This window comes from Streptomyces sp. NPDC056600 (assembly GCF_042792855.1).
Lineage (GTDB): Bacteria > Actinomycetota > Actinomycetes > Streptomycetales > Streptomycetaceae > Streptomyces.
In genome coordinates this window covers 1-55,227 of record NZ_JBHTVQ010000037.1, presented here as the reverse complement: position 1 = coordinate 55,227, position 55,227 = coordinate 1, and the positions used below count along the sequence as shown (strand labels likewise).

Below are 55,227 nucleotides of genomic sequence, written 5' to 3'. Positions count from 1 at the left end.
CACGACTGGCATCTGGCGGACACGGCCGCGGACTTCGGCATCACGGAGGCGGCCCTGGCGCTGCGCCTGGAGAACGCCGGCTTCGGCAACCTGCTGCGCCAGGACGTCCTCGACTGCTACCGGCGGCAGCGGCGCGTGGGCCAGGGCTGACCGTCCGCCGCCGGGAGACGTCTACCGCCCGGCGGAACGGGCGAGCGAGGCCTCCTGGGCGAAGAAGGTCTTGGCGCGCCTCAGTGCCCGCGCGTCGTCCAGGACCTGCCCGGGGCCGGAGCCGTTGCCCAGCAGCAGGCCCCCGTCGCGCATCCGCAGGTAGGCGGCGGTGTTGCCCAGCATGAGCCGCAGCGGCTCGGCGACCGTCTCGTCCCGGTCCCCCATGGCCGCGACGCCCCAGAGGGTGCCGCCGGCCATCCGGGCCCGGAAGTCCAGGTCGGGAACGGTCAGCCACTTGGACCAGTGGTCCAGGTACGCCTTGGTCCACGACGAGACCGAGTACCAGTACAGCGGCGAGGCGATCACGATGTCGGTGGCCGCGAGGGTGGCTTCCCGCAGCAGCGCCTCGTTCTCCGCCTCCGGCCCGCTCACCTCGGGCCAGGGCTCGCCGGAGTGGCGTGCGTCGGCGTAGCCGGCCAGGGGCAGCCGCGCCAGGTCCAGCCACCGCTGCTCGACGCCGTCGGGAAGTTGCTCGGCCGCGGCGCGCGCCAGCGTCTCGGTGTTGCCGCCCTGCCGGGCGCTGCCGAGGAGGAAGAGGAACGAACGGTTCACAGGTGCTCCCGGTGTCGCGGTCGAACGTCGACGCGTCGATGCGTCGGCGCTGTGTACGGCCCCAACTCCCTTGCGGGCGCAACTATTTCCGACGCGCCGTATCAGGATGCGGTGTCGGTCTCCCGCCGGGCCGCGGTCGGCGCGGTCGCGAGGACCGTGTGCACCGCCGTGCGGATCTGCCGGTCGGTGAGGTCCGCGCGGGCGGTCAGCCGCAGCCGTGAGACGCCGTCGGGGACGGACGGGGGCCGGAAGCACCCGACCAGCAGGCCGGCCGCCCGGCAGTCGGCGGCCCAGCGCAGGGCCGCCTCCGGCGACGGCGCCCGCACGGAGACCACCGCCGCGTCCGGCCGTGCCGCGGTGAGGCCCGCCGCCGTGAGACCTTCGTGCAGGGCGGACGCCACTTCCCGGGCACGCGCCGCGCGCTCCGGTTCGCGCTCCAGGAGGCCCAGCGCGGCCAGGGCCGCTCCGGCGGCGGCCGGGGCGAGACCGGTGTCGAAGATGAACGTCCGCGCGGTGTTGACCAGGTGCTCGACCACCCTGGCCGGGCCGAGCACGGCGCCGCCCTGACTCCCGAGGGACTTGGAGAGGGTCACCGTCGCCACCGTGTCGGGTGCGCCCGCGAGCCCGGCCGCGTGCACCGCCCCGCGGCCGCCGTCCCCGAGCACGCCCAGGCCGTGGGCGTCGTCGACCAGCAGCGCGGCGCCCGCAGCACGGCAGACGTCCGCCAGGGCGCCGAGCGGCGCGGCGTCGCCGTCGACGGAGAAGACGGAGTCGGTGACGACCAGGGACCGGCGGCCCGGGTGGGCGGCCAGGGTCTTGCGCACGGCCTCGGGATCGGCGTGCGGCACCACAGCGGTCTCACCCCGCCCGAGGCGGCAACCGTCCACGATCGAGGCGTGGTTGCCCGCGTCGGAGACGACCAGACCGTCCTGGTGACCGCCGAGCGCGGTGAGCGCGGCGAGGTTGGCGGCGTATCCGGAGGAGAACACCAGGGCCGCCTCGAATCCGCAGAACCGGGCGAGCGCGGCCTCGAGTTCGGTGTGCAGCGCGATCGTTCCCGAGACCAGCCGGGAGCCGGTCGCCCCGGCGCCCCAGCGGACGGCCGCGGCGCCCGCGGCAGCCGTGACCTCGGGATGGCGGGTGAGGCCGAGGTAGTCGTTTCCGGCCAGATCCAGCGGCGCGTCCTCACCGGCCGCCTCCTCCGCCCCGCGGGGGCGAAGGGCCCGCACCAGGCCCGCCCGTTCGCGACGGCGGGCCTCCTCGTCGATCCATTCGAAGGCGTCCTGGCAGGCCAGCGGCATGGCGGTCCGGTCCTCGTCTCGGTGGTGCGGGCGCAACGGACCGACCCTAGCCGCAGTCGGCCGGTCACGACGTGTGGTCATCCACACACGCCATCCCGCGCCTTGTTGTCCGTTTCCTCCTTTGCCTGGTCCGCCGCGTGAGCAAGGATCAAGGCCATGGATCTGCTTGCCGCTCTGGTGGAGAAGGGGCTCCGACGTGAGTCGCCCTCCCGTGAAGAAGCCCTCGCCGTGCTGGCGACCTCCGACGACGATCTGCTCGATGTGGTGGCCGCGGCGGGCCGGGTGCGCCGCCACTGGTTCGGCCGCCGGGTGAAGCTCAACTACCTCGTCAACCTCAAGTCGGGCCTGTGCCCCGAGGACTGCTCGTACTGCTCGCAGCGGCTCGGCTCGAAGGCCGAGATCCTCAAGTACACGTGGCTGAAGCCGGAGGAGGCGGCCGAGGCGGCCGCGGCCGGCGTGGCCGGAGGTGCGAAGCGGGTCTGTCTGGTGGCCAGCGGCCGCGGTCCCACGGACCGGGACCTCGACCGGGTGTCGCGCACCATCGAGGCCGTCAAGGAGCAGAACGAGGGCGTGGAGGTGTGCGCCTGTCTGGGTCTGCTGTCCGACGGGCAGGCCGAGCGGCTGCGGGACGCGGGCGCCGACGCCTACAACCACAACCTGAACACCTCGGAGAGCACCTACGGCGAGATCACCACGACGCACACCTACGCCGACCGCGTCGACACCGTCGGGAAGGCGCACGCCGCGGGGTTGTCCGCCTGCTCCGGCCTGATCGCCGGCATGGGCGAGAGCGACGAGGACCTGGTGGACGTGGTGTTCGCCCTGCGCGCCCTGGACCCCGACTCGGTGCCGGTCAACTTCCTGATCCCCTTCGAGGGCACGCCGCTTGCCGAGGAGTGGAACCTCACGCCGCAGCGCGCGCTGCGGATCCTGGCGATGGTGCGGTTCGTCTGCCCGGACGTCGAGGTGCGTCTGGCGGGCGGCCGTGAGGTCCACCTGCGCACGCTGCAGCCGCTGGCGCTGCACCTGGCCAACTCGATCTTCCTGGGCGACTACCTGACCAGCGAGGGCCAGGCCGGCCGGGCCGACCTGGAGATGATCGCCGACGCCGGGTTCGAGGTGGAGGGGGCGGGGACGCCCACGCTGCCGCGGCACCGGGTGGCCGGGGGCGGCTGCGGGTCGGTGTGCGGCGGGGACGCGGCGGCCGACGGGGCCGGTGAGGGCGCGCGGGCCGACTGCGGCGAGGCCGCGTCGGCCGGCTGTGGCGGGTCGTGCGGTCACGCGGAGCCGGGGGCCGAGGCCGCGGTGGCCTCCGAGGGCGGTCGTGGGGCGGGTGGTGCGGCGGGTGACGCGGCGCGCCCCGACCTGGTCGCCGTGCGCCGTCGCGGTGCCGGAACGGACCTCGCGCCCAATGCCTGAGGTCGGCCCGGACGCCCTGCTCGCCCTGGACCGGGCGCACGTCTGGCACCCGTACGGCCCGATGCCGGGCCGCACCGACCCGCTGCTCGTCGAGTCCGCCTCCGGGGTGCGCCTGCGCCTCGCCCAGGAGGTGCACGGACAGCGGGAGTTGGTCGACGGGATGGCGTCCTGGTGGTCGGCGGTGCACGGCTACAACCACCCCGTCCTCAACGAGGCGGCGACCGCGCAACTGGGCCGGATGAGCCATGTGATGTTCGGCGGCCTCACCCACGAACCCGCGGTGCGGCTGGCGGCGCGCCTGGTGGAGATCACGCCGGAACCGCTGCGGCACGTCTTCCTCGCCGACTCCGGCTCGGTCGCGGTCGAGGTGGCGTTCAAGATGTGCCTTCAGTACTGGCGTTCGCTGGGCCGGCCCGGCAAGCGGCGTCTGCTGACCTGGCGCGGCGGCTACCACGGCGACACCTGGCAGCCGATGTCGGTGTGCGACCCGGAGGGCGGGATGCACGAGCTGTGGCAGGGCGTGCTCCCCCGCCAGATCTTCGCGGACGCGCCACCCGCGGAATTCGACGAGGCGTACGCGCGCGGTCTGGCCGACCTGATCGCCGCGCACGCCGACGAGACCGCCGCGGTGGTCGTGGAGCCCGTCGTGCAGGGCGCGGGCGGCATGGCCTTCCACTCCCCCGCCTACCTGCGGGTGCTGCGCGAGGCGTGCGACGCGCACGACGTGCTCCTCGTGTTCGACGAGATCGCGACCGGCTTCGGGCGGACCTGCGAGCTCTTCGCGGCCGACCACGCCCAGGTCGCCCCGGACGTGATGTGCCTGGGCAAGGCCCTGACCGGCGGATACCTCACGATGGCGGCCACCCTGTGCACCTCGCGGGTCGCGGAGGGCATCTCACGCGGCGAGGTGCCTGTCCTGGCCCACGGCCCGACGTTCATGGGCAACCCGCTGGCGGCCGCGGTCGCCGGCGCCTCCGTCGACCTGCTGCTCGGCCAGGACTGGCGGCAGGAGGTCAAGCGGCTGGAGGCGGGCCTGCGCGAGGGTCTGGCGGAGGCCCGGGAGCTTCCGGGCGTGGCCGACGTCCGTGTGCTGGGCGCCATCGGCGTCGTCCAGCTGGACCACCCGGTCGACATGGCCGCGGCCACGGCGGCGGCGGTCCGCGAGGGGGTCTGGCTGCGCCCCTTCCGTGACCTGGTGTACGTGATGCCGCCGTACGTCACCGAGGACGAGGACCTGGCCCGGATCTGCCGCGCGGTGTGCGCCGCGGCCTCGGCCGGCTGAACGAAGTGGGCAGGAGCGCGAGGAGCGACATGTCAGTGATCGTCGTATCGGGTACGGGCACCGAGATCGGCAAGACCATGGTCACCGCGGCGGTGGCCGCGCTGGCGGTGGCGGCCGGCCGTTCGGTGGCCGTGCTGAAGCCGGCCCAGACGGGGCTCGCGGCGGGCGAGCACGGGGACGCGGCCGAGGCGGCACGTCTGGCCGGGGAGGCGGGGGCCGTCACCGCGGTCGAACTGGCCCGCTATCCCGACCCGTTGGCGCCGGCGACCGCCGCCCAGCGGGCGGGGCTGCCGCCCGTGCGGGCGCACCAGGTGGCGGAGGCGGCCGAGGACCTGGCCCAGGAGCACGACCTCGTGCTCGTCGAGGGCGCGGGCGGTCTGCTGGTCCGTCTCGACGACCGCGACGCCACGCTGGCGGACGCCGCGAAGCTGCTCCGGGCGCCGGTGCTGGTGGTGGCTCCGGCGGCCCTGGGCACGCTCAACAGCACGGCGCTGACCGCGGAGGCGCTGCACGCCCGCGGGCTCGAGCAGCTGGGCGTGGTGATCGGCAGCTGGCCCCGGCGCCCGGACCTCGCCGCCCGCTGCAACCTGGCGGACCTGCCCCGAGTGGCGGGCGCCCCGCTGCTGGGCGCGGTCCCGGAGGGCGTGGGCGCCCTCTCCCCCTGGGCCTTCCGCCGGGCCGCACCGGACTGGCTCTCCCCCCGCCTGGGAGGCAGCTGGGACCCTTCCGCCTTCGTCGCCACCCACGGGTCGCTCCCGGGAGGGAGGCCGGAGGAGGAGTGAAGGGCGGTCCGCCCCTGGCGGGGGGCCTGCCCTGCCGGGCGGGCTCGGGCCCGGGTCCGTTCCCGGGCGGCGCGGTTCCCGCCCCTGCCTGGTGGGTGCGCCCCTACCGGGGGGCGCACCTTGGCCCGGGCGTCTCCCGCCCGGCCCGGCAGGCTCGCGCCTGCGTGGTCGGTCCTCCGGCGGGGGCGGGCTGCGGTCCGCCCCTGGCCGGGAGCAGGTTCCGACGCGGCCGGGCCGGCCCGCGACCGGCGCATGTGCGTGCGCGTGCCGCGCCGGGCGGAACGGTCCTGCCCTGGCCTGCCGGGGTGACCCTCGCGGCGGACGGACCCACGGTGGCTGCGCGGCGGAAGACCCGCTGGGCGCCTCGGTCGCGGTCCCAGCCGGCCAGGTCTCGCGAGCGATGGCGCCGCACCACCACCCCGGTGACCTCTTCGGCGCCCCTCGGCCCGGCGGAAGCCGTTCCGCTTTCCCGCTCACCGTCCCGTGGGTGAAAGCCCGTTCCCCGGCCGGGGGCCCGGTGTCATGATCGGGCCATGACTGCCGCGCCCTTCGTCCGCCCCTACCGTCCCTCCGACCGCCCGGCCGTCGGCCAGGTCTGCGTCCTCACCGCCTACGACGGCGGCGACGCCACCCCGCACTACGCCGACCCGGAGATCCTCCCCCTCCTCTTCGCGTACCCCTACGTCGACCGGGAGCCCGAGCTCGCCTTCGTCGTGGACGACGGCAACGGCGAGGCGGTCGGCTACATCCTCGGTACCGCCGACACCCCCGCCTTCGCCACCTGGTTCCGCGAGCACTGGCTTCCGGCGGCCGCCGAGACCTACCCGGCACCCCGGCCGCGGGGCGGGGAGCCCGACATGGACGAGGTGATGGCCGGCCTCCTCCACAACCCGGAGCGCATGGTCCGCCCCGAACTGCCGCCGTATCCGGCTCACCTGCACATCGACATCCTCCCGGCGTGCCAGGGCCACGGCCTCGGGCGCGCGCTGATGGAGACCTTCCTCGACGCCCTCCACGCGTCGGGGGTCGAGGCCGTCCACCTGTGCATGTCGAAGTCCAACACCCGCGCCCGCGCGTTCTACGACCGTATGGGCTTCAAGGAGCTCACCGTCGAGGACGACGGCCCGGTCTGGTACCTCGGCCGCCCGACGGCCCGCGCCTGACCTGCGCGCCTCTCCCTCAGGGCCCACGGTTCGGGCCCGACGTGCGGCCCCACCGCCGTGCTCACGCGTTGTCAGTGGTCCTCCCTAGAGTTGGAGACATCAGCCGGACGGAACACACCGTCCAGGCGCCGGGGTTCGCGGTCCCGGCGCTTCGCTGAGGGCGGCTGGCCACGCCCTTCGTCCGAGAAGCCGTATCCCCGCACGTCCGTCCACAGTCACGGTCGCGGGGAGACGAACCGAAGGGAATCGACGCGATGAGCACGACGGTGAAGGCCCGCCTCAAGAAGCACCTGGTCAACCATGTCGCCCTGGTCATCGACAAGTCCGGCTCGATGCAGGGGCATTCCGAGCAACTCATCCGCGTCGTCGACGAGTTCGTGAAGGGCCTCGCGGAGGAGTCCGACCGCCTCGGCCACGAGACCCGCATCAGTCTCTACGCCTTCGACCACCTGGTGGAGAACCTGGTCTGGGACATGGACGTCAAGCATCTGCCGTCCATGCGCGGCCTGTACACCGTGGAGAACGGCGCGACGGCGCTGATCCAGGCGTCGGTGAAGGCGCTCGACGACCTCGAGCACATCTGGGAGGAGTACGGCGAGCACAGCTTCCTCCAGGTCGTCGTCACCGACGGCGAGGAGAACGCCTCCGGCGCCGACGAGACCGGCTCGCGCCACGACCACCTGCCCAACGGCCGCGCGCTGCTCGACGAGTGGCGGACCAGGATCGCCGAGAAGCTCAACGGCCTCCCCGACCACTGGACCTCGGCCATCATGGTGCCGAACTCCCTGGCCAAGCGCACCGCCCAGCAGTACGGCTTCCCGACCGGCAACATCTCCATCTGGGACGCGGACTCGGCGCAGGGCGTCGAGGAGGCGATCGGGGCGGTGAAGTCGGCGGCCACCCGCTTCCTGCGCGACCGTGAGCAGGGCGTCCGCGGCACCAGGAACCTGTTCGCGATGGGCCAGGACCTCAGCAGCTCGGCCGTCAAGGGCAGCCTCCAGGCGCTGGACGCCGGCAAGTACGTGCTCATACCCGTGGACGAGCAGTCGGCGATCCGCGACTTCGTCACCAGCGCGGGCCACCCGTACACGACGGGCTGCGCCTTCTACGAGCTCTCCAAGCGCGAGAAGATCCAGCCCCGGAAGAAGATCGCGGTCGCGGAGAAGGACCCGAAGACCGGCCGGACGACGGGCAAGGTCTTCACCGGCCCCGCCGCCCGTCAGCTCCTCGGCCTCCCGGAGAGCGAGGTCACCGTCACGCCGGGAAGCAACGAGGCGTACACCGTCTTCGTCCAGTCCACCTCGGTCAACCGCAAGCTGATCCCGGGCACCAAGCTGCTGGTCCTGCTCTGAGACGCGGGTACGCCGCGCCCCGCACCCCGCCGCGGGTCGGCGGCGGCCCGCGCGGCCGGCCCGTCCAGGGGTCCGGCCGCCGCCCCTCCCGCTCAGGGCAGCAGGCAGTCCTGGTCCGGGTCCAGCCACTCGGCGAGCAGGACGGTCGCGTCGTCGACCAGCTGCCCCGCGTGCTGGTCGACGACGGCGTGCATGAGCTGCCGCAGCGTCTCGTGGACGGTCAGGTGGTCGGCGTTGTGCCGCACGATGTAGTCGACGAAGCGCTCGAGGCCGAACTCCTCGCCCTCGTCGTCCCGCGCCTCGACGATGCCGTCCGTGTACAGCACGACCCGGTCACCCGGCTCCAGCTGCTCCTGCCGGACGGTCACCGGCAGCCCGAGCGCGACCCCCATCGGCCCGGCCGGCGGACAGTACAGCTGCTGGGACCATCGTCCGGCGCGCAGCAGGACCGGCAGATGGTGGCCCCGGTTGATCCAGGTCAGCCGCCCGGTGCGCAGGTCGAGGTCCGCGAGGATGCCGGTGACGTAGCGGCTGTGCCCGAACTGCTCGATCAGGGCGTTCTCGATCGCCTGCGAGGTCTCGACGAGCCCGGCGCCCTGGCGGCGGGCGTTGCGGCAGGTGCCGATCGCCATGTTCGCGGTCAGTCCGGCGGTGGCGTCGTGTCCCATCGCGTCGAACACGGCCAGATGGAGCGTGCTGTCGGCCACCGCGTAGTCGAAGGCGTCGCCGCCGACGGCGTAGGCGGGCTCCGACACCGCGGCGACCGTGGTGCCGGCACCCGCGAACGCCGAGGGCGGGGTGAGGTGCCACTGCATCTCGGCGGAGACACTCATCGGCGCGGTCCGGATCAGGCGGGCGTAGGAGTCGCTGAACGCCCTCTTGCTGAGCAGCAGCAGCGCGACCACCGAGGCCAGCGCGTACAGGGCGTCCCGCACACCTTCACCCTCGACGTCCAGGGCGGTGTCCGCGCGGAGGACCCCCAGCCGTTCCACGCCGTCGGTGACCGGCATCCACCACCGGCGCAGCCCACCGTCGCCCGACGGGTCCAGCTCGGCGATCATGTCCACCCGACGGTAGGCGAGCCCGGGCAGCGTTCCCGCGATGGAGTACTCCGTGCCGCCCGCGCCCGCGTCGGGGCCCCGGCCGGTGACCTCGCGCAGCACCTTCTCCTGGAGGTCGGACACATGGATGACGACGTCGTGCAGCCCCGCGGCCTCGGCGTGCTCACGCACCATGCCCGGCAGGTCCTCGAGCCTGGCGATATGGCTCGCCACCACGAGGGCGGTGAGGGCCTTGTCCAGTCTTGCCGCGTCGGTCACAGCGGGCTTTCCCTTCCGGCGTCTCCTCCCCGGCGACGTCGCTGGGAGATCCTCGGGCCACCGAGTACCCGCAATCACGGTGAGAATCGTCCGGCACCGTCCGCGTCGCCGCTCAGCCTCGCGGCCCACCTGCGCTGCTCGGAGGTGTCCGGGACGGCGAGGCCACGCGCCTCCTCGATGCGGGTCCAGGCGATCTCCGGGTCCACCCCGTTCAGCACGAGCAGCGCGGCGGCGAGCAGCGACGCCCGGCCGATGCCGAACCGGCAGTGGGTCGCGACGTGCGCGCCCGCGCGCAGCCGCCCGGCGAGGTCGCCCAGCACCGGCAGGACGGCGTCGGCGTCCGGCGCCGTGCGGTCGGGTATGGGCATGGCGACGAACCGCAGCCCGGCGGCCGCGGCGGCCTCCGCCTCCCCGCCGAGGCCCAGCTCCACGAGCTCGGGAGACGTCAGCGCGCACACCAGCACGTCCACGCCCGCCCGGCGCAGGGCGTGCATCTCGTCCTCGAGCCAGTCGGCGCCGCGAGGCTTCGCCATGGTGCTCAGCCGGCCAGGGAAGTCGGGCAGGTCGACGGTGTACAGGGTGGGACGCATCGCGAAGACACCTCTCGTTGATCGGACCGGGATGACCGGGATGACGGGGATGACGGGGTGGCAGCCGACGACATCGGCGGCGAGGCCTTGGGCCTGGCCCGGGAGTGCGTGGATCAGGCGTGACGTGGCCGCCTCACGACTGAGGGAGGATCGCGCGCTTCGGCTGCCTCACCGCAGCGGTGAATGCTCTGGAGCGCCCGGAGCCGGGGATGATCGCCCGGTGACGACGGCTGCGCAGTGCTCACGAATCACGGGTCACGCACAGGCGTGCCCGCGCGCATCACGTCCGGCCGCGTGCGAGCGGGGCCTGGCCCGGCTGCGGGATTCACAGGGGTGGCGGGACGGGTGTGCCGAGACCTTCGCGCCAGGACCTTGGTCGAACCGGCGCGTGGTCGGCCTGCCCGCGGTACAGAAGGAAACCGGCGGACGTCAGCGGCCGAGGGCCGCAGGGTGGATCTTCCCAGGCGGAACCGGCCGTGTCCACCCGATCGGGCTTCCGCGCCGCCGCGACCTGGCCCTCAACGTGGCGAATGCGCGGGCCCCGGCACCCGCTGCCCGCCCGGTCTCTTCGGCGGTGCGGGATCGGTGGGGGTGCGGGATCGGTGGAGGTGCGGGATCGGTGGAGGTGCGGGGCGGCTGGACGGCCGCGCACGGCGCGGCCGTCACGACGATGCCCCCAGCGGGGCCCCAGCGGGGCCGGGTCCGCCGGGGGGGCGCGGTCGGGGCCGCGCCGGGTTCAGCGACGGCGGCGCCCGATGGGGCCGGCCTCCGCGGCCGCCGGAGGCGTCATACGGGGCCCGGCGGCAGCGCCCCGTACGGCGCTGCCGCCCGGACGGGTCACCGCTGCGCCAGGAACTCCTCCACGGAGGTGGCGAGGGCGATGGGCGTCTCGTCGATCGCGTAGTGCCCGGCGTTGGACAGCACCTCCACCTCGCAGCGCGGGTACCACAGGCGGAACGTGGCCTCCATGACGTCGGCGCCCAGGGCGGGATCGTGCTCACCGACGATCACCTTCACCTCGACCGTGCTGCCCTTGATCTCAGTGTGGAAGTCGGTCTTCGCCCAGGCCTGGAGATAGCCGGCCACGGCGTCGGGGGTGGAGTGGCGCCACGACTGGGAGACGACGGCGTCCAGCCATACCCCGCTGAGGCGGTTACCGGTGGTCAGGTCGATGATGGCGCGCCGGTTGGCACGCTCCTCGGCCGCTCCGGAGAACAGCGCCCAGCCCTGGTCGTCGAACGGCACCCCACTGGCCGGTACCGGTGAGATGCCGACCATGGCGCGTACCCGGTGCGGCGCGTCGGCCAGCACCCGCTGCATGACCGCGCCTCCCATCGAGTGACCCACCAGCGAGAACCGCTCCAGCCCGAGGCGGTCGGCCAGCCCGAGGACGTCCGCCGCGGCCTCCTTGAGCGAGTAATCGCCGGACTCCTCGAGGCGCGATCCGTAGCCCCGGTAGTCGGGGAACACGTACCGGAACCGGGCGCCGTCCAGGTGCGGACGCAGCGGCCTCCAGGCCGCCGCCGAGCCGAACCAGCCGTGCAACGCGATCACCGCGTGGGGCCCGTCGCCGTACTCCTCGTACGCCACGCCGCTCGTCCTTCCGCCAGGACGCCGCGAGGGACGCCGGCGTCAACAGGGGCACACGCCGGACCCGCCCACGGCCGTGTCGCGGGACGAGGCCAGGCTAGATCCGTCGGTACCTATAGGGTCCCTATTGTCCCGACCTGACCCCCTGTTGGAAAGACTGCCGCCCGGGGACCGGTGACGACTCCTGGAATGTCGATGCGTCGACATATCGTCGCCGGACGCCCGCGCCTCGCGGAACCCTCACGCCGACGTCACCGGAGAGCGGGACCGGCACGAAGCCATCAGACCGGGTCGCCGCCTGACGCGAGAGGCTGCCGGCCACCGCTCGACAGGGTCGGATCGTGGACACCGACGCGAGCGACCCTGCGGGACGAGCACCTGCCCTGAACTGGCAGGAAGCGTCCACGCTGCGACGGGTCGCGCGACCCGAGGAGGTCGAGGCCGCGTTCAGCCGGGGTGAGGCGCTCGTCGGGGTGGCTGTGATCGCCCTGGCCTTGAACCACCCCGACGCGGGGGTGATCTTGCCCCAGGTCGCTCGGGCAATGGCGGCTGACGATCCGGAGGTCCGCCGCCAGGGCGTTGTCGCCCTGGCGCATGTCGCACGGCTGCACCGAACGGTGGACCAGCACTGTGTCGATCTGCTGCGCGGCTTCCCTCGCGGCAACGAAGCTGACGATGACCTGTGGTCCTTCGTGGATCACCGGTTGCTGCCGTGGTGGCTGTGGCGATACCAGTCTGGCCAGCGATGGCGATGGTTGGTCCGCGACAGATGGCGGGGCTGAAGGTGCCGTTCGACGGGACGGCACCTGAGAACCCCGCCGTGGACCACGCAGTGGCCCCGAGCGGGGTCTACCGCGCCCCGGCCGGGTTGGCGTCCTCGCTGAGGTAGGTGCCGTACCCCTCACGGACCAGCGGACCGTCGAAGATCAGGACCTCGTTCACCAGGCCGCCCCTCTGGTTGCGGTAGTTGACGACCAGGCAGTCCACTCCGACGTAGCTGCCGACCACCTCGAACCGCAGGTCGGGGATGCGACGGAGGCCCTCGGTCCAGTAGGCCCGCAGCGCCTCCTTGCCGCGCATCACCCCGTCGCCGCCAAGCAGTTGGGCGGCCACGGGCGACCGGAACGTCACGTCCTCGGTGAAGTGCGCCAGCAGCGCGTCCAGGTCGTGCGCGTTCCAGGCCGTCACCCAGGAGTCGGTCCACAAGCGTGCCGCAGCATGATCCATGCGGGCATTGTGTCACCGCCGCGGAGCCGCGCCTCGTCGGGCGATCGAGGCACGGCTCACGTCAACTGGCCAAGTAACAGGAGACGTTGGCCGCCCACGCGGGCTAGGGAATGATCACGCCCGGGCCGTTGTCGCCGCTCAGGTTCCAACCGAACCACGCCTTCGCCGCCGGCGCCCCGATGTCGACCGGGTTCACGGCGACCGACTTGGAGGCCGTCACGCCGGAGGTGGCGCCGCGCAGCTGCCAGACCGCGCCGCCGTTCACCACGGTGCCCAGGTTCTCACCGGGCGCGCCGGCGACCAGGTCGGCCTTGCCGTCGCCCGTCACGTCGAGCAGCCGCACCGAGCCGCCGAACACGTCGCCGGACTCCGCGACGCCCGGGACGTTCGTCGTGTCCTGGTGGAAGGCCTGGGCGCCCGTGCCGGTGAGCCCGCCCTTGCCCCCCTTGAGCACCACGACGGCGCCGGCCCTCTTCTTGGAGCCGATCGCCTCTCCGGGCACGCCGACCGCCAGGTCGGGGTAGCCGTCCGCGTTGACGTCGCCCGCGCTCAGCCGCCCGCCGAACTCGTCGCCCTTCTCGCTGACGCCCGGCACGCCTGACGTGTTCTGCGTGATCGTCCTGGTACGCGTCGAGCTGGGTCCGGACGCGGAGCCGTAGAAGATCTTGACGGTGCCGGGGTCGTCCTCGAGGTTCTCCGTGATGCCGTTGGGGAAGACCCGGGTGGCGAGGTCCGCGTAGCCGTCGCGGTCGAAGTCGGCGACGGCGGTGCTCGACGCGGAGGACAGCCGCGAGGGGACCGTGGACAGGCCGTCGGCGCTGCCGAGCCACAGCTTGCCGCCCTCGGCGTGGTTCTCGTAGACGTAGAAGGTGGCGAGGTCCTCGATGCCGTCGCCGTTGAAGTCGCCCACGGCGGTGGAGTTGATGTTGTTGTCGGTGCTGTACACCAGCAACTGCTGTTCGCGGGCGGGGACGCCGTCGCGGCCGATGGGACCGTAGAGCACGTCGTGGTAGTCGTACTCGTCGCCGTGGCGCATGAACAGGTCGGCGTGACCGTCGTGGTCGAAGTCGCCGACCGCGAGGTCTTCGCCGACCTCGGAGTTCGCCGGTGCGGCGATCCGGACGGCGCCCTGGCCGGAGACGCCGGTCGTCCGGCCCCACAGCACGACGACGGCACCGCTGACGTTGGTGTCCTCCTGGTAGTCGCGGGTGGCGACGGCCAGGTCGGTGAGGCCGTCGCCGTCCAGGTCACGGGCCTCCAGCGCGTAGCCGAAGACCTTGTTCTCCCCGGACGCGCCGGGGACGCCGGCGGTGTCCTGGCTGATGGTCGTCGTACGCGCGGGATCGATGCCGTGCGCGGAGCCGTAGCTGATCGTGACGTAGCCGGCCAGCGGGTGGCCGCCGACCTTCGCGCCGGCAGCGGAGACGGCGACGTCCTGGTAGCCGTCCCCGTCGAAGTCCTCGCGCACGGTGGGGGCGGCTGCCTCCGCGGAGGCGGTGCCCGCGAGGACCGGGACGCCGAGCGATCCGATCAGTGCGGCGGCCACCGCGGTCGATATGGCGGGTCGGCGGAGCGCCATGGTGTTCCTCCTGGGGAAGCGGACGAGGGCGGGGCGCGGTGCGCGCGGGTGTGCCTCACCAGGAAGACACGCGGAAACGGCCGATGGTTGTGCGCCGAACGGCACGTGAACCGGAAAGGGAGGCGGCCCTCTCACGGAAGGGCGGGCGGCGGGATCTCAGCACTGTCAGAGGAACGCGCTCCCCCGGCACGGCCCGCACACGAGGCGTACGCCGCCCCGCAGCCGCCGAAGTTCACGTTCGTGGCGTGGTCCGGGCCCTCCTCGAGCTGCGCCGCAGGGACGCGGGAGCTCACGCCGCGGCGGCACCGGCGCCCTTGAAGACCTGCCGCGCGTGCCAGTCGACGTGTTCCGGGCTCGGGCGCGGCCTGCCGGGGCGGGGGAGGGCCACCGGTTGCCCGTGGAGCATGTCCGTCGCCCTCCCCGCCGCGCTCCGGGCCACGTACAGGGGTGATACCTGGATGCGCAGGTCGGGCAGGATCCCCAGGACGCCGACGTCGAAGAGGGTGTGGTGGAGCGAGCAGAGGGCGAGCCCGTTGCCGACCTCGTCCGGTCCGTCCTGGCTGTGCCAGCGCACGTGGGCGGCCTCCAGCCCGACGGGGTTCCGGCCGAGCGCGCCGTCGAACCCGCAGAACGCGCAGGCGTACGCGTACGCCTGCAGCACCTCCTCCGTGAAGCCGGTCCGCCGTCGCCTGCCGCGTGTGGCGGGTCGCTCGCCGGGATCGGCGAGGCCTGCGAGGTCGAGGCCGATCGCGTCGCAGATCACCGTCTCGAGGGCGGTGGTGAAGTGCTGCTCCATCAGCAGCCGCACGGCCTGGCCGAGCATCCCGGGTTCGGCCAGCAGCAGTTCGACCTCGGGCCGCAGCCGACCGTGGGCCCCTCGGTCCCGAAGCCACCCGCGCCGCTCGGGGGCGCCGGGCCCGATCTCCTCACCGTCCTTGTCCCGCAGGTCCCACAGCTCCCGCTCGAGGTGGACGAAGGGCATCGCGGCCCGCTGCCGGGCGGCCGCAGGGCTCCTCACCGCCGGGCCGAAGTCGTTGATCAGCCTGCTGACCGGCTCCTCCGCCATGTCGTACGACACCTCGGTGCTTCCCGTCTCCGCGAACCGGCCGAGCAGCCAGAGCACGAGCAACGGCTTGTGCGGCGCCCGGCGGCCGGCGATCCGAGCGCGCCGCAGCAGGGAGAGACGGCGCGTCAGCTCCTCGCGCGTCATGCGTCCCGGTCCGGCCGCGCCCACGAGCTCCCCCACCACGCCCCCTGCCGGCGATCACACGACACCTGGCCCGCCACCGTACCCGTCACGGCTCTCCGTCGGTTTGCCGGACTGCGCCTCACCCCCTCACAGATGTACGGCACACCGATGTACGGTGTCGCTCTTGTCGCGCCGTGCCGTGGGGCGACCTGTTCCTGTGGGGGGAACCGACATGGAAGCCGACGTGCTCACGCGTCCGGACAGGTTGTGGTCGGTGGACGAGGTGATGTCGAGTCCCGGCCCGGTGCCGGCGGCGGCCGGGGTGTACGGCTGGCACTTCGACGAGGCGCCCCATCCGGATCTGGAGGGGCGGGGGCTGCTCTACGTCGGCATGGCGCCGCGCTCCATGACGAGCCGCGTCAGCAGGCAGAACCTGCGGACCCGCGTGCGGTACCACTGCCGCGGCAACGCGGAGGGCTCCACCCTCCGGCTCTCGCTCGGCTGCCTGCTCGGCCTGGAACTGCGCCGAGTGGGCAGCGGCACACGCATGACCTTCGGGCGGGCCGGAGAGGCGGAGCTCAGCGGGTGGATGAGGGCACACGCCCGGGTCTGCTGGGTGGAGCACGAGACACCCACGGTGCTCGAGTCCCGGCTCATCGCCCAGTTGGACCTGCCGCTCAACCTCGACCAGAACCGCCGGAACGAGTTCCACGCCGTACTGAAGGACCTCAGGGCCGCGGCCAGGCTCAGGGCCCGGGAACTGCCCGTCGGAGAGTAGCCGGCCGACCGGGAGCGCGCCCGAAACATTCGGAGAGTTTCGGCCTTGTCCTGGATGTGGCCGAATGAACCCATCGCACGACAGGGCGAAAGGGGCCCGGGAGGCCGGTTTCCGCCGATCCGTCCGGCTGGGGCGGCCGACGATACCGGGGGTAGGAGGGCGAGAACGGCCAACCTGAGACGGGTGGCACCGGAGCGTTGTCACACCCCGGCTCCGTTCCTAGCCTGAAAGCGCTTCCTCCCCGGCCGGGCGCCCCCAGCAGTCCGTGCGCTTCGCCGGCCAGGAGGTGTCTCTCCGGCGCCGAGGAGCTCCACCGGGCCGGAGCGCACCGTCCCCCCACCTGGCGCGCCCATGGGCCACCCCTGCCCGGCCGTGCGCCCTCCTTTGGAGGTTCTATGCGCTTACACCTGCAACGGCCCTGGGCGTGGGCCGTGGCCGCGCTCGCCGCGACCGTCATCCTGGTGCTGACCGCCCTCGATCCGCGGGCCGACGCCGCGATCCGGGCCGACACCACCGCCGCCGCGGCCGCTGCCGCCGCGGCCGTCGAGGACGAGGGCGCCGACTGCGTCGTCGGGAGCACGCCGGCCGGTTCGGACGCCAAGCTGCCCGACCCGTTCAAGCGGATCGACGGCACCCGCGTCACCAGCAAGACCGACTGGCGCTGCCGCCGCGCGGAGATCAGGGAGCTGGCCGAGCGCACCGTCTACGGCCAGAAGCCGGCGAAGCCCACCGTGTCCGGCACGGTCTCCTCCAGCAGCATCACGGTGAACGTGTCGGACCAGGGCCGCAGCGCCGGCTTCTCGGCCAAGGTCGAACTGCCCAGCGGCAGCGGTCCGTTCCCCGCCGTGATCGTCGTCGGCGGGCTCGGCGCGGACACCGCCACGATCAAGGCCGCGGGCGCGGCCGTCATCAGCTACGACCCGCTCGCGGTCGGCCGCGAGGGCACCGCCCGCACCAACAAGCAGGGCGCCTTCTACACGCTCTACGGCAACACCAGCTCCACGGGCCTGCTGATGGCCTGGTCGTGGGGCGTCAGCCGGATCATCGACGTCGTCCAGCAGTCGGGCGCCGGCGTACTGAAGGGCGACGCGCTGGGGGTCACCGGCTGTTCCCGGTACGGCAAGGGCGCCTTCGTGGCGGGCGCGTTCGACCAGCGGATCGCCCTGACCATGCCCGTCGAGTCGGGCACCGGCGGCGCGCCGATCCTGCGCGGGGTCAACGGTGAGAGCGGGGCCCAGTCGTTGAGCAGCGCGTACGGCGAACAGCCCTGGCTGGGGGACGCGTTCAGCTCGTACACCTCGAGCCCGAACAACCTGCCGGTGGACACCCACGAGATGATCGGCATGATCGCTCCGCGCGGCCTGTTCGTCATGGAGAACCCGCACGTCGACTGGCTGTCCGCCAAGTCCGGCAGCGTGGCCGCGCTGGGCGGCGCGGAGGTCTACCGGGCGCTCGGCGCCCAGAGTTCGATCTCCTACTGGTCCGACGTCCAGGACGGCACCCACTGCGCCACCCGGTCCGAGTGGCGCACGCCGATGACGCAGAGCATCAACGCCTTCCTGAAGAACTCGGGTTCCGGGCCGGGCGTCTTCCGGATCGCCGGGTCCAAGGCCGGGAGCCTGTCGGGCTGGCGGGACTGGACGACTCCGACGCTCGCCGACGGCGGCACGTCCGGAGGGACCAGCGCGGGCACCACCAGCGGGACCACCTCCGGCACGACCTCGGGGACCACCTCCGGCACCACGTCGGGAGCGACCTCCGGCACCACGTCGGGAACGACGACAGGCGGCACGGCCGGCGGGACGACCACGGGCACCACGTCCGGCACGACATCAGGCACGACGGCCGGGACCACGTCCGGCACCACGGGGAGTACGGGAAGCACCGGCGGCACGCCGGGCACGGGCTGCTCGGCCACGCACCGCACGGTCAGCTCGTGGAACGGCGGTCACCAGGGTGAGGTGACCGTCCGGAACAGCGGCACCGCCACGGTGAGCGGCTGGTCCGTCGGCATGACCCTCGGTTCCGGCCAGAGCATCGCCAGCCTGTGGAACGGCGTCAACACCGGGACCAGCGGCGCGGTGACGGTCCGGAACATGGCGTGGAACGGCACGCTGGCCGCCGGGGCCACCGTCACGTTCGGCTACACGGTCGGCGGCGGCACCACGGCTCCGTCCAACCTGACCTGCACCGCTTCCTGACGCCTCTCCCCCACGGCCCGCACGCCGCCCCGCCCCCGGCATCCGCACCGCCGGGGGGCGGGGCGGCCCCGGCGATGCGGGGGCGTGCTCGAGGAGTTGAGGAGGAGGAGTTCAGGAGGAGCGGGAGAGCTGCGCGCGCACCCAGGCCGGATCGGGGTTGGTGTGCGGCCGGCCCGCCACGACGACGGTCGGCACCGTCTCGTCGCCGTCGTTGGCCTCCCGCACCGCCGCCGCGGCGGCCGGGTCGCGCCAGATGTCGACCCAGTGCAGACGGCCGGCGCTGGTGCCGAGGCGGATCCGGAGCCGCAGGCAGTAGGTGCAGCCCGGGCGCCAGTAGACGATCGGCCGTCCGTCGGCCGCGCTCCGGCGCTGCGCCTCGGCCGCGTCGAGCGACCGCGGGAAGACCAGGGGCGAGAGGAGACCACCGAGGAGGACGAACAGCAGCAGGAAGACGGCGGCCTCTACGGGCTCCCCTCGAAACGCCCGGGGAGCGGCGAGGGCGACACCGCAGAGGACGCACACCATCGACAGGATCCAGGGGCGCAGCATGGCGCGAGCCTAGCGGGGCGCCTCGACGCGCCGTCACCGGGCCTACCGGCGACGCCAAGGACCCGTGCCCGCTGGGAGAACGGCCCCGGCCCCCCTGCGGTCGCCCGCCGGAGGGCCGGGGCCCGGGCGGCGCGGGTCAGCGGTTCCGCGCCGTCCGGGTGGAAGGGGCGAGCGGGCCCCTGTCAGCAGGTGACCTCCGAGCGGCTGACGGCCACGTCGTCGAACCACAGGGTGTCGTCGCCGACGCCGTAGCTCTCCCAGCCGAGCCGCAGGCCGGTCGGCCGCGGGGCGGTGGTGCGGGACAGCCACTGCTGGTCGATGTCGCCGGTGGGGACGCCGTCGGCGTGCAGACCCGGCACCTGCTCGCTGCCCAGCCAGGTGTCGAGGTTGCCGTTGGAGGTGTCGATCTTGAACCGCAGGCACTGCCAGCTGCCGGTCGGCAGGGCCCGGCTCTGGGCGACGCCGTTGGGGCTCTGGGCGGGCAGCGTCGCGTCGTCGATCTCACGGTTCCACTGCAGGGCGCTGTTCTGGCCGCCGACGCGCAGGGTCTTGCCGCCCTGGGAGCTGTCGGGCATGGAGACGAAGGAGACGTGGGCGGCGGGCAGCGCGGTGGTGTGCCGGACCCACATCTTGACCCACATCACGGGGCCCACCGAGGCGATGTCCTTGGTGGTGGCGAGGAAGGCGTGGTTGCAGTAACCGGCCTTGCCGTCGACGCGGACCGACTTGCTGCCGCTGTGCGCGACCGAGCTGTCGACGCTGACCTTGCCGGCGCCCTGGCAGTCGGGGGCCTCGAGCTTCCAGTTCCCGGCGGGGGTCGAACCGCTCTGGTCCTCGAACCCGTCGCAGATCACCGCGCCGCCGCAGCCGCCGCCCGGCGGGTTGGTCGGGGGCTGGGAGGTGGTGGGGGGCGTCGTGGGAGGCGTCGTGGTCGGGGTGCCGGGGTCGGTCGGTGTCACGGTGCCGTTGCAGGCGACGCCGTTGAGCGCGAAGCTGCTGGGCGTGGGGTTGGAGGACTGGTAGCTGCCCTGCAGGCCGAACTCGGCGGAGCCGCCGGTGGCCAGGTTGCCGTTCCAGCCGGAGCCCACGGCGGTGACGTTCTGCCCGCTCTGGGTCACCGTGGCGTTCCAGGCGGAGGTCACCTTCTGGTCGCCGCCGTACGTCCAGGTCAGACGCCAGCCCGTGACGGCGGAGCCGAGGTTGGTGACCTTGACGGCGGCGGTGTAGCCGCCGGTCCACTGGTTGACCGTGTAGTCGACCCGGCAGCCGGAGTCCGCGGCGTTGCTGCTGGGGGCGGTGACCAGGGCCACGAGGAGAAGACCGACGGCGGCGAAGGCCGCCAGGAACGCCGAGGCCAGGGGGCGTCGGCGTAATCGGGTGGGGTGAGTGCGCACGTGTTCCTCCGTGGGGGTGCGGGTGTGGGGGTGCAGGAGTGATGGGAGCGCTCCCATCACATCTCAGCGACTCCGCACCTGCCCTGTCAACGCATGCGCCGGGCATCTTCTCGTCAAGATTGCCGTTGACGCGATCCCGTTCTGCGACGCCGTCCGGTGGCACGGCTCGCCGCACCGAGGCGCGCGGCGAGCCGGCCGGGCGGCTCCGTCTCACTCGGCGAGCGGCTGGATGACGAGCTTGAACTCGGCGAAGGTGAGGTTGATCGGGCCGGGGGCGTTGTGGGCGACCCGCACGGCGAGCGGGACGCCGGGATTGCAGACGATGCCCCACACCTTGACCCAGTACTCGCCGCCGATGGTGGGCGCTCGGTGCTCGGTCGCCGTGGTGTCGACCGGGCCGGCCAACTCCAGCGGGTCGCGCGCGAACTGGTCGCGGTACTCGGTGGCGCCGGTGCTCTCGGCCCACTGGAGCATGGCGTACAGCTGACCCCAGCCGCGCACCGACGGCCAGATCAGCCCCGAACGGTCGTCGGACGCCCAGTCGGTCACCGTGCGGCCGTCGGGCTGCGCGGCCTGGTGCATCCCGTGGGGGTCGGTGGACTCGGCGGACCCGAACGGGAACCGGACGATCCGGTAGGTCGGGCCCGGCTGGATGCGCTGGGGGGTGCTCACCTTGAGCGACGACAGATGGACGCCGGGGCCTGCTGGGTCGCTGGCGGGCATGGGGCGGGCTCCCTTCACCGGAGGCTGTGCTGGCTCGGTCTCCGTCAGATCAACTGCCCTGCTGCGTTCAGGTTATGGCCTGGGCGGGCCCCGGCCGACCCCCTCCGTACGCCTGCCGTCGCGGCGGCGACGGCCGTACGCTCTGCCGGGTGGGTGGTGCGGGCAACCGGCGGGAAGGGGCGCCGCGTGGGCTGGGTGGGAGGGCGGGTCCTGCGTGACCGCGAGGTGGCGTTCTACCTGGGCGGTGTCGTGGTCTCGGGCTTCGGCAGTTCGGTCATGGCGCTGGCGGCCGGGGTGTGGGCGAAGTCGCTGACCGGGTCGGACAGTCTGGCGGCGCTGACCACCTTCTGCGTGTGGGCTCCTCTGCTGGCCGGTCCGCTGATCGGCACGGTGGCGGACCGGGTACGGCGCCGGCCGCTGCTGGTCCTGGTCAACCTCGGGATGGGCCTGACCCTGTTGCCCCTCCTCGGGGTGGACGAAAAGGACGACGTCGCGCTCCTGTTCGTCGTACTGACGCTGTACGGCGTCGGCACGGTGCTGCTGGACGCCGCGGAGGCCGCCCTGGTGGCCGCCGCCGTGCCGGAGCCGCTGCGCGGCGACTTCAACGGTCTGCGGATGACGGCGAACGAAGGCATGAAACTGGTGGCGCCGCTGGTCGGCGCGGGACTGTTCGTGCGGTTCGGTGGCGCCGCGGTGGTCCTGCTGGACGCCGCCACCTTCGTGCTGGCCGCCGCGGCGTTCGCCCTCATGCGGGTCTCCGAGCCCGCTCCTTCCCCCTCCGGCGCCCGGCACCGGGTCTCGGACGTCACCGAGGGGATGCGCGGCCTGTGGGCTCGTCCCGCCCCGCGGCGTCTGGTCCTGGCCGGGGCGGCGACCATGGGTGTGGCCGGGCTGAACGGGGCGGCGGTGTACGCCGTCGTCGACGCCGGACTGCACCGGGAACCCGCCTTCGCCGGGGTGCTGTACGCGGTGCAGGGCTGTGGCTCCGTGCTCAGCGGACTGTGCGCCGGTGCTCTGCTGCGGCGTGTGCCCGAGCGGGTGTTCGCGGCGGCGGGCATCGCGCTGTTCGCGCTGGGCATCGGCCTGCGGGTCGTCCCGTCGGTGCCGGTCTCGCTGCTGGCCTCCGCGCTGGTGGGCGCGGGTCTGCCCTGCGTACTGATCGCCGCGATGACAGCCGTGCAGCGGGAGATCCCGGCCGAGCTGCTGGGCAGGTCGGCGGCCACGGCGAACACGTTGTTGTTCGCGCCGAACGCCCTGGCGCTGGCGGCGGGGGCGGGTCTGCTCCCCCTGGTCGACCACCGCGTCCTGCTGCTCGCGGCGGCAGCGGCGGGGGCGTGCGCCGCTGCCGCGTGCTTCCTCGGCCGCGGCGCACGACCGGACGCCGCCGGGTCGGCGCCGCCCTCGGTTCTGGACCCGGAGGCAGCCGAGGACCCGGAAGCGGCCCTGGACCCGGAGGCACAACTGGCCCCGGAAGCGGCCGAGGACCCGGAGGCGGCCGAGGACGTCGGGGCGCGGGCCACGAAGGCCGAGGCGGGCCCCCCGGAGCACCAGGGCCTTCGCTGACCGCGCCCCTCGCCCGCCGCCGGCGCCCTCGCGTCAGGGATGCATCCGCGCTCCCTTGAGCACCTTGTCCACCGCGTTGCGGGGTCCGTACACCGCGAGGCCGACGAGGTCCAGGTCGGCGCGCGGGACGGCACGGACCGCGGCGCGGTTGTCGTGGTCGTTGCCGGTGGCGAAGAGGTCGGAGGTGAAGACGGCGCGGGGCAGGTCCCGGGAGAGGGCGCGGCCGTGCGCTGCGGTCATGGTCTCCTTGGCGGCCTCGAAGACCAGGACGGGCTGGCGGAACATGGGCAGGTAGGGCGTGCCGTCGGCGTCGGCGTAGGGCTCGCCGACGACCTCGGGCAGCTCGGTCCCCAGCCCGCTGACGAGGAACGCCGTCACGTTCAGGCGCTGCCAGGGCGCGAGGTCGTTGCGCAGCAGGACAGCGATCTTGGTGTCGAAGCGGGCGGGCGGGGCGGTGGTGACGCCGGTCGTCGTCGTGTCGGATCTCATGGTGCGAGCGTGCCCGCCGGGCCTTCGTACCGTCTTGTACGTTCTTGGCATGCAGGTACCGACGGGCCCGGAGGTGACCGCGTGGCGGCCGGGGATCCCGGGCGTCGTCGAGGTGTTCCACGCCCGGTTCGCGGAGCACGCGTATCCGATGCACGTGCACGACGCGTGGACGCTGCTGATCGTCGACGACGGCGCCGTGCGGTACGACCTCGACCGGCACCGGGGGCGCGGCACGCCGCGGGACGTGGTCTCGCTGCTGCCGCCGCACGTCGCGCACAACGGGGCGCCGGCGACGCCGCGGGGCTTCCGCAAGCGGGTCGTGTACCTGGACCTGAGCGTGCTGGACGCGAGCCTGATCGGACCGGCGGTCGACGGCCCCGATCTGCGCGAGCCGGTGCTGCGGCGTCGGGTGGGGCAGTTGCACGCGACGCTGGGCCGGTGCGGTGACGAGCTGGAGGCGGAGAGTCGGCTGCGGTTGATCGCCGAGCGGCTGCGCGGGCATCTGGGGCCGCCCCGGGCCTCCACGGCGCCGCCGGTCACCGGGGCCGCCGCCCGGGGCGTCGCGCACCGGCTGCGGGAACTCCTCGACGAGCGGACGGTGGAGGGCGTCACGCTGGACGAGGCGGCGCGGCTGGTCCACGCGCACCCCACCCATCTGGTGCGGGCCTTCGGGGCGGCGTTCGGAATCGCGCCGCACCAGTACCTGACGGCCCGTCGGGTGGAGCGGGCCAGGCGGCTCCTGCTGGACGGCCGACCCGCCGCCCAGGTCGCGGTCGCGGCGGGCTTCCACGACCAGTCCCATCTGACCCGGCACTTCCGGCGTCACCTCGGTGTCACCCCGGGCCGGTACGGACGAGGGCGGGCCTGATCCGGTGAGGAGTGGTCCGTCGGGCGACAGCGACCCCGAGGCACGCCCGAACTCACGAATCCTGCCCGATATCGGGCAGAAAACTGGAGGTACGAGCACCGCGCCTCTAGGGTGAGCGCCCATGATCGCTGTAGACGCCCTGTGGACCTTCACGGTGATGGTGGGACTGCTCACCCTCACGCCCGGACTGGACACCGCGCTCGTCCTGCGCACCGCCGCGATCGGCCACCGTCGCCGCGCCTGGGGCGTGGTCCTCGGCATCCAGAGCGGGACGCTCGCCTGGGGCGTGTTCACCTCGCTCGGGGTCACCGCGCTGCTCACGGCGTCCGAAGTCGCCTACCGGACCCTCCGCTGGGCCGGGGCCGCGTACCTGGTGTGGACGGGGGCCAGGATGCTGTGGGCCACCCGACGGCCCGGCGGCGCGACGGCCGTCCGCACCAGGACACAGACGGGGCGGGAGACCGCGCACGGAGCCGGCACGTCGGCCGACGCCGGGGCGCCCGAGCGGGACACGCTCTCCGGCGGCTGGCGTCAGGGCGCGGCGACCAACCTCCTGAACCCGAAGGTCGGCGCCTTCTACGTGGCGTTGCTTCCGCAGTTCATCCCCGCCGACGCTCCGCACCTGGCCGCGGGGGTGTTGCTCACCGGGGTGCACATCCTGCTGGGGGTGCTCTGGGCGTGTGCGCTGATCGCTCTCGCCCACACGGTCCGGCACCAGTTGCAGCGGCCCGTGGTACGCCGCCGGCTCGACCGCGTCACCGGTGCGGTCGTCGCCGTCTTCGGCGTGCGGCTGGCCCTGCAGGACTGATGCGCGGACGACGTCGTCCGCCCCTTCCCTCGCCCCTTCCCCTTCGCAGTCCCGGTCCTGTCGTCGACAGGACCGGGAACCGCCTCGAGAGGACGTCCCATGATCCCTGGCCCCCTGCCCCCGGCCCCCGAGGCCGTGGTCTTCGACTGCGACGGCCTGCTGGTCGACACGGAGAGCTGCTGGAGCATCGTCGAGTCGGCCGTCTTCGCGGAGCACGGGCACCCGTTCGGGCCCGAGCAGAAGGCGTTGGTCGTCGGCCGGACCGTGGAGGCGGCGGCGGAGGTCATGGCCGAGTACTTCGGCCGGCCCGGCGCCGGTCCGCACCTGGTTACCGAACTGCTGTCGCGCGTACGGGCGGAACTGGCGCGGGGCGCCGCCCCTCTCCCGGGGGCGGCGGAACTGGTGCGGGCCTGCCGAGCGGCCGGGCCGGTCGCCGTGGCGAGCAACAGTCCGCGGGAACTGGTGGACGCCGCGCTGGAGTCCTCAGGCCTGGCGCGGTACTTCGAGCACTCCTTCGCGGCCGACGAGGTGCCCTCCCCCAAGCCCGCCCCGGACCTCTACCTCGCGGCGTGCGAGGCGCTCGGGGCCGCCCCCGAGGCCTGTGTCGCCTTCGAGGACTCGGCCACGGGCGCCCGGGCGGCACGCGCCGCCGGACTGTTCGTCGCGGTCGTCCCGTCCCTGCCCGGGACCGCCCTCCCCCATGACTGGCTGGGCGCGGCCCTCGACGACCCCGGGCTGCTCCGCTGGGCCCGCGACCTGCCGCGCCGGGAGACGCCCCGCTGACGCGGCGTCCGCCGGGGCGGGCCCTCCCGCGGCGGCGGGAGGGCCCGCCGGGCTCAGGAGGCGTAGGGCAGCAGCTCCGCGTCGGTCCTCTCCCAGGCGGCCCGCAACTCCGCGAGCAGTTCCGGCCGTTGCCTGGCGAGGTCCGCCTGCTCCCGCTGGTCGGCGGCCAGGTCGAACAGGTGGTCCTTGCCCGCCGCGTCCCGGTAGTACTTCCAGTCACCGCGGCGCAGCGCCCGGTTGCCGCGGACCCGCCAGAACAGGTCGCGTTCGGGTACCTGCTCGCCGCGCAGCAGGTACCCGGCGAAACTGTGGCCGTCCAGGGGGTGGGCCGGGTCGGGCCGGGCGCCGCCGAGCTCCAGCAGCGTCGCCGTCCAGTCCGGGGAGTAGACCGGCTCGTGGCTGACCTGACGTGCGTCGATCCGGTCCGGCCAGCGCAGGATGGTCGGCACCCGGATGCCGCCCTCGAGCAGCTCCGACTTGGCGCCGCTCAGCGGCCACTGGTAGGAGAAGCGCTCGCCGCCGTTGTCGCTGGCGAAGACGACGAGGGTGTTCTTCTCCTGGCCGGAGCGGCGCAGCGCGTCGAGCACCTTGCCCACCGAGGCGTCGAGGTTCTCGACCATCTCCCGGTACTTCTCCACGGAACCGCCGTCGTCGTGGCGCAGTCCGCCGAGGACGTCTCCGGCACGGATCCGGTCGGCGATCTCCGCGGCGGCCTCCTCGTCGTCCTCACCGATCCACGGCCAGTGCGGGGTGGTGAAGTTGAGGTTCAGCAGCCAGGGGCTGTCGTGGTCGCGGCCGACGTAGTCGACGGCGCGCTCGGTGAGAACGGTGGTGTAGTAGCGGAGGTCCTTGTAGGTGGCGTCGCCCTCGTACAGGTCGTAGTCGCCGAGCTGGCCCAGCTTGGAGAAGTACTCCAGCGCGCCGCCGAAGTTGCCGAAGAACTCGTCCCAGCCCGACCGGGTGGGGCTGTAGTCCGGCAGCCAGCCGCAGTGCCACTTGCCGATCAGCGCGGTGGCGTAGCCGGCCTTCTTCAGCAGGGACGCGAGGGTGGGGTGGTGGGGGTCCAGGCCCTGGGACCGGTTGCCGATGGGCTCGGCCAGGCCGCCCTTGGTGCGGCCCGGGTAGCGGCCGGTGTAGAGGCTGAAGCGGGTGGGTGAGCAGGTGGCCGAGCCGGAGTACGCGTTGGTGAAGCGCACGCCCTGCGCGGCGAGCCGGTCCAGATGGGGCGTCCTGATGTGCGGGGCTCCGTAGACGGACAGGTCGGCCCAGCCGAGGTCGTCCCCCAGGATGAACAGGATGTTGGGCCGTCTGCCCGAGCCGTGTCCGGAGCGTGCCCGGAACGGTCGCTCGACGGGTGAATCCGCCGCGGGGGCGGCGGGGGCTGCCTCGGCGGTGACGGTGGTGCCGGCGACGGCGCCGACCGCGCCCGCGCCGACCAGGCCGCCGAAGAGACGACGGGATATTTCAGGCATGCCGATTCCTCAGGACGGCGCGCCCGTGGATGAGGGCGCGACAGGGTGAAGGGGGAAGGGGGAGAACGCGGGGTGTGGTGAACTCCGGCCCAGAGAGGCGGAGTCACCGACCTCGGAGCGCAGCGGGTCGGCGGGACGCGAGGACTCGTCGCGTGAGCGGCCTCATCGCCGACGCCGGGACGGGCGGTCCCGACAGACGTGGAGGTGGGTCGTCGCGCCGGTCGCGGCATGCGGACCGGACCACTGCGGCAGGCGGCTGGGGCACCGGGAGACGGGCCCCGGAGGGTCAGCGACAGATGGCGCTGGACTGGCGGCACAGGTCGACGTGACGGCGCGCTACGAGCGCGACGATCGCCTGTGGATCAGCAGTCTTGGGCCTCATGGGCAGGGACGATGCCAGGGGGCGGTGGACGCGTCAACCTGGTGTCCGGTCCATGGGACGGGCCGCTCCGCGCGGTTCTGACCACCGATCAGGCGTGGCGGGACGCGTCCGGAGGGTGCGGGACCGGTCTGAGAGGATGGCGACGACTCCCCCGGGCGCCACCGCCGTGCACGCGGGAGGCGTTCGTCGATCGACAGGGGTGAGCGGTGTCCGCACAGCACGGTAGGTCCGCGTCCGGGGATGGGCGCGAACGGGCGCCCGTCGGCGGCGGTGACGGACGGACGCGTCCCGGCCGCCCGGCAGGCCGCGACAGGCCGGCGGCCCCCGCGGCACGTGGGCGTGACGGAGCCGGGTCGTCGGAGGGCCGAGGCCGGAGCGGCGGGCCGCGCGGGGGCGCCGCCGAGGGCAGACGCCCCCCGGAGGGCACGAGGGAACAACGAGGCGGGGACGCGGGAGCGGGCGGAGAACGACGGGCGGGCAGGGAACGGCCGCAGGAGCGGCAGGTGGACACCGGGCAGAGCCGGGAGCGGCGGGCGGGCACCGGGCCGCGCCAGAAGCCCAGGCCCGACACGGAACCGCGCCGGAAACCGCGGCCGGACACCGGACAGCGACCGAACCCCCAGCCCGACACCAGGCTCAGCCGGCAGCCCGGACCGGACGCCGAACGGACGAAGAAACCCCGGCCGGACACCGCGCCGGGCGAGAGGTCCGGAACGCGGGCGGGACAAGGGCAGAAGCCCCGGCCCGACGTGAAGCAGCGCCGGAAGCCGCGGTCCCGTGTCCCTCGCGCGGAGCGAGCCGCACGGGCGGACCTCGCGCCCACGCGCGAAGGCGCCGTGCCGAACCGTCCGGCCCCCGCGGCCCACGTGGGGTACACGGACCTCCCGGCCCACCAGCCCCACGGCGCCGGCCCGGAGCAGGCGAACCGCACCGCCCGGGCCGTCGGCCCGGAGCAGGCGAACCGCACGGCGCTCGCAGTCGGCCAGGACCTCCGGGCCGACTGCGCCAACTGCTTCGGACTGTGTTGTGCGGCCCTGCCCTTCGCCCGGTCCGCCGACTTCGCCGTGGACAAGCCCGCGGGGCAGCCGTGCTCCCACCTTCGGCGCGATTTCCGCTGCGGCATCCACACGCGGCTGCGCGACTCGGGGTACCAGGGGTGCACCGTCTTCGACTGCTTCGGGGCCGGGCAGAAGGTCTCCCAGATCACCTTCGGCGGCGTGGACTGGCGACGGGCGCCGGAGACCGCCCGGTCGATGTTCGAGGTCTTCCCGGTGATGCGGCAACTGCAGGAGCTCCTGCGTCACCTCACGGAGGCCCTCGGCCTCGCGGCCGCACGTCCTGTGCACGAGGAGTTGCGCACGGCGCGGTCCCGGGTCGACGCCCTGACCCGCGGCACCGCCAAGTCGATCACCACCTTGGACGTCAACGCGTTGCGCGGCGAGGTGAACCCGCTGCTGCTGCGGGCGAGCGAGCTGGTCCGCGCCGGCGTCCCGGGTCGCCCGCGCGACCACCGCGGCGCGGACCTGATGGGCGCCAGGCTGGCCGCCGCCGACCTCAGGGGCGCGAGCCTGCGCGGCGCCCTGCTCGTCGCCGCCGACCTCGGCGGGGCGGACCTGAGGGAGGCGGACCTGATCGGGGCGGACCTGCGCGACGCCGACCTGCGCGGCGCGGACCTGACCGGTGCTCTGTTCCTCACCCAGGCCCAGCTCGACGCCGCGAGAGGCGACGCGGCCACCCGGCTGCCGCCGGCTCTTCGCAGGCCCGCGCACTGGTAGCGCTCGCGCGCCGGTGGCGCTCGCGGTCCCGGCCGGTCGTGCCCCCGGCCGTCACGCCCGCCACCGGCGCCTCCCGCCGCCCGGGCGCGGCCCGGACCGCCCGTGTCCCCCGGGTCAGCTCGCCGGTACCGCCGGCCGCCGCGCGAGCGTGACGGCCAGTGCCAGCGCCGGCAGCAGCAGGGCCGCGCCCACGAGGTTGACGGCGCTGAAGCCGCCCGCGGCCAGGACCGGGCCGGCCAGCGCCGCGACGGCGGCTCCGGCGTAGCTCATGCCCGCGTCGGCGGCTCCCTGCAACGGGACCCGCACCTGGTCGTCGTCGACCGAGGCGAGCAGCGCGGACGCGGAGAGGGTGGAGAGCGACCAGCCGAGGCCCAGCACCACCAGGGCGGTCGCGGTCAGCGCTTCGCTGTTCCCGGACGCGGCCGCGTAGCCGAGGGTGACGGCGGCCCACAGGACGCCTATCCCGAGGAGCGCGGTGCGCAGCGGGCCCCAGCGGTCCGTGAGGCGGCCGAACAGCGGGCTGAGCCCGTACATGGCGGCGATGTGGACGCTGATGACCACGCCGACGATCCGCAGGGACATGCCGTGGTGCTGCATGTGCAGCGGCGTCATGACCATCACCATGATCATCGTGGAGTGCGCGGTGGCGAGCAGCACGACGGCGAACAGGGCGGTGGGGCGCCGTGCCGCCCACCGGAGGGCGGCCAGCGCGCCCACGGTGGCGGGCCGCGGTCCGACGCCCTTGTCCCCCGTGCCGGTCCGCACGTCGTCGCCCCGGTGGAGCAGGGCGATCAGCGCGCACGCCCCGGCGAAGGCCGTGCCGGACAGCAGGTACGGCCCGGAGAGCCCCAGCACGCCGACCGACTCGCCGGCGGTCCGGCCGAGTGCGGTGAGGTTGGGGCCGGCGACCGAGCCCACGGTGGTCGCCCACACGACCACGGCCATGGTGCGGGCGCGGACCTCGGGCGCGACTCCGTCCGCCGCCGCGTAGCGGGTCTGCAGGTTGCACGCGGAGGCCACGCCGAACAGACAGAACCCGGCCATCACGAGGGCGAGGTGACCGGCCGTGGCGGCCGCGACGACGAGTGCGGCGCCCAGGGCCGCGATCGCGTACCCGACGCCCAGCGACCAGCGGCGTCCGCGGCGTGCCGCCAGCCTGGCCAGTGGCACCGCCGCCAGTGCCGAGCCCAGGACGCCGACGGCCTGGCCGAGTCCGGCCAGTTCGACGGCCCCGAGGCGCTCCACCAGCAGTGTGGTCACCGTGATGCCCGAAGCGACGCCGACGCCGCCGAGCAGGTTGCCCAGCACGAGCACCCCGATCCGCCGCCGCTCGGCCCTGCCGCCCGCCGCCCGCCCGCTCCCCGTCACGCGCCCCGCCTCTCTCCTCATGACCGCGCCGCCTGCCGGGTGCGTCGCTGCGGGGAAGGATGCCATGCCCCGCCGACGGCCCCCTGGGCGGTCGTCGGGACTCCGGCAGGACGGCGTGGGAGCAGCCTCGCCGAGGCTCCGGCAGGACGGCGTGCGGGCAGCGTGGACGCTGTCGACCGGCCCGCCGGCGTACCCCCTGCCGGCGCCCCGAGGGTCCCGTGGGACCGGGACGCGACAGGATGTGGGGCATGAACACGTTCAGGGCGGGTGACCGGACGTTACGGCTGACCAACATGTCGACGGACGTCCTGGTCCAGGTGCTGATGCTCGCGGTCAGCGACCTCGCGGAGACGCCGTGGGACCACCGGTACGCGGCGCTGTGGGCGCTCCAGGACCAGGGGATGGTGGGGCTCGGAACGGTCGGGTTCGACCTGGCGGGCGTCCCCTGGGGGGATTCGGCGGCCGAGCGGAGGCGCAACACGGTGTTCGCCACGACGGTGACGGACCTGGCCGCGGCCGGGCACCGGTGGTGGGAACTGGACCACGAGCCGGCCCTGGCCGCGGCGCAGCTGCGCGAGGTGCGGTCCCTCGTCGTGCACGGCGCCCGTGTCGCGCCGCACGGGGAGGGCGCCGCCTGGTTCCCGTCCGAGGCGGAGGCTCTGAGCGCCTGCTGCGTGAGGCACCGCGTGCTGACGGGCCGTGCGCACCGGCCGGGATGGTGCGTGCTGTGCGTGGACGAGGGGTGGGAGTCCTCGTCGGGGTGACGCGGCGCCGGCTCCCGTGGGGGAAGGAAGCGCGAGGGGCCGGCGCCGCGTCGGTCCCGGCGGTCTCAGCGGTCAGCGGGGCCGCCGCGGACGACGCAGGACCGGGAGTTCTCCCAGCCCCAGCCGTCGCCGTCCGGGTCGGTGGCACTGCCGTTCACGCAGTAGGGGTAGCCGTTGGGCGCCGTGCCGCCGCCCGTGCCGGTACCGGAGCCGTAGACCGTGGCGCGCCTGGAGGTGGCGGCCACGCCGTTGGCACCGTTGAAGAAGCGGTTGCCCCAGCTGGTGAGGGAGCCGGCGTTGAAGCCGCTCACCATGTCGAGGTACTCGACCCCGCCGCCGTTGCCGCTCCACGACCAGCCGATGTAGCCGATGCCGAGCGACTGCGCGGTCGCCATGATGGCGTCCTCGTCCGGGTTGCCGTCACTGTGCTGGTTGCCGAACTCGCCCACGACGATGGGCAATTTGTTGGTGACGAAGGTGTTCAGGTAGCTCTGCACCTCGGCCGCCGTGTCGTACACGCCGTACATGTGGACCGAGAAGACGGTGTTGCGGTCCGGGTCGGAGGCGAAGACCGACGCGGCGTTGTCGCGCATCGTGTTCGACCAGTCCTGGCCCCAGTTGGGCGCGTCCACCATCAGCGCGTGCCGGAAGCCGGCGCCGCGGAGCTTGGCGATCGCCCGCTTCGTGGCGTCCGTCCAGCCGGTGTAGTTGTTGTTGCCCCACGGCTCGTTGCCGATGTTGACGACGACGTAGTTCTCCTGGCCGTCCAGGGCGCTCTTGATGCCGATCCAGTAGTCCGCCGCGCGGTCGAGGGTGGTGGCCGCGCCGTCCTCGCCGTACCCGGTGGTGTCGTGCACCTCCAGGACGCAGATGACCTTGCTCGCCTTGCACTGGCCGATGATGGACGTCACCTGGGGGGCGGAGGTCTTCGTCCACCGGTCGCCGCTGCTGAGCACCACGCGGACGGTGTTGGCTCCCTTGGCCGCGATGTCGGCGAGGGAACTGGTCCGGCCCGGATACCAGGCGTGCGCGTGGTTGACGCCACGCATCACGAACTGGTTGCCGTTGGTCTCGTGGATTCGCCCGTTGCTCACCCTGAGGCCGTTGGGCGCCGCCTCGGCCGCGCCGGTGATGGGGCCGAGGACGGAGATCATCAGACCGACGGCGACGGCGAACGCCGTGCCGGCGACGGTGCGCAGTAAGCCTCTGCTCTTCGGTGCCATGCTGCTCCTTCGGGGGGTCGGCAGCGACGCGCAACCGACGGCAACGTTGTCGGCCGTCGGCGGACTCCTATGACAGCACCTTCTGTTTCAGTGGTGTCAATAGCGGCGTCGTGATTGACAGAAGTCACGGGCACCGAAGCAACCTAGGGCGCTAAACCGGTTACCGAACAACACTCAGTCTGTCGGACCTGTTGTCGAGCTGCCCGCCCTGCCCTAGGGTCCTGTCCGGCCTGCGGCGACGACGCAATCCCAGTCGAACGCGCGCAGGACCGGTGGATGAAGGCCGCTTCCACCCCTCTCCGCCGGTATCGCCACTGCCAGCCGGTTGACAGTTATACCGGTTTAGTTGTTAACCCGACCAACCGTCTTTCGGTAGCCCCTCAATGGCGGCTACGGTACCGACCGTGGATGCACTACGACCCGTCATCAAGCCCTATGCGTGGGGCTCCCGTCACGCGCTGGCCGGCCTCCAGGGCCGCGAGCGGCCGTCCGCCGGACCGGAGGCGGAACTGTGGATGGGCGCCCACCCCGCAGGACCCACGGGCCTGACCCGCGGCGGCGCCGCGACCACCCTGCAGGCCGTCGTCGCCACCGCACCGGAGCGGGAACTCGGCACGGCGTGCGCCCGCCGGTTCGGCGGACGGCTGCCGTTCCTGCTGAAGGTGCTGGCCGCCGAGCAGCCGCTGTCCATCCAGGTGCACCCCGACCGTCGCCAAGCCCGTGCCGGGTTCGACGCCCGGCTGAACGGCGGTGCGGGGCAGGGGACCTACGCGGACGACTGGCCCAAGCCGGAACTGCTGTACGCGCTCACCGACTTCGAGGTGCTCGCGGGTTTCCGTGACTGCGGCGAGGGAGCCGCCGTGCTCGAGGAACTCGGCCTCGCGCGACTGCGCCCGGTGGTGGACGTCCTGCGCGCCGGCGACGGCGCACCCTCGCTCACCGAGGCCTTGCACACCGTGCTCATGTGGCCCCGCCACGACCGCGCCGCGCTGGTGCACTCCGTCGTGGAGGCCTGCCGCAGGCGGGCCCGCGTGCCAGGACCCTACGCGGCGGCCTACGACGCGGTGGTCCGTATGTCCGCCCACCGTCCCGCCGATCTCGGTCTGGTGGCCTCCCTGCTGATGTGCCACCGGGTGCTCGCGCCGGGAACTGCCCTGTTCATGCCGGCCGGAGGACTGCACGCCTATGTCCGCGGGGTCGGTGTGGAGCTGATGGCGAGCTCCGACAACGTGCTGCGCGCCGGGCTCACCGCGAAGGAGGTGAACGTGCCCGAGCTGCTCCGGATCACCGACCCGGCGGTGCGGGTTCCGGTGGTACGTCCCGTCGCCGTTCCGGGGTCCGGCCGCACGACGGTGTTCACCTGCCCCGCCGAGGAATTCACCTTGTACCGAACGGAGTTGGGCGCGCCGCCGGGACGCGTCGTCCCCGAGGCCGGCCCCCGCATCGTCCTGTGCACGGAGGGCAAGGCCCTGTTGCGCGGGCTCGGCGGCGAGGAACTCCCGCTCGGCGCGGGCGGGTCGTGCTTCCTCTCCGACGCCGACGAAGGGGTCACGGCCGAGGGGGACGGCACTCTCTTCGTGGCCGCTCCCGGACCCGAGCCCGTCGTCGGGACGGCCGGACCCTCCTGACCGACCTCCGCACCCCAGCCCGCCCTGCCGTCACGTCCTCCTCCGGACGTCGTCGGACCGATCCAGCGTAGGAGGACAACGTTGTCCGTCACGACCCCCGACCCGGCCACCGACCGGCCGGGCCAGGCCCCGGCCCCGGTCCCGCTCCCGGCTTCCGAGGGAAGGAGGAGCTCACGGGTGTACGCGGCCCTGGACATCGGCGGCACGAAGATTGCGGGCGCCCTGGTGGACGACGAGGGCGCCGTCCTGCACCGCGCCGAGATCCCGACCCCGGCCCGTGAGTCGGCGGCCCGGCTGGTGCGGGCCGTCGACACCGTCGTCGACGCGCTGGCCGCGCACCCCGCCTGGGGCTCGGTGCGCGGGCTCGGCATCGCCGGCGCCGGCCCGGTCGACACCGCGGCGGGCACCGTGAGTCCGGTGAACATCCCGGCCTGGCGGGGCTTCCCGCTGGTGCGGACGATGCGTGCGCACCCGTCGCTGCCCGACGGCGTCGAGCCGGTCCTGCTCGGCGACGCCGTGGCGATGGCGGCGGCCGAGCACTGGCACGGGGCCGCCCGTGGCGTCGCCGACGCGTTGTGCATGGTGGTGTCGACGGGCGTGGGCGGCGGGTTCGTCCTCGACGGCCGTCTGCACGCGGGCCCCTCGGGGAACGCCGGGCACATCGGCCACGTCACGGTCGACCTGGACGGCCCGTCCTGCGCGTGCGGTTCGCGGGGGTGCGTCGAGGTGTACGCCAGTGGTCCGGCGATCGCCCGTCACGCGGTGGCGGCGGGATGGAGGCCGCTGGACGGCGTGGAGCCGACGGCCGCGGACGTCGCCGCGGCGGCGCGTCACGGCGACGAGCGCGCCCTGGCGGCCTTCGACCGGTCCGCCCGCGCGCTGGCCGCCGGGATCGCCGGCAGCGCCACCCTGCTGGAGATCGAGGTGGTGGTCGTCGGCGGAGGCGTCGCGCAGGCCGGCGACACGTTGTTCGGGCCGCTGCGGCGTCACCTGCGGCGCTACACGGCCCTGGGTTTCACCCGAGACCTGGAGGTACGGCCCGCCGCGCTGGCCCGGGACGCGGGACTCGTGGGCGCGGCCGCCGCGGCGCGCGGGCGGGTCCCCGCGGGGCTCTGAGGGGCGGCGGCAACGGGCGGCGTGCCGCGCGGGCCTGACCATGTCCGGGGGCGTGGCGGTACGCCGGCCACGCCCCTCACCGGCCTCGTCCTCTCCCGCGCCTCAGGGACGGGGAGGCGCGGTCGAGCCGCGCGGCACGAGCGAGGGCGTCGCCACCGGACGGGAGGGCACCTCCTGCCCGGCGAGCACGTCGAACAGGACCCGCGCCACCTCCGCCCCGAACCCGTGCACGTCGTGGCTCATGGCCGACAGGGTCGGATGCGTCAGCCGGCACAGCTGGGAGTCGTCCCAGGCGAGCAGGGACAGGTCGTCCGGCACGGAGACGCCCATCTCCGCGGCGACTCCCAGACCGGCCACGGCCATGATGTCGTTGTCGTAGACGATGGCTGTGGGGCGGTCGGCACCGAGGAGCAGCATCCGGGTCGCCCGGGCGCCCTCCTCGCCGGAGAAGGCCGTCTCGACGTGCCGGCCGCCGCCCAGGCCCAGTTCGTCCATGGTCCGCTCGAAGGCCTGCGCGCGGATGCCGCTGTGGCCCAGGTCGGCGGGCCCGCCGACGCGGGCGATGCGCCGGTGGCCGAGGGCCGCCAGGTAGCGCACGGCCTCGGCGACGGCGGTGGCGTCGTCCGTCCACACCGACGGGAACCCTCCGGTGAGGCTCGGGTGCCCCACGCCCACGGCGGGCAGGCCGAGCCGGCGCAGGGGGCCGATGCGCGGGTCGTCCCGGTGGAAGTCGACCAGGATCGACCCGTCCACCTGGCGCTCCCGCCACCAGCGCTCCTGAAGCGTGATCTCCTCCTCGAGGGAGCCGACCAGGCGCAGGAGCAGGGAGCAGTCGTGCTCGGCGAGCACGCTCTCGATGCCGGAGATGAACTCCATGTAGAACGGCTCGAGGCCCAGGAGCCGGGCCGGCCGGCACAGGGCCAGCCCGACGGTGTCGACCGACTGCCGCGACAGGCTGCGGGCAGCCGAGTTGGGCGCCCAGCCCAGGCGCCGCGCGGCCGCGAAGATGCGCTCCCGGGTCGCCTCGGACACGCCCGGCTTGTTGTTGAACGCCAGCGAGACGGCGCCCTTGGACACGCCGGCGGCCGCGGCGACGTCCTTGATGGTGACGCGTCCTGGTGGCGCCGGTGTGCTCACGCGGGTTCCACGCAGAAGAGGGCCGCGCGCACGGCGTCGAGGCCGGTCCCGGCGGCGGAGTCCACCCGGAGGCGGACGCGCTCACCGGGGAGCAGGGTGCGCAGCCCGGTGTCGCAGACCGCGTCCGGTCCGAGCCGGTCGGCCTGCAGCAGAAGGTCTCGTACCAGAGTGTGTGCAGTCACCACGACCTCGACATTACCGCCACCGTCCGGCGCCTCCTCCACCGCGATGTCGAAGCGGGGAGCGGGGTAGGCGAAATCCTTGTCCGGGACGGGGAGATGGACGGCGCGCAGCAATTCCGCGCCCGCCTCGCCGCCCGCGGCCGCGTCGGCGACGAGCAGTTCGTCGGCGGACGCGGGGTCGGGGGCCAGGTCCTGGGGCACGGGCAGCCGGACGGCCTCACGCGGGGCGACGGTCAGGTCGAGGGTCCGTTCCGCCACCGTCGTGCCGTCCGCCCGCATCCGGCGCAGGGTCACCGAGGCGTTCCACGGGTCGGCGCCCTGGTTGACCACGGCGAGCACGGGGACCTCCCGACCGGCCGCCCCGACCGGCCCGCCCGCCCCGACCGGCCCGCCCGCCCCGACCGGCCCGCCCGCCCCGACCGGCCCGTCCGATCCGCCCACCTGCCCCACCTGCGCCGGCTGCCCCGGCTGGAGGGTCAGCAGGCGGTCCGCGTAGACCCGGCGCAGCTCGTGGTGGAGCGGCTTGAGGCGGCCGTCGCCGTCCACCGCGGCCCACGAGGTGACCGGCCAGCAGTCGTTGAGCTGCCACACCACGGCGCCGGCGCACACCGGCCAGTGCGACCGCCAGTGCTCGATGCCGGCCGACACCGCGCGGGCCTGGACGACCTGCGTGAGGTAGTGCCAGCGGTCGAAGTCCCCCTTGGGTGGGGTGAAGTGGTGCGCAAGGCCCCGCTCCAGTTTCCCGTTGCCGTCCTCGGCCTTCTGGTGGTGCAGCATCCCCGGCGAGTCGGGGGCGAGGGTCTCCCCCGGCAGCGCGCGCCGCAGCGTCGCCAGCGTGGGCGGCGCCTGCCAGCCGAACTCGGCCACGAACCGCGGCACCGAGTCGCGGTACTCGGCGTAGTCCCGGCGGTTCCACACCTCCCAGGAGTGGTGGGTGCCGTGCGCGGGCTCGTTGGGGTGGTGGTCCCAGGAGCCGGACCAGGGGCTGCCGGCCGAGTAGGCGCGGGTGGGGTCCAGTTCGGCGACGATCCGCGGCAGCAGGTCGAGGTAGTAGCCGCCGCCCCAGGAGTCGCCGTCGAGCTCGGGCTCCCAGCCCCAGTCGCGGAAGCCCCAGAGGTTCTCGTTGTTGCCGTTCCACAGCACCAGGCTGGGGTGGGGCATCAGCCGCACGACGTTGTCGCGGGCCTCGGCCTCCACCTCCCCGCGCAGGGGCTGCTCCTCCGGGTAGGCGGCGCAGGCGAAGAGGAAGTCCTGCCAGACCATCAGGCCCATCTCGTCGCAGGCCTCGTAGAAGGCGTCGTCCTCGTAGATGCCGCCGCCCCAGATGCGCACCAGGTCGATGTTGGCGTCCGCCGCCTGCCGCAGTCTGGCGCGGTAGCGCTCGGGGGTGATCCGGGAGGGGAAGGCGTCGTCGGGGATCCAGTTGACGCCGCGGACGAAGACGGGGACGCCGTTCACGACGAAGGTGAAGCGGGTGCCGTGCTCGTCGGGCGCCCGGTCCAGCACGACGTCGCGGAAGCCGATCCGGCGCGACCAGGCGTCGAGCCTCACGCCCTCGGCCGCAGGGGTCCCGGAGGGTTCGGCGGCAGGGGCGCCCGGAGCCTCGGCGGCTTCCTGGTCCACCAGGGTCACGTCCAGGTCGTACAGGGGCTGCTCGCCGTACCCGCGCGGCCACCAGAGCTCGACGTCCGGCAGCTCGAGGGTGAGCACGGCGGTGTTCCCCTCCACGGTGGAGCTCGCCCTGACGCCGCCGGCCTCGGCCCGTACCTCGATGCGGCGGTGCGCGCCCCGCTCGGTGCGTTCGACGTCGACGTGCAGCTCCACCCTGCCCGCACCGTCACGGACCGTGACCAGCGGCCGCACGCGGGCCAGGCGGGCCGTCGACCACCGCTCCAGCCGGACCGGCCGCCAGATCCCGGCGGTGACCAGGGTCGGCCCCCAGTCCCAGCCGAAGCTGCAGGCCATCTTGCGGATGTACTGGAAGGGCTCCGGGTAGACGTTCGGCCGCTCCCCCGTCACCGCGCGGACGGCGGCGGCCTCGTCGTAGGCGGAGGCGAACTCCACCCGCAGCATGCCGTCGCGGTCCGTGACGTCGAACCGGTGGCGCCGGTGCATGTTCCGGGTCCGGCCGAGCTCCTGGCCGTCCAGGGTGATCACGGCGGCGGTGTCCAGGCCGTCGAAGACCAGGTCGGTGCGCTCGTACGACGGGTCCGACGCCGTGTCGGCAGGCGCCAGTTCACGGGTGTACGTCCACGCCCGGCGGCCCACCCAGGCCACCTCGTGCTCGCCGAGGCCGACGTAGGGATCCGGGATCAGCCCGGCGGCGAGCAGATCGGTGTGGACGCAGCCGGGCACCTGGGCGGGCAGCGGATTCCCGTCGTGGTCGAGGCTCCAGCCGTCGGCGAGCTGGACGAGTTCCATCATGGGCGGACTCCTTCGGCAGGGCGTGCGTGCCTGGCACTTGAGCAGCGCGCTCAACCTAACGCCCGCGAGTGAACCGGTCTAGGCCCAGAATTCCGACGAGTCCCTCTTGCTCCGGGACACTCGCTCACACCGACTGAACTGGCGACAAGTCCGCCGGGCCCGCGGGTCACTCACCGCGCGGACCCGGAAGACCCGTCACGCACCGGCCGCCACCTTGACCGGTTCACTCACCCGCGAGCTTGGTGGTCAGGACGACGCTGTCCGCCGCCTTGTCGTGCAGGCACTGCTGGAACGGCTTGTCCCACAGGCACCACAACCCGTCGAGGAGGCCCAGGAAGGGGACGAACCCCATGAAGAAGCTCATGAACCAGCGCAGCCACGCACGCCTGAAGGACAGGTCCTCCCCGTCGCCGACCCGGGCGACGCGCAAGCCGCAGATCCGCTTCCCGTAGGTGGCGCCCCTCTCCCAGATCATGACGGGCTCGTAGCACAGGAGGGCCAGACCGAGCAGTCCGTAGCCCACGAAGCCGATGAGCACCTCGACCGGCTCCGGAGCCTCCAGCACGTTCTGCAGGACGGTGACGACGCCGGCCACCAGCAGCCCCGCGAGGAGCATGAACACCCCGTCCAGGAAGCGTGCGGCGAGCCGCGCGCCCTGGTTGCCCAGCATCTCCGGAGGCGGACCGTCCAGCGCAGGGGGCGGAGGCGGCGGGGGGTACATCGGCGGCCCGAAGCCGTAGGGCGGCTGCTGGTGCGGGGACGGGTGGGTACTCATGTGCGGTCCAAGGTGGTCCGGGGGCGGCTGGGTCACGGCCGCGCCTCCGACCGGTCGCAGGCAGGCGCAGCGACATGGAGGGTTCCGAACTTGGGCGCGCTCGTCAACGCGGGCCGCCGGCAGCGTGGTTGGGCGCCGAGTCGTCACCCCCGCGCGGACGGCCCTCGCTCGCGGATCACGGTCGCACCCGCGCGACCGATCCCGTCTCCAGGGCCGCCCACACCGCGCCGTCGGGGCCCAGGGTGATCCCGTGGGGTTCGGACGCCGGCGAGGGCAGGGCGTACTCGGTGATCTCCCCGCTGCCGGTGATGCGGCCGATGCGGTTGGCCCCCCACTCGGTGAACCAGCAGTCCCCGGTGGCGGCCGCCACGATGGCATGGGGCCTGGACGTGCGGTCGGGGAGCGGGAATTCCTGGACGCCGCCGTCCACCGTGATCCTGCCGATCCGGCCGGCCCCGATCTCGACGAACCACAGGGCCGCCCCGTCGCTGGTGATGCCCACGGGTGCGGCCCCGGTGGTGGGGAGCGGGTAGGTCTCGAAGTCCCCGTCGACGGTGACGCGGCCGATCGCGTCCGCCTGGTTGAGGGTGAACCACAGCGCTCCGTCGGGGCCCGCGGTGATGCCCGAGGGGAAGCCGCCCGTGCGGGGAAGCGCGAACTCGGTGATCCGCCCTTCGCCGGTGACACGGCCGATCCGGTCGGAGTTCATCTCGGTGAACCACATCGCGCCGTCCGGGCCGGCGGTGATGCCGAAGGGGCCGCTTCCCGCTGTCGGCACGGAGAAGGACCGCATGTCGCCGTCCGGGGTGACGCGGCCGATCCGGTCATCCTGGGACCGGGTGAACCACAGCGCCCCGTCGGGCCCGGGGGTGATGACCATGGGGCGGCAGGTGGCGGAGTCCAGCGGAAATTCCTCGAGTGCGCCGTCGAGGGTGAGACGCGCGATGCGGCCGCCGTGCACCAGGGTGAGCCACAACGCGCCGTCGGGTCCGGAGGTGATGCCGTAGGGCCCGGCCCCCTCGTCCGCGACGGCGATCTCCCTGACGGTTCCGGCATGGGAAGGGTGCACGACCAACTCCTCGCGGAGGCCGGACCCTTTCCTGCCTCCACCTCACCTTGTCCGTGAAGGGACGGCGGGTGCAACCGCGTTACCGGGGGAAGCCGGGGCAGGGAAAGCGGGGAGCCGAGACCGCCGGGAGCGGAAATTCGAGCCGCTCGTCCGGCCCACCTCGTCGGCGGGGCCGGAATGCCGCTCCCGGCGGCGCGAAGGCGCGACCGATATCCGGACGCACCTGATGGGGCGCGGCGCGCGAGACACCGCGGCGGATCTCCGCCTCGGCGGCGAGGACCGCGCCGCGACCAGCGGCGACGCAGGCCTGACCGTCGTCGTTGCGCCCGCACGCCCGCGCGCGTATCGGGCGGGTGACGTACCTTCACCACGCCGGTCCGCCGATTTCGTCTGGACGCTGAGCACCGGGCGAGTTCACCGACTCACGAGTCCCGCCCGTACCCAAGGAGTGCCGGAAGGAATGGCGGGCGGGGAACGTGGGCGCGGCTGAGTCGAATCGCTATTCTGCGTTCGAGGGTTGAACGAACGATCGATTCAAGATCGTCAAAATGTAAACTTCTCCAATCCCCCACTAGGAGCAAGTCATGAGCGTGCCGCCGAACGATTCCCCGGAGCTGTTACGCACCGCGACCCCTGTGGTACATGGCGCATTCCGTGCGGTGACCGGCTTCTTCTTCGCCTGCCACGGGGCGGCCTCCCTCTTCGGTGTTCTCGGCGGCGCCCACGGCGGCGGCACCGTGCCCACGCTGGCATGGCCCGGCTGGTGGGCCGCCGTCATCCAGCTGGTCGGCGGATCCCTGGTCGCCCTGGGCCTGTTCACCCGCACGGCAGCCGTGATCTCTTCCGGCTCCATGGCCTACGCCTACTTCAGCGTCCATCAGTCGAACGGACTGTTCCCCCTTGTGAACGGCGGTGAGGCCTCCGCCATGTTCTGCTGGGCGTTCCTGCTGATCGCCTTCATCGGCCCCGGCGCCTTCGCGCTGGAGAACGTCCTGCGCCGTGGGACGCCGGCCGCCAGGGCGAGTGAGCCGGCGACACCCGTGCGGGCCACTTCCTGATCGGTCCCGCGCCGACGACTCCTGCCGCGGGCTCCTGCCGATGGGCGGAGCCCGTGGCAGGCTTCATCTCCGCGCCGCTTCGGCGCCGCCGTCCCCTCCTGGCCGCTCATCCCTGCCGGGGCGTGATGTTGGCGTTGAGCCGGAAGAGGTTGCCGGGGTCGTAGGTCGCCTTGACCGCCGTCAGCCGTTCGTACTGCGGCCCGAAGCTCTCCTGGACCAACTGCTCGCCCTCCTCCAGGAAACCGGGGAAGTTGAGGTAGATGCCGCCGGAGGAGAAGGCCCGCAGGGCGGCGAAGGTCTCCCGCACCCAGCCGATGTTCCGCTCCGAGTCGGCCTCGTCCGACCAGTTGCCCTCGATGCCGACGAGGTAGGCGTCGCCCCGCCCGGTGAAGGCGGTCCCCTCCTGCGGGGCCCGCGCCATCGCGCCGCCCTGGAACCAGAGGTCCACCGTCGACACCGGCGACGGCGCACGCGCGGCGTGTTCGGCGAGCCGGTCGATCAGCTCGTCGGTGAGGCCGGGCAGGCTCACCGACTTCCAGTAGTAGCGGTTTCCGTCGGGATACTCCTCGTCCAGCAGGGACTGGACGTCGAGGTAGGTCGTGACGCCGCTCAGGTCGAACAGCGGTTCGGCGATCTCCCGCAGCGGCCGCAGTGCCCTCTCCCCCTCCTCGGGTCCGCCGGGGAAGAGCGCGAGCACGGCGACGAACGGCTCCCCGTGGATGTGCGCGGGAAGCGCCTCGTCCGGCGGGACCCTGCCGAACACGGCGAGCGGGGCCGTCCTCTCCCCGGGCGCGGACACCAGGCTCTCGACGCGGCGCAGGACGTCCCGGGCGTGCCGTGCCGGGTAGTACACGTTGCAGAAGTACACCTCCGGCCCGACCGGGTACAGCCGGTACGTGAACGAGGTGACGACGCCGAAGTTCCCCCCGCCGCCGCGGATCGCCCAGAACAGGTCCGGATGGCGCTCCGCGTCGGCCTCGCGGACCTCGCCGTCGGCGGTGACCACCGTCGCGGACATCAGCGCGTCGCAGCTCAGGCCGTGGGCGCGGCGCAGCCATCCCATGCCGCCGGACAGCGTCAGGCCCGCGACGCCGGTCTGCGACACCACCCCGAGCGGCACGGCGAGGCCGTGGCGCTGGGTCGCCCGGTCGACGTCGCCCAGGGTGCAGCCGCCCTGCGCACGCACGAACCGCGCGTCGGGGTCGACCTCGACGGTGGTCATCCCGGACAGGTCGACGACCAGGCCGCCGTCGCAGAGGGCGTACCCCGCCACGCCGTGGCCGCCGCCGCGCACCGAGAGCGGGAGGCGGTGGTCGCGGGCGAAGCCGACCGCCGCCGCGACGTCCGCCTCGCCGGCGCACCGCGCGACCAGGGCCGGCCGCCGTTGGATCGAGCCGTTCCACAGCCGTGTGGCGGCCGCGTATCCGGGGTCGTCCGGTTGGAGCAGTTCGCCCCGCAGGACGCCCCGGAGGCCCTCGACGGCGGAGGCGGGCGCCTCGGCCGGTCCGCTGTCTTCCGCACCCATGCGGATCACCTCCCGCCCCCAGCCTCACCCGACGCGGCCCGGGGCGCGAGCCACGGGTGGCCGTTGCGGTCACGACGGGGTGGACGCGCGCCCCGTCTCGTGGCGACGCGGTGGTGTCCGCGACAATCGGAACCCCGCACCGGCCCGCCCGGCCGGCTGTGCCCGGCCCGTCAGGAAGGAAGCCCGATGAGGACCGTCGAAGAGGTCGACGCGCTGGCGTCCGCCGCACACGCGGGGCAGGTCGACAAGGTCGGCGTGCCGTACGTCGAGCACGTCCGGGCGGTCGCCGCCGGGCTCGTGCCGTTCGGGGACCGGCTGGTGATGGCGGGGCTGCTGCACGACGTGGTGGAGGACACCGCCTGGACCGCGGAGGAGCTGCGGGCGGCGGGCGTCCCGGACGACGTGGTCGGGCTCGTCGAGGCGGTGACCAATCAGCCGGGCGTCCCCTACGAGGAGAAGATCCGCCGCATCGCCGGGAACCGGGAGGCCACGCTGGTGAAGATCGCCGACAACGCCCACAACAGCCGCGCCGACCGCGCGGCCGCGCTCCCGGAGGAGGCGCGTGCCCGCCTGGGCGCGAAGTACCGGGCGGCGCGCGAGGTGCTGTGGGCGGCGGTGGACCGGGCCGACGTCGAGGCGGTGCTCACGATCGTCAACCCGGCCCTGCTGGACGAACTGAGGGAAGACCGGGCGGCCTCGTCCTGACCCTCCCCACGCGACCCTCCGGTCACCGGCCCGCCGACGCACCGGTCCGCCCGGTCGTCACCGGTCCCCGGTCACCGGTCCGGGCGCCCACGGAACCGGCGGCCGCGGGACCGGTCGCCGCGGGGCCGAGGAGGCGGGTCATGGTTTCGGCGGCCCGCACGGCCGCGTCGGCGCAGCAGTTGTTGAACAGCACGTGCAGTCGCTCCACCTGCCCGGCCAGGTCGAGCAACCGGGGTGTCCACTCGCCGAGTTCGGCCCCGTCGTAGGTGTGCCGGAAGCGGTCCTCCTTGCTGCCGGAACCCCAGGCGGGACTGCGGCCGTGGAACCGCACGACGGACAGACGCGGCGAGGTCACAGGGGTGACCGGAGGTATCGAGGACGGCAGCGTCTGCGTCATGTCGACGGCCACCGCCGCCATGCCGTGCCGGGCGAGCAGCGCGCGGGTCCGGCCGGCCTGGTCCTCGCGCCACCACTGCGGGTGCCGGAACTCCACGGCGACGGGCCAGCCGTGCGTGCGCCGGGCGGTGTCCGCCAGGAAGGTCTCGGCCCGCGTGCCGGGCCGGAACCAGGGCGGGAACTGGAAGAGCACGCTCCCCAGCCGCCCGGCCTCCCGCAGCGGGGCGACGCCCGCGGTGAAGCGTACCCACACCTCGTCCAGGACGTCCGGGTCGCGGGCGTCCGGCGGCAGCCCGGGCGGCATCACCGCGCCGCGTGTGGGGTGTCCGGTCAGCAGGGAGAACGCCTTCACGTCGAACACGAAGCCGTCGGGCGTCCGCTCCGCCCACAGGCGGCTGTTGCGCTCGCTCGGCAGGGCGTAGTAGGCCGAGTCGGCCTCCACGACCGGGAACTGCTCGGCGTAGTGCCGCAGTCTCCCCTCGGCGTCCCGTCGTCCCGCCGGATACCAGCCGCTGCCGACCAGCGCCCGGTCGGTCCAGGAGCACGTGCCCACGAGGATGTCACCCATGACCTCCCGTTACCCCGCCCTGCCGTTTTCCCTCGTGGTCCCCCGTTCCGCGCCGCCCGTCAGGAAGCGGGCGAACTCCTCCACCAGGCGGGTCGAGGCTTCCCGCGTCGCGGAGCGGGTCATGCCGGCCGCGTGGGGCGAGAGGGTGCAGTGCGGGTTGCACGTCAGCGGCGAGGAGAAGCGGGCGCCCTCGCGCGTGAAGACGTCGACCGCGGCCCGGGCGGGTCCCACGGCGGGATCCCGCAGCACGCGGTCGAGGGCGTTCTCGTCGACCACGGCGGCCCTGCTGGTGTTGACCAGGACGGAGCCGGGCCGCATGGCGCGCAGTTCGGCCTCCCCGACGAGCCCGGCGGTCTCCGGGGTCGCCGGAACGTGCACCGAGATCACGTCGCAGGCGGCCAGCAGCTCGGCCAGGGACTCCACTCGGCGGCCGGGCCATCCCCCGGCCCGGTCCGGGGTGAAGCGCGGCGATCCGAGGACCAGGACCTCGGCGCCGAAGGCCCGCACCAGGTCGGCCACCCGGCGGGAGACGGCGCCGGTTCCCACCAGCCCGACCCGGGCGTCGGACAGGCCGCGGGCCGGCAGACCCGCTGTGGCCTCGCCCCACGCACCGGCCCGGAGCTCCCGGTCGCGCCGGGAGACCTCGCGCAGCGCGTCGAGCATGAGCGCCACGGTCAGCTCGGCCACCGCAGGGGCGTTGGCGCCGGGGGTGGTGCGGATCGCGACTCCGAGGTCACGGGCCGCCCGGTGGTCGAAGGTGTCGGAGCCCGTCGCGGCGCGGCCGGCCAGCACGAGGCGCCGCCGCAGGCCCTCCCCCGTGGCCTGCTCCAGCACGGCCCGGGTGAGCGGGATGCCCGCCCGGCACTTCAGCGCCTCGTAGCCCTCGCCCCCGTCCTCCAGGCTCCGGCCCAGTTCCCGCTCGTCGAAGCCGTCGAAGTTTACGGTGTCCCACTCGGCGGCGATGCGGGCGCGAAGTGCCGCGTCGTGGACCCTGCGGACGTTGACCGTCGGCACGAGGCCGAGACCGGCCAGGGCGGTCAGCTCGGTGAGCGCCTGTTCGCCGGGGGCGGGATCCACCACGAGGACGCGCCGGGCGGCGGAGGAGTCGTCGTTCACGATCGTCCAGCATGCCCGCGCCCTCCGCCGCTCCGTCGGCCGGGTCGGGGCGGCCGGCGCCCGCCGGCCCGCATCGTGGGCGGGCGGGCGTCGGCCCTCGCGACTCCGGGGTCAGGCCTCGGCGAGCACCCCGTCGGTGGACGCGCCGGAGGCGATGCCGTACTCCGGCTCCGGCACGGACTCCGGGGCGAGCAGCACCGAGCGGCGGCCGTCGACCCCGATCGGCACGTCACCGTCGACCGTGACCCTGCGCAGGGTGCGCTCGTGGTCGTCGGAGTCGTCCACGCCGTAGTGCTGGGTGGCCCGGTTGTCCCAGATGGCGACGTCGCCCGCGCGCCACTGCCAGCGCACGGTGTTCTCCGGGCGCTCGACGTGGGACTGGAGGACGTTGAACAGGGCGCGCGAGTCACGGCCGTCGAGTCCGGCGAACCGCTGCAGGAAGTTGCCCAGGATCAGGGTGCGTTCGCCGGTCTCGGGGTGGAGGCGCACCACCGGGTGCTCGGTGCGGAAGGCGACCGAGGTGAACACCTCGCGGTGCTGCAGCAGTTCGGCGGACACCGCGCCCGGCCGGACGGCCGCGTAGTCGTAGTCGTTGGTGTGTAGCCCGCGCAGGTTGTCCGCCAGCAGCCGCAGGGGCTCCGGGAGTTCGGCGTAGGCGGCCGCCGTGTTCGCCCAGAGGGTGTTGCCGCCGTAGGGCGGGATCACCTCGGCGCGGAGGATGGAGAAGGCCGGGTAGGCGGGCACGAAGGTCACGTCGGTGTGCCACTGGTTGGCCCGGCCGCCGTGGTCGTTGTCGATGCCGAGGGCGTAACGGCCGTCCACCGAGGGCACGGTGGGGTGCGCGACGAGCTCGCCGAGCAGCCGCCCGAACGCCTCGTGACCGGCGGCGTCGAGGTGGTGCTGGTCGCGGAGGAAGACGACCTTGTGTTCGAGTACGGCGGCGCGGATCGCGGCCACGGTCGTCGCGTCGAGGTCGCCGCCGAGGCGGACCCCGGAGATCACGGCGCCGATGCGGCCGCCGACCTTCTCGACGGTGACGTCGACGGCGGTGTCCGCCTCGGCCCGGGTGGTGGGGGCCTGGGCGGTGCCGGTGGCGGGGGCGACGTCGGTGGTGGAGGTCATGGTGTTCCTTTCGCGGGAAGCCGGCCGGCCCGGCCCGCCGCCGAGCGGCGCGGACAGGGCATGCGGACAGGAGGGTGCGGCCGTTGGAGGGGGCACCAGGAGGGTGCGGCCCTTCGCGGAGGCACCGGGCCTGACGGGGCCGAGAGGAGAGGGAGGGCGCACGCGCGCGGCAGCAGGGGCGGCGCGCGTGCGCGGGAGGGTCGGCGTCAGCTCTCCGGACACGCCGCCGAGGCGAGGCGCCCCAGGTCGACGTGGCGCCGCGTCACGAGGAAGGTCGTCGCGGTCATGCTTCGAGCATGGTCAGGCGGCCGCGGCCGGTCAAGGAATCGCGGGACGGCTTCACGAGCCCGCAACGAGCCGGACGTGCTCACCCTGACCGCCCGCTTCGGAACCGCCCGCTTCCGGCCCGCCCGCACCCGGCCCGTCCGCCTTCGGCGCATCCGCATCCGGCACGCCCGCAGCGGCCGGCTTCGCCCCGGTGGGCAGGTGCAGGTCCGCGGCGCGGATGCGCCAGGTCGCCAGCACGCTCACCACCGAGGTGAACACCAGGTACCCGCAGGCGAGCCACGGCGTGCCGCCGCCCACCGCGAGGAAGGTCGTCAGCAGCAGCGGCGTGATCCCGGAGGAGACGATCCCGGACACCTGGTAGACGAACGACATGCCGGTGTACCGGACCTCGGCAGGGAAGAGCGCGGCGAACAGCGTTCCCTGGGCTCCGTAGAAGTACGCGTGGATCACCCCCAGCGTGAGGACCAGCGCCGCGCCGAACGCCCAGGTGCCGCCGGCCTCGAACAGCCAGAAGGCGGGGAACACACTGACGCCGAAGGCCACCATGCCGACCGCGTACGTCCTCAGCGCCCCCTGCCGGTCCACCAGGACGCCGGACAGCGGTATCAGCACCGCCATCACCAGCGCGGCGACGGTGACCGCGAGCAGCACGGGGGTGCGCGGCAGTTCGAGCTCCGTGGTGGCGTACGCGATGGCGAAGACGCCCCAGGTGTTGAACGCGGCGCCCTCGCCCCATCGGGCGAGCATCCCGAGGTAGGTGTGCCGCCTGCTCGTGGGGTCCTTGAAGAGGGTGACGACCGGGACGCGGGAGGTCGTGCGACGCCGCTCCACGTCACGGAACGCCGGTGTCTCGTCCACCTTCAGGCGCACGGCGATGCCGACGCCGACCAGGACCAGGCTGACCAGGAAGGCGACCCGCCAGCCGTAGTCGAGGAAGGCCGCGTCGCTCAGCCACACGCTCAGCAGGGCGAACAGGCCGGTGCCGAGGGCCAGTCCGAGGGCGAGGCCGACCTGGGGGAAGCTCCCGAACCGGCCCTTGCGGCCGTCCGGGCCGTGCTCGATCGACAGCAGCACGGCTCCGGCCCACTCGCCGCCCAGCGCCACGCCCTGCAGGACGCGGAGCACGAGCAGGAGGACGGGCGCCCACAGGCCCGCCTGTTCGTAGGTCGGCAGCACGCCGATCAGGGCGGTGGCCCCGCCCATCAGGCCCATGGTGACGGCCAGCGTCCGGCGCCTGCCGATCCGGTCGCCGATGTGGCCGAAGAGGAGACCGCCGACCGGCCGGGCCAGGAAGCCGACGGCGAAGGTCGCGAAGGAGAGCATGGTGCCGACGGTGTCGTCGCCGGTGGGGAAGAACAGCTTGTTGAACACCAGGCCGGCGGCGGTGCTGTAGAGGAAGAAGTCGTACCACTCCATGGTGGTGCCGAGCAGGCTGGCGGCCACCACCGTGCGCAGGCGGCGGCGTTCACCGGGATCGGCGCTCCCCTGCTGCGGGGCCGGGACGGAGGTGTGCTCACCGAGGGATTCGGGCATGACGGGTCAGCTCCTTGACCGGGGTCGGGCGCGTTCATGACGACGGCGGACCGCGAGCGGCGCGGTCCTGGACCAGGCGCGTGCGGGCCCTGGGGCGGCGAAGGGCGCACGTCCCCACCGCGCGACGGCTCCCGGACAGGTGGAGACCACCCTCGGCCGCCGTTCCGGGGTGGGGAGAGCGGCAGGAGGGAGGCGTGCGGACGGCGCCGTTCACCGACGGTCGTCGGCGGCGCTCACCCGGGGAGCGGACACACGCGGGCACGGCCCGAGGGGCCGTGGCGGGAGGGGATGCGCCGGAAGCCGCGTCAGCGGGCGGCGACGGGAGAGGAACACAGGGCGCTGGAGACGCGCACGAGGTCGACGTGGCGTCGACGCGTGAGGTCCTGGCGCTGGTTCATGCGCCCGATTCAACCAGGCCGCACACCGTCCGGTCGAGAGGGCGTTCCCCGCGCGTCCGTCGTCGGGCCACCGCGAGGCCGGCTCTGCGCACCACGGCCGTCGCCGCATCCGGCGCCCCGGCCTACAGGCCGGGAGGACCGGACGCACTGCTCCGGCTTGCCAGGGACGCCGACGTCTCGTTCCGCCCGTCGATCGCGTACCGCCTGGCGCGGAGCGCGCACCGCGAACGCGCCGTCACCGACGCCCTGGCCGAACTCCTGGGCGAGGCGGACCAGGTGGCGCGGGTCTGGGCCGCCTTCGGGCCGGCCGAGCGCGACGATCCGCGATGTGTCGCCGGCGCCGCCCTGGTGGGGCCCGTCGAGGCCCGCGCCGTACGGTCGTGGATCCTGGACGCGCCCTCCCGCTACGAGGAGCGTTGGAGGGAACGTCCGGTGCCGGACCCCGCGACCTGATCGGGGCGCGGACCGGCGGCCCCGTGGACGCTGCCGGGGGCCCGGCGTCGGCTCAGGCCTGGACGAGCCCGTCGGCGACCAGGCCGGTGAGGACCGCCTCGCCGAGTGCCTGCACCGCGGAGGCCGGGCGGACCATGACGGTGAACTCCTTGATCCGGCCGTCGTCGTCGAAGTGCAGCAGGTCGATGCCGTGGATCTCCTTCCCGCCGACCTCGGCGCGGAAGACCAGCACCGCGGAGTCGGTGGCGGACCCGTCGGCGGTCCGCACGGTGCCGGCGGTGTCGCCGACGTAGCGGAATTCCTCGAAGGTGCGCAGCAGGACCCCGAAGAGGCCCATGACCATGGGCCGGCCCTCGAACGGCGTGAACTTCACCGGGCTGTACAGGCGGATGTCCTCGGTGAAGAGCTCCTCGATGGCCGCGAGGTCACGGCTGTCCACGGCGGCGCGGAAGCGGTCGGCGGTGTTCATGGCGTGTGTTCACCTTCCATAGTCATGGATGTGACTAGTCGGATTCATGACTACCATAGGATCTGCCTCGTTGACAGAGGCGGGCGAGAAGACGAGGAGGCGGGGAGATGGCGCTGCGGCACGCGGTGCTGGCGGCACTGCTCGAGGGGGAGCTCAGCGGCTATCAGCTGGCCAAGGCCTTCGACCTGGGCGTCGCCAACTTCTGGTACGCCCAGCCCCAGCAGCTCTACGCCGAGTTGGGCAGGCTGGAGCGGGACGGGCTGGTCCGGGGCCGGGAGGTCGTGCAGGAGAGCCGGCCCAACAAGCGCCTGTTCGAAGTGACGGAGGCCGGGCTGACGGAACTCGAGGAGTTCACGGCCGCCTCCACGAAGCCCTCCTTCATCCGCGACGACCTGCTCGTCCAGGTCCAGGCGGCGGACCGGGTGGACACCTCCGCGCTGATCACGCGGCTCGAGGAGCGCGCCGCGTTCGCCCGCGCCAAGGTCGACCTCTTCGGGAAGCTGCTGCGCGCCATGCGCGGCGACCGCACCGAGGAGGAGTTCCTGCGCCACGGCGACCGGATCGGCCCGTACCTGACCTGTCTGCGCGGCCTCGCCTTCGAGGAGGGCAACCGCGACTGGTGCGAGCGCGCCGTGACGGTCCTGCGGGAGCGGCGGGGCAGCCCTTCGCCCCGGTGAGCACCAGGTCACCGGGGCGAGCCGCCCACTTCCCGCGTCAGCGGCGGTGGACGGAGACGGCGTAGCCGCCGCCGTCGTAGGGGTCGGCGTCCCAGGTGGCGAAGTGGTCGACGAGGGTGAGACCGGCGGACTCGCAGTGGCCGTCGTACTGATCCAGGGTGAGGGTGGGCGACACCGGCAGGTGGGCCTCGTCCAGGCCGAAGCCGGAGACCAGCAGACCGCCCGGCCTCAGCGCCGCGGTCAGGCGCCGGACCACCGTCGCGACGGTGCCGTCGGCGACCAGCTGGAAGACGTTGCCCGCGACGACCACGAGGTCGAAGTCCGTGGCGCCGCCGAGGGCGTCGGGGTCGAGCTCGGCCAGGTCGGCCTGGAACCAGGGCAGCTGCGGCGCCTGCTGTCGCGCCACCGCCAGCATCGAGCCGTCGAGGTCCACGCCCACGCAGTCGTACCCGAGTTCCGCGAGCCGGATCATGACGCGGCCCGTGCCGCACCCGGCGTCCAGCACGCGGGCCCCGGGCGGCACCAGGGCGGCGCAGAACCGTGCCTCGCCGTGCATGTCCTTCCCGCTGCGCGCCAGCGCCGCGAACCGTGCGGCGTAGTCCTCTCCGGACGTCCCACCGGTCAGGTCGTTCCAACGGCTCATGCGGCTCACTATAGGTTCCGTGTCCGGCGGCGCCCGGGAGGGGGCGGGCAGCGGCCCCGGCGTCAGGCGTGCGGCACCACGACCGCGGTGGCCGCGAGCCCCTCGCGGACGGTCCACCGTCCCGCGAAGTGCCCGATCCGGTGGCCGCCCACCAGCGGTCCGGGCACGAGCAGTACGGCGCGGAAGCCGCCCTCCGCCGGCGTTCCGGAAGGCGGGGCGATGTCGACGTCCGCCTCCTCGAAGTCCAGCCAGGCGCCGGTCAGGGGGAACCACGCCTTGTAGACGGACTCCTTCGCGCTGAAGAGCAGCCTGTCCCAGTGGACGTCGGGCCGCCGGCCGGTCAGCCGCCCCAGGCGTTCGCGTTCGGCGGGCAGCGAGACGGAGGCCAGGACGTCGTCCGGGAGCGGGCGGTGCGGCTCGGCGTCGATGCCGAGGGAGGCGAGGTCGGACGTCCGGGCGAGGGCGGCCGCGCGGTAGCCGTCGCAGTGGGTCATGCTGCCGACCAGGCCCTCGGGCCACCGGGGCGCGCCCCGTGGTCCGGTCGGGACGGGGCACGGCGGGATGCCGAGCTGCCGCATGGCGAGGCGGGCGCAGCCGCGCACCGCGGCGTACTCCCGGCGTCTCTTGGCCACCGCCCGCGCGACCGCCGGCTCCTCCTCGGGGTACAGCGGCGTCTCCTCGGCCGGGTCGTCGCGGAAGGTCTCCACGGCCGCCACCGTGCCGGGGAGCAGGTCACCGATCACCGGGTGCCGTCCTCCGACTCCGAAGGGAGGATGCGGCGCAGGGTCCCCGGCGGGCCGGAACGTGCCCGCCACTCGCGCGGATAGCCGACGGACACCTCCTCGAACCGGACGCCTTCGTGATGGGTGGTCCTCGGGATGTGCAGATGGCCGTAGACCATGGCGGCGACACGGAACCGGCGGTGCCAGTCGGCGGTCAGCCGGGTGCCGCACCACATCGCGAACTCGGGGTACCGCAGGATCTCCGTGGGGTGCCGGTCGAGCGGATAGTGGTTGACCAGGACGGTGGGCAGGTCGTCCGGGAGTTCGGCGAGGCGGCGTTCCGTCTCGGTCACCCGGGCGCGGCACCACGCCTCGCGGCTCGGGTACGGGTCGGGATGCAGGAGGAACTCGTCGTTGCAGACGACGCCCGTCCGGTACGCGTAGGCCAGCCCCTCGTCCTTGGTGGTGCACCCGGCCGGCAGGAAGCTGTAGTCGTAGAGCAGGAACAGCGGCGCCACGACGGCCGGTCCGCCCGGGCCCTCCCAGACCGGCCAGGGGTCCTCGGGGGTGGTGACGCCGAGCTCCCGGCACAGGTCGACCAGGTGCGCGTAGCGGTCGGCGCCGCGCAGGGTGACGGCGTCGTCGGGGTGGGTCCACAGCTCGTGGTTGCCGGGCGCCCAGACGACCTTGCGGAAGCGGCCGGCCAGCGTCTCCAGGGCCCGGCGGACGTCGGCCACCGTCTCGGCGACGTCACCGGCGACCAGCAGCCAGTCGTCGTCGGACCCGGGCCGCATCCGCTCGACCAGGGCGCGGTTCTCCTCGTACCCGATGTGGAGGTCGCTGACGGCCAGCAGCCGCCCCGTCCCTCCGGCCGTCGATGTCACTTCCGGTCCCCCCGTCGTCGGCGAAGGGCACCACGAGAACACACCCGAACGAGCCCGGACAAGGGGCTCCTGACGGCAGGTGGGCAGGCCTCGTGGGGGCCGCGTACGCCCTCGCGTGACGGCGTTCCGCGAGGGCGCGGCGGTCGGTGGACCGTGCCGCGTCCGGGGTCAGCGCCTTTAGGGCCGCTTAACCGGCGGCCGGGACAATCCGGGCCTTCGACCGCGCGTCCCTGCGGGGCGCGGAGACTTCTCGGGGAGCGGAATTGAGCGGCGACGAACTGGTCGGGGAGCGCGGCGGCGTGCCGGCGTTCCCGATGTCGAGGGACTGTCCCTACCACCCTCCGGCCGGGTACGGCCGGCTCGCGGAGCAGGGGCCGCTGTCCCGGGTGCGTCTCTACGACGGCCGGGAGGTGTGGGTGGTGACCGGCCATGCCGAGACGCGCGGCCTGCTGGTCGACCCGAGGCTCTCCTCGGACCGGTCGCGCCCGGACTTCCCGGTGCTCGTCCCGCGCATGGCGGCGGCGCGGCTCACCGCGCTGGTCGGCATGGACCCGCCCGAGCACGACGTCCAGCGACGCATGCTGATCGGCAGCTTCACCGTGCGCCGGGTGAACGGCCTGCGGCCTTCCATCCGCCGGATCGTGGACGAGCGGATCGACGCCGTCCTGGCGAAGTCCGGCAGCGGCCCCGTGGACCTCGTGCAGGAGTTCGCGCTGCCGGTACCGTCCACCGTCATCTGCGAGCTGCTCGGGGTGCCGTACGAGGACCACGAGTTCTTCGAGGAGCAGACCCGGCGGATGCTGCTCGCGACCGGCACCGCCGATCAGGCGGCCGCCGCGAGCGCCGCCCTGGTCGGCTACTTCGACCAGCTGACCGAGGAGAAGCTGAGCGGGAGCGAGGGCCGGACGACGAAGGGCGGGCTGCTCGACGAGCTGGCCGAGGACCGGGTGCGCACCGGTGAGCTGAGCCGCGCCGACGCCTCCGCCATCGCCATGTTCCTGCTGGTCGCCGGGCACGAGACCACCGCGAACATGATCGGCCTGAGCATCCTGACCCTCCTGGAGCACCCCGCGGAACTGGCCCGGCTGCGGGAGGACCCGAGCCTGCTGCCGGGCGCGGTGGAGGAGTTGCTGCGTTTCCTGTCGGTCGCCGACGAGCTGCAGCGGGTGGCCGCCGCGGACATCGAGGTCGGTGGCGTGGTGATCCGGGAGGGCGAGGGCGTGTACCTGCCGAACGCCGCGGCCAACCGCTCCGCCGAGGTGTTCCCCGACCCCGACGCCCTGGACGTCGGCCGTGACGCCCGCCGGCATCTGGCCTTCGGATACGGCGTCCACCAGTGCATCGGCCAGAACCTGGCCCGTGCCGAGGTGGAGATCGCCCTCGGGCAGTTGATCACCCGGATCCCCACCCTGCGGCTGGCCGCCGCGGTGGAGGAGCTGGGCACCAAGGCGGGCGGATCGGTGCAGGGGGTGCGGCGGCTGCCCGTGGAGTGGTGAGCCCGCGGAACGGCGGACGGGGCGGGGGGGGCCCCGGGGTTATGGTTGCCCCCCCCCCGGGGGGGGCCCCCGGGGGGGGGCCGGCGCCCCCGCCCCGGGGGGGGGGGGGCGGGGGCGATGTCGCCGGGACCGGGTCCGGGTCCGGGAC

Annotated in this window: 53 protein-coding genes (1 of these 53 only partly in view); 22 read left to right on the top strand and 31 right to left on the bottom strand. The window is 73.8% G+C overall.

Annotated features, from left to right (window positions below):
- Positions 1-150, top strand: the 3' end of a protein-coding gene (locus ACFRAV_RS19180; protein WP_382557067.1) for a hypothetical protein. Its footprint begins 1,017 nt before the window's first position; the window shows 150 of its 1,167 coding nt (coding positions 1,018-1,167); its start codon lies off the left edge, out of view; its stop codon occupies positions 148-150.
- A 21-nt stretch (positions 151-171) separates the two neighbouring features.
- On the opposite strand, the gene ACFRAV_RS19175 is transcribed toward ACFRAV_RS19180, so the two are convergent.
- Both ACFRAV_RS19175 and ACFRAV_RS19170 read right to left on the bottom strand, forming a co-directional pair.
- A complete protein-coding gene (locus tag ACFRAV_RS19175) occupies positions 172-762 on the bottom strand; it encodes a flavodoxin family protein (RefSeq protein WP_382557064.1) in 591 nt (196 codons plus the stop codon).
- Between the two features lie 101 nt (positions 763-863).
- Positions 864-2,063, bottom strand: a complete 1,200-nt coding sequence (locus ACFRAV_RS19170) for an 8-amino-7-oxononanoate synthase (RefSeq protein ID WP_382557123.1) — start codon at positions 2,061-2,063, stop codon at positions 864-866.
- 156 nt (positions 2,064-2,219) lie between these two features.
- On the opposite strand from ACFRAV_RS19170, the gene bioB reads away from it, so the two are divergent.
- The 5 genes from bioB to ACFRAV_RS19145 all read left to right on the top strand — a co-directional run bounded on the left by bioB (position 2,220) and on the right by ACFRAV_RS19145 (position 8,061).
- The gene (bioB, locus tag ACFRAV_RS19165; protein WP_382557062.1) at positions 2,220-3,482 is read left to right on the top strand and encodes a biotin synthase BioB; all 1,263 of its coding nucleotides are present in this window, start codon (positions 2,220-2,222) and stop codon (positions 3,480-3,482) included.
- Positions 3,475-4,764, top strand: a complete 1,290-nt coding sequence (locus ACFRAV_RS19160) for an adenosylmethionine--8-amino-7-oxononanoate transaminase (RefSeq protein WP_382557060.1) — start codon at positions 3,475-3,477, stop codon at positions 4,762-4,764. The genes bioB and ACFRAV_RS19160 overlap by 8 nt, the downstream gene beginning before the upstream one ends.
- Positions 4,765-4,793: 29 nt before the next feature.
- The gene (gene bioD, locus ACFRAV_RS19155; RefSeq protein ID WP_382557057.1) at positions 4,794-5,546 is read left to right on the top strand and encodes a dethiobiotin synthase; all 753 of its coding nucleotides are present in this window, start codon (positions 4,794-4,796) and stop codon (positions 5,544-5,546) included.
- A gap of 533 nt (positions 5,547-6,079) precedes the next feature.
- Entirely contained in the window at positions 6,080-6,709 is a 630-nt protein-coding gene (locus ACFRAV_RS19150; protein ID WP_382557055.1) for a GNAT family N-acetyltransferase, read from the top strand.
- Positions 6,710-6,963: 254 nt separating this feature from the next.
- A complete protein-coding gene (locus ACFRAV_RS19145) occupies positions 6,964-8,061 on the top strand; it encodes a VWA domain-containing protein (protein ID WP_382557054.1) in 1,098 nt (365 codons plus the stop codon).
- 92 nt (positions 8,062-8,153) lie between these two features.
- Here the strand turns inward: ACFRAV_RS19145 and ACFRAV_RS19140 are convergent, their stop codons facing one another.
- The 3 genes from ACFRAV_RS19140 to ACFRAV_RS19130 form a co-directional block, all read right to left on the bottom strand.
- On the bottom strand, positions 8,154-9,380 hold the full coding sequence (locus ACFRAV_RS19140) for a PP2C family protein-serine/threonine phosphatase (RefSeq protein WP_382557052.1): 1,227 nt from the start codon (positions 9,378-9,380) through the stop codon (positions 8,154-8,156).
- Between the two features lie 74 nt (positions 9,381-9,454).
- On the bottom strand, positions 9,455-9,970 hold the full coding sequence (locus tag ACFRAV_RS19135) for a tyrosine protein phosphatase (RefSeq protein WP_382557049.1): 516 nt from the start codon (positions 9,968-9,970) through the stop codon (positions 9,455-9,457).
- An 837-nt stretch (positions 9,971-10,807) separates the two neighbouring features.
- The gene (locus tag ACFRAV_RS19130) at positions 10,808-11,560 is read right to left on the bottom strand and encodes an alpha/beta fold hydrolase (protein ID WP_382557048.1); all 753 of its coding nucleotides are present in this window, start codon (positions 11,558-11,560) and stop codon (positions 10,808-10,810) included.
- 341 nt (positions 11,561-11,901) lie between these two features.
- Between ACFRAV_RS19130 and ACFRAV_RS19125 the strand changes: the two genes are divergently transcribed.
- Complete coding sequence (locus ACFRAV_RS19125; protein WP_382557046.1) at positions 11,902-12,342, top strand: hypothetical protein; 441 nt, start codon at positions 11,902-11,904, stop codon at positions 12,340-12,342.
- A gap of 67 nt (positions 12,343-12,409) precedes the next feature.
- Here ACFRAV_RS19125 and ACFRAV_RS19120 read toward each other — a convergent pair whose 3' ends face one another.
- The 3 genes from ACFRAV_RS19120 to ACFRAV_RS19110 form a co-directional block, all read right to left on the bottom strand.
- A complete protein-coding gene (locus ACFRAV_RS19120; protein WP_382557044.1) occupies positions 12,410-12,787 on the bottom strand; it encodes a nuclear transport factor 2 family protein in 378 nt (125 codons plus the stop codon).
- Between the two features lie 103 nt (positions 12,788-12,890).
- The gene (locus ACFRAV_RS19115) at positions 12,891-14,366 is read right to left on the bottom strand and encodes an FG-GAP and VCBS repeat-containing protein (RefSeq protein WP_382557041.1); all 1,476 of its coding nucleotides are present in this window, start codon (positions 14,364-14,366) and stop codon (positions 12,891-12,893) included.
- Positions 14,367-14,655: 289 nt separating this feature from the next.
- Complete coding sequence (locus ACFRAV_RS19110; RefSeq protein WP_382557121.1) at positions 14,656-15,576, bottom strand: phosphorothioated DNA-binding restriction endonuclease; 921 nt, start codon at positions 15,574-15,576, stop codon at positions 14,656-14,658.
- Between the two features lie 211 nt (positions 15,577-15,787).
- Between ACFRAV_RS19110 and ACFRAV_RS19105 the strand changes: the two genes are divergently transcribed.
- Positions 15,788-16,333, top strand: a complete 546-nt coding sequence (locus ACFRAV_RS19105; protein ID WP_382557038.1) for a GIY-YIG nuclease family protein — start codon at positions 15,788-15,790, stop codon at positions 16,331-16,333.
- Positions 16,334-16,728: 395 nt separating this feature from the next.
- Positions 16,729-18,534 carry a cellulose binding domain-containing protein gene (locus ACFRAV_RS19100; RefSeq protein WP_382557036.1) on the top strand — a complete coding sequence of 602 codons (1,806 nt, stop codon included), beginning with the start codon at positions 16,729-16,731 and terminating at the stop codon, positions 18,532-18,534.
- Between the two features lie 111 nt (positions 18,535-18,645).
- On the opposite strand, the gene ACFRAV_RS19095 is transcribed toward ACFRAV_RS19100, so the two are convergent.
- The 3 genes from ACFRAV_RS19095 to ACFRAV_RS19085 all read right to left on the bottom strand — a co-directional run bounded on the left by ACFRAV_RS19095 (position 18,646) and on the right by ACFRAV_RS19085 (position 21,200).
- Complete coding sequence (locus tag ACFRAV_RS19095; protein WP_382557034.1) at positions 18,646-19,083, bottom strand: glutaredoxin domain-containing protein; 438 nt, start codon at positions 19,081-19,083, stop codon at positions 18,646-18,648.
- 182 nt (positions 19,084-19,265) lie between these two features.
- On the bottom strand, positions 19,266-20,477 hold the full coding sequence (locus ACFRAV_RS19090) for a cellulose-binding domain-containing protein (protein WP_382557033.1): 1,212 nt from the start codon (positions 20,475-20,477) through the stop codon (positions 19,266-19,268).
- Between the two features lie 210 nt (positions 20,478-20,687).
- Positions 20,688-21,200: a hypothetical protein gene (locus ACFRAV_RS19085; protein ID WP_382557030.1), complete on the bottom strand. Its 513-nt coding sequence runs from the start codon at positions 21,198-21,200 to the stop codon at positions 20,688-20,690.
- 186 nt (positions 21,201-21,386) lie between these two features.
- On the opposite strand from ACFRAV_RS19085, the gene ACFRAV_RS19080 reads away from it, so the two are divergent.
- Complete coding sequence (locus tag ACFRAV_RS19080) at positions 21,387-22,763, top strand: MFS transporter (protein WP_382557028.1); 1,377 nt, start codon at positions 21,387-21,389, stop codon at positions 22,761-22,763.
- Positions 22,764-22,796: 33 nt separating this feature from the next.
- On the opposite strand, the gene ACFRAV_RS19075 is transcribed toward ACFRAV_RS19080, so the two are convergent.
- Complete coding sequence (locus ACFRAV_RS19075; RefSeq protein WP_382557027.1) at positions 22,797-23,252, bottom strand: DUF2000 family protein; 456 nt, start codon at positions 23,250-23,252, stop codon at positions 22,797-22,799.
- 49 nt (positions 23,253-23,301) lie between these two features.
- Here ACFRAV_RS19075 and ACFRAV_RS19070 point away from each other — a divergent pair, with 49 nt between their 5' ends.
- The 3 genes from ACFRAV_RS19070 (at position 23,302) to ACFRAV_RS19060 (ending at position 25,711) form a co-directional block, all read left to right on the top strand.
- Entirely contained in the window at positions 23,302-24,120 is an 819-nt protein-coding gene (locus tag ACFRAV_RS19070) for an AraC family transcriptional regulator (protein WP_382557025.1), read from the top strand.
- A gap of 121 nt (positions 24,121-24,241) precedes the next feature.
- The gene (locus tag ACFRAV_RS19065) at positions 24,242-24,928 is read left to right on the top strand and encodes a LysE family translocator (RefSeq protein WP_382557022.1); all 687 of its coding nucleotides are present in this window, start codon (positions 24,242-24,244) and stop codon (positions 24,926-24,928) included.
- A 99-nt stretch (positions 24,929-25,027) separates the two neighbouring features.
- Positions 25,028-25,711: an HAD family hydrolase gene (locus ACFRAV_RS19060; RefSeq protein ID WP_382557020.1), complete on the top strand. Its 684-nt coding sequence runs from the start codon at positions 25,028-25,030 to the stop codon at positions 25,709-25,711.
- 53 nt (positions 25,712-25,764) lie between these two features.
- Here ACFRAV_RS19060 and ACFRAV_RS19055 read toward each other — a convergent pair whose 3' ends face one another.
- Positions 25,765-27,183, bottom strand: a complete 1,419-nt coding sequence (locus tag ACFRAV_RS19055) for a sulfatase (protein WP_382557018.1) — start codon at positions 27,181-27,183, stop codon at positions 25,765-25,767.
- A 286-nt stretch (positions 27,184-27,469) separates the two neighbouring features.
- On the bottom strand, positions 27,470-27,565 hold the full coding sequence (locus ACFRAV_RS19050; RefSeq protein ID WP_382557016.1) for a putative leader peptide: 96 nt from the start codon (positions 27,563-27,565) through the stop codon (positions 27,470-27,472).
- 836 nt (positions 27,566-28,401) lie between these two features.
- On the opposite strand from ACFRAV_RS19050, the gene ACFRAV_RS19045 reads away from it, so the two are divergent.
- Complete coding sequence (locus tag ACFRAV_RS19045) at positions 28,402-29,340, top strand: pentapeptide repeat-containing protein (protein ID WP_382557013.1); 939 nt, start codon at positions 28,402-28,404, stop codon at positions 29,338-29,340.
- A 114-nt stretch (positions 29,341-29,454) separates the two neighbouring features.
- Here the strand turns inward: ACFRAV_RS19045 and ACFRAV_RS19040 are convergent, their stop codons facing one another.
- Positions 29,455-30,708 carry an MFS transporter gene (locus ACFRAV_RS19040; protein ID WP_382557010.1) on the bottom strand — a complete coding sequence of 418 codons (1,254 nt, stop codon included), beginning with the start codon at positions 30,706-30,708 and terminating at the stop codon, positions 29,455-29,457.
- A gap of 248 nt (positions 30,709-30,956) precedes the next feature.
- On the opposite strand from ACFRAV_RS19040, the gene ACFRAV_RS19035 reads away from it, so the two are divergent.
- Positions 30,957-31,472 carry a hypothetical protein gene (locus ACFRAV_RS19035; RefSeq protein ID WP_382557008.1) on the top strand — a complete coding sequence of 172 codons (516 nt, stop codon included), beginning with the start codon at positions 30,957-30,959 and terminating at the stop codon, positions 31,470-31,472.
- A gap of 65 nt (positions 31,473-31,537) precedes the next feature.
- On the opposite strand, the gene ACFRAV_RS19030 is transcribed toward ACFRAV_RS19035, so the two are convergent.
- Positions 31,538-32,695, bottom strand: a complete 1,158-nt coding sequence (locus ACFRAV_RS19030; RefSeq protein ID WP_382557006.1) for a cellulase family glycosylhydrolase — start codon at positions 32,693-32,695, stop codon at positions 31,538-31,540.
- Positions 32,696-33,099: 404 nt separating this feature from the next.
- Between ACFRAV_RS19030 and manA the strand changes: the two genes are divergently transcribed.
- A complete protein-coding gene (manA, locus tag ACFRAV_RS19025; RefSeq protein ID WP_382557003.1) occupies positions 33,100-34,323 on the top strand; it encodes a mannose-6-phosphate isomerase, class I in 1,224 nt (407 codons plus the stop codon).
- Positions 34,324-34,500: 177 nt separating this feature from the next.
- Positions 34,501-35,439, top strand: coding sequence for an ROK family protein (locus ACFRAV_RS19020; protein WP_382557119.1), 939 nt, complete (start codon positions 34,501-34,503; stop codon positions 35,437-35,439).
- A gap of 102 nt (positions 35,440-35,541) precedes the next feature.
- On the opposite strand, the gene ACFRAV_RS19015 is transcribed toward ACFRAV_RS19020, so the two are convergent.
- The 4 genes from ACFRAV_RS19015 to ACFRAV_RS19000 all read right to left on the bottom strand — a co-directional run bounded on the left by ACFRAV_RS19015 (position 35,542) and on the right by ACFRAV_RS19000 (position 41,026).
- A complete protein-coding gene (locus ACFRAV_RS19015; RefSeq protein ID WP_382557000.1) occupies positions 35,542-36,576 on the bottom strand; it encodes a LacI family DNA-binding transcriptional regulator in 1,035 nt (344 codons plus the stop codon).
- Positions 36,573-39,182, bottom strand: a complete 2,610-nt coding sequence (locus ACFRAV_RS19010) for a glycoside hydrolase family 2 protein (protein WP_382556997.1) — start codon at positions 39,180-39,182, stop codon at positions 36,573-36,575. The genes ACFRAV_RS19015 and ACFRAV_RS19010 overlap by 4 nt, the downstream gene beginning before the upstream one ends.
- A 223-nt stretch (positions 39,183-39,405) precedes the next feature.
- On the bottom strand, positions 39,406-39,957 hold the full coding sequence (locus tag ACFRAV_RS19005) for an RDD family protein (protein WP_382556995.1): 552 nt from the start codon (positions 39,955-39,957) through the stop codon (positions 39,406-39,408).
- Between the two features lie 175 nt (positions 39,958-40,132).
- Positions 40,133-41,026 carry a virginiamycin B lyase gene (locus tag ACFRAV_RS19000; RefSeq protein WP_382556992.1) on the bottom strand — a complete coding sequence of 298 codons (894 nt, stop codon included), beginning with the start codon at positions 41,024-41,026 and terminating at the stop codon, positions 40,133-40,135.
- A gap of 584 nt (positions 41,027-41,610) precedes the next feature.
- Here ACFRAV_RS19000 and ACFRAV_RS18995 point away from each other — a divergent pair.
- Positions 41,611-42,084 (top strand): DoxX family protein, encoded by a 474-nt coding sequence (locus ACFRAV_RS18995; protein WP_382556989.1) that lies wholly within the window; start codon positions 41,611-41,613, stop codon positions 42,082-42,084.
- Between the two features lie 106 nt (positions 42,085-42,190).
- Here ACFRAV_RS18995 and ACFRAV_RS18990 read toward each other — a convergent pair whose 3' ends face one another.
- Positions 42,191-43,609, bottom strand: coding sequence for an FAD-binding oxidoreductase (locus tag ACFRAV_RS18990; RefSeq protein WP_382556987.1), 1,419 nt, complete (start codon positions 43,607-43,609; stop codon positions 42,191-42,193).
- Between the two features lie 186 nt (positions 43,610-43,795).
- Between ACFRAV_RS18990 and ACFRAV_RS18985 the strand changes: the two genes are divergently transcribed.
- On the top strand, positions 43,796-44,314 hold the full coding sequence (locus tag ACFRAV_RS18985; RefSeq protein ID WP_382556984.1) for an HD domain-containing protein: 519 nt from the start codon (positions 43,796-43,798) through the stop codon (positions 44,312-44,314).
- 22 nt (positions 44,315-44,336) lie between these two features.
- Here the strand turns inward: ACFRAV_RS18985 and ACFRAV_RS18980 are convergent, their stop codons facing one another.
- The 6 genes from ACFRAV_RS18980 to ACFRAV_RS18955 form a co-directional block, all read right to left on the bottom strand.
- Positions 44,337-45,278: a DUF72 domain-containing protein gene (locus ACFRAV_RS18980; protein WP_382556983.1), complete on the bottom strand. Its 942-nt coding sequence runs from the start codon at positions 45,276-45,278 to the stop codon at positions 44,337-44,339.
- A 9-nt stretch (positions 45,279-45,287) separates the two neighbouring features.
- Positions 45,288-46,394 carry an NAD(P)-dependent oxidoreductase gene (locus ACFRAV_RS18975; protein WP_382556980.1) on the bottom strand — a complete coding sequence of 369 codons (1,107 nt, stop codon included), beginning with the start codon at positions 46,392-46,394 and terminating at the stop codon, positions 45,288-45,290.
- Positions 46,395-46,505: 111 nt separating this feature from the next.
- Positions 46,506-47,516: a TauD/TfdA dioxygenase family protein gene (locus ACFRAV_RS18970; RefSeq protein WP_382556978.1), complete on the bottom strand. Its 1,011-nt coding sequence runs from the start codon at positions 47,514-47,516 to the stop codon at positions 46,506-46,508.
- Positions 47,517-47,722: 206 nt separating this feature from the next.
- Positions 47,723-47,803, bottom strand: a complete 81-nt coding sequence (locus ACFRAV_RS18965) for a putative leader peptide (RefSeq protein WP_351116331.1) — start codon at positions 47,801-47,803, stop codon at positions 47,723-47,725.
- A 52-nt stretch (positions 47,804-47,855) separates the two neighbouring features.
- The gene (locus ACFRAV_RS18960; protein ID WP_382556976.1) at positions 47,856-49,337 is read right to left on the bottom strand and encodes an MFS transporter; all 1,482 of its coding nucleotides are present in this window, start codon (positions 49,335-49,337) and stop codon (positions 47,856-47,858) included.
- 305 nt (positions 49,338-49,642) lie between these two features.
- A complete protein-coding gene (locus ACFRAV_RS18955; RefSeq protein ID WP_382556973.1) occupies positions 49,643-49,735 on the bottom strand; it encodes a putative leader peptide in 93 nt (30 codons plus the stop codon).
- Here ACFRAV_RS18955 and ACFRAV_RS18950 point away from each other — a divergent pair.
- Positions 49,700-50,188 carry a hypothetical protein gene (locus ACFRAV_RS18950; RefSeq protein ID WP_382557124.1) on the top strand — a complete coding sequence of 163 codons (489 nt, stop codon included), beginning with the start codon at positions 49,700-49,702 and terminating at the stop codon, positions 50,186-50,188. The genes ACFRAV_RS18955 and ACFRAV_RS18950 overlap by 36 nt on opposite strands.
- A gap of 52 nt (positions 50,189-50,240) precedes the next feature.
- Here the strand turns inward: ACFRAV_RS18950 and ACFRAV_RS18945 are convergent, their stop codons facing one another.
- Positions 50,241-50,657: a nuclear transport factor 2 family protein gene (locus ACFRAV_RS18945; RefSeq protein WP_382556970.1), complete on the bottom strand. Its 417-nt coding sequence runs from the start codon at positions 50,655-50,657 to the stop codon at positions 50,241-50,243.
- Between the two features lie 107 nt (positions 50,658-50,764).
- Here ACFRAV_RS18945 and ACFRAV_RS18940 point away from each other — a divergent pair, with 107 nt between their 5' ends.
- A complete protein-coding gene (locus ACFRAV_RS18940; RefSeq protein ID WP_382556968.1) occupies positions 50,765-51,334 on the top strand; it encodes a PadR family transcriptional regulator in 570 nt (189 codons plus the stop codon).
- A 37-nt stretch (positions 51,335-51,371) separates the two neighbouring features.
- Here ACFRAV_RS18940 and ACFRAV_RS18935 read toward each other — a convergent pair whose 3' ends face one another.
- The 3 genes from ACFRAV_RS18935 to ACFRAV_RS18925 all read right to left on the bottom strand — a co-directional run bounded on the left by ACFRAV_RS18935 (position 51,372) and on the right by ACFRAV_RS18925 (position 53,583).
- Positions 51,372-51,977 carry a class I SAM-dependent methyltransferase gene (locus tag ACFRAV_RS18935; protein ID WP_382556965.1) on the bottom strand — a complete coding sequence of 202 codons (606 nt, stop codon included), beginning with the start codon at positions 51,975-51,977 and terminating at the stop codon, positions 51,372-51,374.
- A 62-nt stretch (positions 51,978-52,039) separates the two neighbouring features.
- A complete protein-coding gene (locus ACFRAV_RS18930; protein ID WP_382556963.1) occupies positions 52,040-52,720 on the bottom strand; it encodes a 4'-phosphopantetheinyl transferase in 681 nt (226 codons plus the stop codon).
- Positions 52,717-53,583, bottom strand: coding sequence for a metallophosphoesterase family protein (locus tag ACFRAV_RS18925; RefSeq protein ID WP_382556960.1), 867 nt, complete (start codon positions 53,581-53,583; stop codon positions 52,717-52,719). The genes ACFRAV_RS18930 and ACFRAV_RS18925 overlap by 4 nt, the downstream gene beginning before the upstream one ends.
- A gap of 314 nt (positions 53,584-53,897) precedes the next feature.
- Between ACFRAV_RS18925 and ACFRAV_RS18920 the strand changes: the two genes are divergently transcribed.
- Positions 53,898-55,079, top strand: a complete 1,182-nt coding sequence (locus tag ACFRAV_RS18920) for a cytochrome P450 (RefSeq protein ID WP_382557116.1) — start codon at positions 53,898-53,900, stop codon at positions 55,077-55,079.
- The last annotated feature ends 148 nt before the right edge of the window (positions 55,080-55,227 follow it).

What these genes read in the sequence shown, in the direction of transcription:
- ACFRAV_RS19120 (WP_382557044.1), bottom strand. Translation starts at nt 12,787, where the DNA reads ATGGATCATGCTGCGGCACGCTTGTGGACCGACTCCTGGGTGACGGCC.
- ACFRAV_RS19035 (WP_382557008.1), top strand. Translation starts at nt 30,957, where the DNA reads ATGAACACGTTCAGGGCGGGTGACCGGACGTTACGGCTGACCAACATG.
- ACFRAV_RS18970 (WP_382556978.1), bottom strand. Translation starts at nt 47,516, where the DNA reads ATGACCTCCACCACCGACGTCGCCCCCGCCACCGGCACCGCCCAGGCC.
- ACFRAV_RS19160 (WP_382557060.1), top strand. Translation starts at nt 3,475, where the DNA reads ATGCCTGAGGTCGGCCCGGACGCCCTGCTCGCCCTGGACCGGGCGCAC.
- ACFRAV_RS19075 (WP_382557027.1), bottom strand. Translation starts at nt 23,252, where the DNA reads ATGAGATCCGACACGACGACGACCGGCGTCACCACCGCCCCGCCCGCC.
- ACFRAV_RS18990 (WP_382556987.1), bottom strand. Translation starts at nt 43,609, where the DNA reads ATGGGTGCGGAAGACAGCGGACCGGCCGAGGCGCCCGCCTCCGCCGTC.
- ACFRAV_RS18940 (WP_382556968.1), top strand. Translation starts at nt 50,765, where the DNA reads ATGGCGCTGCGGCACGCGGTGCTGGCGGCACTGCTCGAGGGGGAGCTC.
- ACFRAV_RS18985 (WP_382556984.1), top strand. Translation starts at nt 43,796, where the DNA reads ATGAGGACCGTCGAAGAGGTCGACGCGCTGGCGTCCGCCGCACACGCG.
- ACFRAV_RS19105 (WP_382557038.1), top strand. Translation starts at nt 15,788, where the DNA reads ATGGAAGCCGACGTGCTCACGCGTCCGGACAGGTTGTGGTCGGTGGAC.
- ACFRAV_RS18980 (WP_382556983.1), bottom strand. Translation starts at nt 45,278, where the DNA reads ATGGGTGACATCCTCGTGGGCACGTGCTCCTGGACCGACCGGGCGCTG.
- ACFRAV_RS19005 (WP_382556995.1), bottom strand. Translation starts at nt 39,957, where the DNA reads ATGAGTACCCACCCGTCCCCGCACCAGCAGCCGCCCTACGGCTTCGGG.
- bioB (WP_382557062.1), top strand. Translation starts at nt 2,220, where the DNA reads ATGGATCTGCTTGCCGCTCTGGTGGAGAAGGGGCTCCGACGTGAGTCG.
- ACFRAV_RS19170 (WP_382557123.1), bottom strand. Translation starts at nt 2,063, where the DNA reads ATGCCGCTGGCCTGCCAGGACGCCTTCGAATGGATCGACGAGGAGGCC.
- ACFRAV_RS19150 (WP_382557055.1), top strand. Translation starts at nt 6,080, where the DNA reads ATGACTGCCGCGCCCTTCGTCCGCCCCTACCGTCCCTCCGACCGCCCG.
- ACFRAV_RS19110 (WP_382557121.1), bottom strand. Translation starts at nt 15,576, where the DNA reads ATGACGCGCGAGGAGCTGACGCGCCGTCTCTCCCTGCTGCGGCGCGCT.
- ACFRAV_RS18960 (WP_382556976.1), bottom strand. Translation starts at nt 49,337, where the DNA reads ATGCCCGAATCCCTCGGTGAGCACACCTCCGTCCCGGCCCCGCAGCAG.
- ACFRAV_RS18945 (WP_382556970.1), bottom strand. Translation starts at nt 50,657, where the DNA reads ATGAACACCGCCGACCGCTTCCGCGCCGCCGTGGACAGCCGTGACCTC.
- ACFRAV_RS19145 (WP_382557054.1), top strand. Translation starts at nt 6,964, where the DNA reads ATGAGCACGACGGTGAAGGCCCGCCTCAAGAAGCACCTGGTCAACCAT.
- ACFRAV_RS19050 (WP_382557016.1), bottom strand. Translation starts at nt 27,565, where the DNA reads ATGAGGCCCAAGACTGCTGATCCACAGGCGATCGTCGCGCTCGTAGCG.
- bioD (WP_382557057.1), top strand. Translation starts at nt 4,794, where the DNA reads ATGTCAGTGATCGTCGTATCGGGTACGGGCACCGAGATCGGCAAGACC.
- ACFRAV_RS19060 (WP_382557020.1), top strand. Translation starts at nt 25,028, where the DNA reads ATGATCCCTGGCCCCCTGCCCCCGGCCCCCGAGGCCGTGGTCTTCGAC.
- ACFRAV_RS19085 (WP_382557030.1), bottom strand. Translation starts at nt 21,200, where the DNA reads ATGCCCGCCAGCGACCCAGCAGGCCCCGGCGTCCATCTGTCGTCGCTC.
- ACFRAV_RS18935 (WP_382556965.1), bottom strand. Translation starts at nt 51,977, where the DNA reads ATGAGCCGTTGGAACGACCTGACCGGTGGGACGTCCGGAGAGGACTAC.
- ACFRAV_RS18965 (WP_351116331.1), bottom strand. Translation starts at nt 47,803, where the DNA reads ATGACCGCGACGACCTTCCTCGTGACGCGGCGCCACGTCGACCTGGGG.
- ACFRAV_RS19055 (WP_382557018.1), bottom strand. Translation starts at nt 27,183, where the DNA reads ATGCCTGAAATATCCCGTCGTCTCTTCGGCGGCCTGGTCGGCGCGGGC.
- ACFRAV_RS18920 (WP_382557116.1), top strand. Translation starts at nt 53,898, where the DNA reads ATGTCGAGGGACTGTCCCTACCACCCTCCGGCCGGGTACGGCCGGCTC.
- ACFRAV_RS18995 (WP_382556989.1), top strand. Translation starts at nt 41,611, where the DNA reads ATGAGCGTGCCGCCGAACGATTCCCCGGAGCTGTTACGCACCGCGACC.
- ACFRAV_RS18955 (WP_382556973.1), bottom strand. Translation starts at nt 49,735, where the DNA reads ATGAACCAGCGCCAGGACCTCACGCGTCGACGCCACGTCGACCTCGTG.
- ACFRAV_RS19010 (WP_382556997.1), bottom strand. Translation starts at nt 39,182, where the DNA reads ATGATGGAACTCGTCCAGCTCGCCGACGGCTGGAGCCTCGACCACGAC.
- ACFRAV_RS19100 (WP_382557036.1), top strand. Translation starts at nt 16,729, where the DNA reads ATGCGCTTACACCTGCAACGGCCCTGGGCGTGGGCCGTGGCCGCGCTC.
- ACFRAV_RS19115 (WP_382557041.1), bottom strand. Translation starts at nt 14,366, where the DNA reads ATGGCGCTCCGCCGACCCGCCATATCGACCGCGGTGGCCGCCGCACTG.
- ACFRAV_RS19095 (WP_382557034.1), bottom strand. Translation starts at nt 19,083, where the DNA reads ATGCTGCGCCCCTGGATCCTGTCGATGGTGTGCGTCCTCTGCGGTGTC.
- ACFRAV_RS19135 (WP_382557049.1), bottom strand. Translation starts at nt 9,970, where the DNA reads ATGCGTCCCACCCTGTACACCGTCGACCTGCCCGACTTCCCTGGCCGG.
- ACFRAV_RS19065 (WP_382557022.1), top strand. Translation starts at nt 24,242, where the DNA reads ATGATCGCTGTAGACGCCCTGTGGACCTTCACGGTGATGGTGGGACTG.
- ACFRAV_RS19030 (WP_382557006.1), bottom strand. Translation starts at nt 32,695, where the DNA reads ATGGCACCGAAGAGCAGAGGCTTACTGCGCACCGTCGCCGGCACGGCG.
- ACFRAV_RS19070 (WP_382557025.1), top strand. Translation starts at nt 23,302, where the DNA reads ATGCAGGTACCGACGGGCCCGGAGGTGACCGCGTGGCGGCCGGGGATC.